This window comes from Thalassoglobus neptunius (assembly GCF_007859735.1).
Lineage (GTDB): Bacteria > Planctomycetota > Planctomycetia > Planctomycetales > Planctomycetaceae > Thalassoglobus > Thalassoglobus neptunius.
The window spans coordinates 728,170-785,840 of the sequence record NZ_SIHI01000001.1; the positions used below are offsets into that span (position 1 = coordinate 728,170).

General features: G+C 52.7%; 47 protein-coding genes, 1 tRNA gene and 1 pseudogene (1 of these 49 running past the window's edge). 33 read left to right on the top strand and 16 right to left on the bottom strand.

Annotated elements, in window-relative coordinates; all coding sequences use genetic code 11:
* Window positions 1–320: 320 nt before the first annotated feature.
* Genes KOR42_RS02995 through KOR42_RS03005 form a run of 3 tightly spaced genes read right to left on the bottom strand, consistent with a single transcriptional unit; the run spans window position 321 to window position 2,726 of the window.
* Entirely contained in the window at window positions 321–836 is a 516-nt protein-coding gene (locus tag KOR42_RS02995) for a tetratricopeptide repeat protein (protein ID WP_197440806.1), read from the bottom strand.
* Window positions 837–856: 20 nt separating this feature from the next.
* Window positions 857–1,705: a hypothetical protein gene (locus tag KOR42_RS03000; protein WP_231740607.1), complete on the bottom strand. Its 849-nt coding sequence runs from the start codon at window positions 1,703–1,705 to the stop codon at window positions 857–859.
* A 7-nt stretch (window positions 1,706–1,712) separates the two neighbouring features.
* Window positions 1,713–2,726, bottom strand: a complete 1,014-nt coding sequence (locus KOR42_RS03005; protein ID WP_146507131.1) for a hypothetical protein — start codon at window positions 2,724–2,726, stop codon at window positions 1,713–1,715.
* A gap of 354 nt (window positions 2,727–3,080) precedes the next feature.
* Here KOR42_RS03005 and KOR42_RS03010 point away from each other — a divergent pair, with 354 nt between their 5' ends.
* Complete coding sequence (locus KOR42_RS03010) at window positions 3,081–4,424, top strand: hypothetical protein (protein ID WP_146507132.1); 1,344 nt, start codon at window positions 3,081–3,083, stop codon at window positions 4,422–4,424.
* Window positions 4,425–4,511: 87 nt separating this feature from the next.
* Here KOR42_RS03010 and KOR42_RS03015 read toward each other — a convergent pair whose 3' ends face one another.
* Window positions 4,512–5,012: a hypothetical protein gene (locus KOR42_RS03015; RefSeq protein ID WP_146507133.1), complete on the bottom strand. Its 501-nt coding sequence runs from the start codon at window positions 5,010–5,012 to the stop codon at window positions 4,512–4,514.
* Between the two features lie 418 nt (window positions 5,013–5,430).
* Here KOR42_RS03015 and KOR42_RS03020 point away from each other — a divergent pair, with 418 nt between their 5' ends.
* Window positions 5,431–6,558, top strand: coding sequence for a prenyltransferase/squalene oxidase repeat-containing protein (locus tag KOR42_RS03020; protein ID WP_146507134.1), 1,128 nt, complete (start codon window positions 5,431–5,433; stop codon window positions 6,556–6,558).
* A 153-nt stretch (window positions 6,559–6,711) separates the two neighbouring features.
* Here the strand turns inward: KOR42_RS03020 and KOR42_RS03025 are convergent, their stop codons facing one another.
* Window positions 6,712–7,830, bottom strand: a complete 1,119-nt coding sequence (locus tag KOR42_RS03025; RefSeq protein WP_146507135.1) for a hypothetical protein — start codon at window positions 7,828–7,830, stop codon at window positions 6,712–6,714.
* A gap of 714 nt (window positions 7,831–8,544) precedes the next feature.
* Between KOR42_RS03025 and KOR42_RS03030 the strand changes: the two genes are divergently transcribed.
* The 7 genes from KOR42_RS03030 (at window position 8,545) to KOR42_RS03060 (ending at window position 16,520) form a co-directional block, all read left to right on the top strand.
* Window positions 8,545–10,254, top strand: a complete 1,710-nt coding sequence (locus KOR42_RS03030; RefSeq protein WP_231740608.1) for an aryl-sulfate sulfotransferase — start codon at window positions 8,545–8,547, stop codon at window positions 10,252–10,254.
* Between the two features lie 133 nt (window positions 10,255–10,387).
* Window positions 10,388–10,849, top strand: coding sequence for a hypothetical protein (locus KOR42_RS03035; RefSeq protein WP_146507137.1), 462 nt, complete (start codon window positions 10,388–10,390; stop codon window positions 10,847–10,849).
* Window positions 10,850–11,092: 243 nt separating this feature from the next.
* Window positions 11,093–12,256: an ABC transporter permease gene (locus KOR42_RS03040; RefSeq protein WP_146507138.1), complete on the top strand. Its 1,164-nt coding sequence runs from the start codon at window positions 11,093–11,095 to the stop codon at window positions 12,254–12,256.
* A gap of 75 nt (window positions 12,257–12,331) precedes the next feature.
* The gene (locus KOR42_RS03045; RefSeq protein WP_197440808.1) at window positions 12,332–12,925 is read left to right on the top strand and encodes a hypothetical protein; all 594 of its coding nucleotides are present in this window, start codon (window positions 12,332–12,334) and stop codon (window positions 12,923–12,925) included.
* An 8-nt stretch (window positions 12,926–12,933) separates the two neighbouring features.
* Entirely contained in the window at window positions 12,934–14,487 is a 1,554-nt protein-coding gene (locus KOR42_RS03050; RefSeq protein WP_146507139.1) for an efflux RND transporter periplasmic adaptor subunit, read from the top strand.
* 90 nt (window positions 14,488–14,577) lie between these two features.
* On the top strand, window positions 14,578–15,306 hold the full coding sequence (locus KOR42_RS03055; RefSeq protein WP_146507140.1) for an ABC transporter ATP-binding protein: 729 nt from the start codon (window positions 14,578–14,580) through the stop codon (window positions 15,304–15,306).
* Window positions 15,307–15,377: 71 nt separating this feature from the next.
* Complete coding sequence (locus KOR42_RS03060; protein ID WP_146507141.1) at window positions 15,378–16,520, top strand: ABC transporter permease; 1,143 nt, start codon at window positions 15,378–15,380, stop codon at window positions 16,518–16,520.
* Between the two features lie 49 nt (window positions 16,521–16,569).
* Here KOR42_RS03060 and KOR42_RS03065 read toward each other — a convergent pair whose 3' ends face one another.
* From KOR42_RS03065 to KOR42_RS03080, 5 genes are all read right to left on the bottom strand, one after another.
* Entirely contained in the window at window positions 16,570–17,058 is a 489-nt protein-coding gene (locus tag KOR42_RS03065; protein ID WP_146507142.1) for a carboxymuconolactone decarboxylase family protein, read from the bottom strand.
* Window positions 17,059–17,505: 447 nt separating this feature from the next.
* Window positions 17,506–18,924 (bottom strand): 3-isopropylmalate dehydratase large subunit, encoded by a 1,419-nt coding sequence (gene leuC / locus KOR42_RS03070; RefSeq protein ID WP_146507143.1) that lies wholly within the window; start codon window positions 18,922–18,924, stop codon window positions 17,506–17,508.
* A 360-nt stretch (window positions 18,925–19,284) separates the two neighbouring features.
* Window positions 19,285–19,983, bottom strand: coding sequence for a DUF502 domain-containing protein (locus tag KOR42_RS03075; RefSeq protein ID WP_146507144.1), 699 nt, complete (start codon window positions 19,981–19,983; stop codon window positions 19,285–19,287).
* Between the two features lie 252 nt (window positions 19,984–20,235).
* A complete protein-coding gene (locus KOR42_RS27640; RefSeq protein WP_261342040.1) occupies window positions 20,236–20,370 on the bottom strand; it encodes a hypothetical protein in 135 nt (44 codons plus the stop codon).
* Window positions 20,371–20,434: 64 nt separating this feature from the next.
* Entirely contained in the window at window positions 20,435–21,676 is a 1,242-nt protein-coding gene (locus KOR42_RS03080) for a hypothetical protein (protein ID WP_146507145.1), read from the bottom strand.
* Window positions 21,677–22,247: 571 nt separating this feature from the next.
* On the opposite strand from KOR42_RS03080, the pseudogene KOR42_RS03085 reads away from it, so the two are divergent.
* Window positions 22,248–22,583, top strand: a pseudogene (locus KOR42_RS03085) (sulfatase-like hydrolase/transferase); the annotation flags it as partial.
* A gap of 293 nt (window positions 22,584–22,876) precedes the next feature.
* Here KOR42_RS03085 and KOR42_RS03090 read toward each other — a convergent pair.
* From KOR42_RS03090 to KOR42_RS03100, 3 genes are all read right to left on the bottom strand, one after another.
* A tRNA-Leu gene (locus tag KOR42_RS03090) sits at window positions 22,877–22,958 on the bottom strand.
* A gap of 238 nt (window positions 22,959–23,196) precedes the next feature.
* Entirely contained in the window at window positions 23,197–23,643 is a 447-nt protein-coding gene (locus KOR42_RS03095; protein ID WP_146507147.1) for a PGPGW domain-containing protein, read from the bottom strand.
* Window positions 23,644–23,765: 122 nt separating this feature from the next.
* Window positions 23,766–25,082, bottom strand: a complete 1,317-nt coding sequence (locus KOR42_RS03100) for an anaerobic sulfatase maturase (RefSeq protein WP_197440809.1) — start codon at window positions 25,080–25,082, stop codon at window positions 23,766–23,768.
* Between the two features lie 353 nt (window positions 25,083–25,435).
* Between KOR42_RS03100 and KOR42_RS03105 the strand changes: the two genes are divergently transcribed.
* Window positions 25,436–26,260 carry a hypothetical protein gene (locus tag KOR42_RS03105; protein ID WP_146507149.1) on the top strand — a complete coding sequence of 275 codons (825 nt, stop codon included), beginning with the start codon at window positions 25,436–25,438 and terminating at the stop codon, window positions 26,258–26,260.
* Between the two features lie 247 nt (window positions 26,261–26,507).
* Complete coding sequence (locus KOR42_RS03110) at window positions 26,508–27,863, top strand: Gfo/Idh/MocA family oxidoreductase (protein ID WP_146507150.1); 1,356 nt, start codon at window positions 26,508–26,510, stop codon at window positions 27,861–27,863.
* Between the two features lie 301 nt (window positions 27,864–28,164).
* On the opposite strand, the gene KOR42_RS03115 is transcribed toward KOR42_RS03110, so the two are convergent.
* Window positions 28,165–29,448, bottom strand: coding sequence for a lactate racemase domain-containing protein (locus KOR42_RS03115; protein ID WP_146507151.1), 1,284 nt, complete (start codon window positions 29,446–29,448; stop codon window positions 28,165–28,167).
* 180 nt (window positions 29,449–29,628) lie between these two features.
* Between KOR42_RS03115 and KOR42_RS03120 the strand changes: the two genes are divergently transcribed.
* From KOR42_RS03120 to KOR42_RS03220, 21 genes are all read left to right on the top strand, one after another.
* Window positions 29,629–30,501 (top strand): fumarylacetoacetate hydrolase family protein, encoded by an 873-nt coding sequence (locus tag KOR42_RS03120; protein ID WP_146507152.1) that lies wholly within the window; start codon window positions 29,629–29,631, stop codon window positions 30,499–30,501.
* 251 nt (window positions 30,502–30,752) lie between these two features.
* Window positions 30,753–32,654, top strand: coding sequence for a carbon starvation CstA family protein (locus KOR42_RS03125; RefSeq protein WP_146507153.1), 1,902 nt, complete (start codon window positions 30,753–30,755; stop codon window positions 32,652–32,654).
* A gap of 47 nt (window positions 32,655–32,701) precedes the next feature.
* Complete coding sequence (locus tag KOR42_RS03130) at window positions 32,702–33,550, top strand: ABC transporter permease (protein WP_146507154.1); 849 nt, start codon at window positions 32,702–32,704, stop codon at window positions 33,548–33,550.
* 165 nt (window positions 33,551–33,715) lie between these two features.
* On the top strand, window positions 33,716–34,843 hold the full coding sequence (gene queG, locus KOR42_RS03135) for a tRNA epoxyqueuosine(34) reductase QueG (RefSeq protein WP_146507155.1): 1,128 nt from the start codon (window positions 33,716–33,718) through the stop codon (window positions 34,841–34,843).
* Between the two features lie 199 nt (window positions 34,844–35,042).
* Window positions 35,043–36,146: a QcrA and Rieske domain-containing protein gene (locus KOR42_RS26410; protein ID WP_197440810.1), complete on the top strand. Its 1,104-nt coding sequence runs from the start codon at window positions 35,043–35,045 to the stop codon at window positions 36,144–36,146.
* Window positions 36,147–36,208: 62 nt separating this feature from the next.
* Window positions 36,209–36,982, top strand: a complete 774-nt coding sequence (locus tag KOR42_RS03145; RefSeq protein ID WP_146507156.1) for a cytochrome b N-terminal domain-containing protein — start codon at window positions 36,209–36,211, stop codon at window positions 36,980–36,982.
* Window positions 36,983–37,040: 58 nt separating this feature from the next.
* Window positions 37,041–38,402 (top strand): cytochrome b family protein, encoded by a 1,362-nt coding sequence (locus KOR42_RS03150; protein ID WP_146507157.1) that lies wholly within the window; start codon window positions 37,041–37,043, stop codon window positions 38,400–38,402.
* A 63-nt stretch (window positions 38,403–38,465) separates the two neighbouring features.
* Window positions 38,466–42,668: a c-type cytochrome gene (locus tag KOR42_RS03155; protein WP_146507158.1), complete on the top strand. Its 4,203-nt coding sequence runs from the start codon at window positions 38,466–38,468 to the stop codon at window positions 42,666–42,668.
* 5 nt (window positions 42,669–42,673) lie between these two features.
* The gene (locus KOR42_RS03160; RefSeq protein WP_146507159.1) at window positions 42,674–43,546 is read left to right on the top strand and encodes a cupredoxin domain-containing protein; all 873 of its coding nucleotides are present in this window, start codon (window positions 42,674–42,676) and stop codon (window positions 43,544–43,546) included.
* A gap of 21 nt (window positions 43,547–43,567) precedes the next feature.
* On the top strand, window positions 43,568–44,563 hold the full coding sequence (locus KOR42_RS03165; protein ID WP_146507160.1) for a hypothetical protein: 996 nt from the start codon (window positions 43,568–43,570) through the stop codon (window positions 44,561–44,563).
* Window positions 44,564–44,586: 23 nt separating this feature from the next.
* Window positions 44,587–46,083, top strand: coding sequence for a c-type cytochrome (locus KOR42_RS03170; RefSeq protein ID WP_146507161.1), 1,497 nt, complete (start codon window positions 44,587–44,589; stop codon window positions 46,081–46,083).
* A gap of 33 nt (window positions 46,084–46,116) precedes the next feature.
* A complete protein-coding gene (locus KOR42_RS03175; RefSeq protein WP_146507162.1) occupies window positions 46,117–46,995 on the top strand; it encodes a cytochrome c oxidase subunit II in 879 nt (292 codons plus the stop codon).
* Window positions 46,996–47,040: 45 nt separating this feature from the next.
* On the top strand, window positions 47,041–48,876 hold the full coding sequence (locus tag KOR42_RS03180) for a cytochrome c oxidase subunit I (protein WP_146507163.1): 1,836 nt from the start codon (window positions 47,041–47,043) through the stop codon (window positions 48,874–48,876).
* A gap of 123 nt (window positions 48,877–48,999) precedes the next feature.
* On the top strand, window positions 49,000–49,974 hold the full coding sequence (locus KOR42_RS03185) for a COX15/CtaA family protein (protein WP_146507164.1): 975 nt from the start codon (window positions 49,000–49,002) through the stop codon (window positions 49,972–49,974).
* Window positions 49,971–50,924, top strand: coding sequence for a heme o synthase (cyoE, locus tag KOR42_RS03190; protein ID WP_146507165.1), 954 nt, complete (start codon window positions 49,971–49,973; stop codon window positions 50,922–50,924). Before KOR42_RS03185 ends, cyoE begins: the two co-directional genes overlap by 4 nt.
* Before the next feature lie 55 nt (window positions 50,925–50,979).
* Entirely contained in the window at window positions 50,980–51,939 is a 960-nt protein-coding gene (locus KOR42_RS03195; RefSeq protein ID WP_146507166.1) for a cytochrome c oxidase subunit 3, read from the top strand.
* A gap of 22 nt (window positions 51,940–51,961) precedes the next feature.
* Window positions 51,962–52,378 carry a cytochrome C oxidase subunit IV family protein gene (locus KOR42_RS03200; protein ID WP_231740611.1) on the top strand — a complete coding sequence of 139 codons (417 nt, stop codon included), beginning with the start codon at window positions 51,962–51,964 and terminating at the stop codon, window positions 52,376–52,378.
* 109 nt (window positions 52,379–52,487) lie between these two features.
* Window positions 52,488–53,420 (top strand): ABC transporter ATP-binding protein, encoded by a 933-nt coding sequence (locus KOR42_RS03205; protein WP_231740612.1) that lies wholly within the window; start codon window positions 52,488–52,490, stop codon window positions 53,418–53,420.
* Complete coding sequence (locus KOR42_RS03210; protein WP_146507169.1) at window positions 53,417–54,268, top strand: ABC transporter permease; 852 nt, start codon at window positions 53,417–53,419, stop codon at window positions 54,266–54,268. The genes KOR42_RS03205 and KOR42_RS03210 overlap by 4 nt, the downstream gene beginning before the upstream one ends.
* A complete protein-coding gene (locus tag KOR42_RS03215) occupies window positions 54,265–55,491 on the top strand; it encodes a DUF420 domain-containing protein (protein ID WP_146507170.1) in 1,227 nt (408 codons plus the stop codon). The genes KOR42_RS03210 and KOR42_RS03215 overlap by 4 nt, the downstream gene beginning before the upstream one ends.
* Before the next feature lie 210 nt (window positions 55,492–55,701).
* Entirely contained in the window at window positions 55,702–56,013 is a 312-nt protein-coding gene (locus KOR42_RS03220) for a hypothetical protein (RefSeq protein WP_146507171.1), read from the top strand.
* Between the two features lie 88 nt (window positions 56,014–56,101).
* Here KOR42_RS03220 and KOR42_RS26415 read toward each other — a convergent pair whose 3' ends face one another.
* Entirely contained in the window at window positions 56,102–56,257 is a 156-nt protein-coding gene (locus tag KOR42_RS26415) for a hypothetical protein (RefSeq protein WP_197440812.1), read from the bottom strand.
* A gap of 248 nt (window positions 56,258–56,505) precedes the next feature.
* Window positions 56,506–57,671, bottom strand: partial view of an excinuclease ABC subunit UvrC gene (locus tag KOR42_RS03225; protein ID WP_197440813.1) — the 3' portion only. Its footprint extends 181 nt past the window's final position; only the last 1,166 of its 1,347 coding nucleotides appear in the window; the start codon falls outside the window, past its right edge; the stop codon is at window positions 56,506–56,508.

Genomic DNA, 57,671 nt, shown 5'->3' on the forward strand with positions numbered 1-57,671 from the left:
GAATCATTTCGATCATCTCCCACTGAAGGTCAGTCAGGTCACTTGGGTACGCTTTTCGAATCGCCTCGGACACCGTGCACTCCTTTGCGTTGATGAACCGCAAAGTGTGAACAAAACCAGACTTTCACAAAACCTCAGTTTCCGGATAGCCTCTGAGATCTTCACAGCCCAAACGCACGCATCCACGATAATCCCAAATGAATCAAAGGTTTTGCAATACAAAACGAACTCGCAGCAACAATGAATACTGCAACCAGTTGCAATTCCTCGCGGATTGTCGTGTTCCTCAGATTTACCCGGCATTAGAAATAAGAAGTTAGCTACTCACACTCGCATCCCAACCGCTCCAGTTCATGCTCGACAATCCGTTTCACATGATCATTTCCGGTTTGAATGGAAATCTTCCTGACACTCTTCAGATAATGACATGCCTCTTCTCTTCTTCCCATTGCAGCTTGAATGGAACCACGGCGATAGTAGGCTTCTGAGACCTGATCCACAGGCGCGTCCTCCAAGCCAATCAGCTGCGTGAGATCCGCAATAGCAGCTTGTGAGTCTCCTAAGAGACCGTGCGAATAACTTCGGTTGAAATAGGCCTTGGCGACGAGAATGACAGGTATCCTTTTCATCTCAATGACTCGCGTAAAATGCTCAATGGCTGCCTTCTGGTCTCCCAAGCTGCCATGTACACTTCCTCGGTTGACATAGGCCATTGCGACCTGAAGCACAGGCGCCCCTTCCATCTCAATCACTCGAGTGTAATCTTCACTGGCAGAATAATAATCTCCTGAATGATAGTGCGTTTCACCTCGAAGAGTGAGCGCAGACGCAAACACATCTCGACTGGGGTGAGCCTTTAACAGAGCCTCCCAGCGATTCGTGGATGTTTGATCTCTGGACTGATCACATAACCGAAGGCAGCGGCAATTGCGAATATCCAATATGCAGAATCTCTCTGTGACTCAAACAGTTCAGTTTGCTGATGACTGGGAAATGTGAGTAATGTATGGAACATGAAGTCGCCGATCTTGTTTTCATTGCGATTCCATGCAGCGTCGAGCAGTGCGGTGGTTTCTTCTGTGATGATTCCCTGATTTGGGTGTTGTACAGAAAACCTGCCAGCCAGGCGTTCCAGGACGAACAGTTCGCCAAGCAGGTCTGGTTCGAGCGGGACCATTGCATCATTTCCATGCGCTCCCCCCAAACCAGTGAGTAAGTGAATCTGCTCTTCATCGAAGCTTACGCGTGTTGGCAGTTTTAAGCCTTCTTGTGCCAGTTCATCGGCCTCGGTTCGCGAGACATCGCCGGACATCGTTGCCAGAACCAGCATGTTGACGTGTGCTTCGTCGATTCCGTGCTTCTTCCATTGCTGCACTTCCCGATTCAGAATGGCTTTAATGAGATCACTGACATTCCATTTTTGGGCGAACTGCGGATTGTCGATCAAAGTCTCTGCAAAGAGTACTGCCAACAAGGGACGGCATTCAGGATCGATTTGTTTGAACGTCTCAAGGGTGGCTCGACGGTCTGGATGAGCGATCTCGAACTCATCGAAGATCTGTGAGAAGATCATCCAGAGTTGATCGTCGTTGAGGCGAGTCAACTCTCGAGGAGGTTCGCACAGATCGTCTTCCAGCGAGGCAAAGTGATCCTGCCACCAGGGATCTTGATCGGAATGTTTCCGTTCGAGGAGCAGCACGCGCACAGGATGTTCAAAATGCCGACTGCGAGGAATGAGGTTTTTCAGGATCGTGCCGGTTTCTTCGGCTCGGCGGGCAACATAATCGACCACAATCAACGTTATAATCGACCACAATCAACGTTGGTCGATCCGGTTTCCAGCCTTCCCAATCATTGTAGCTGCCATCACTTTTCCCGAGATCTTTCAGGAACCCGGCGAGCCAGCCTCGTGACTTGGCATACAAAACTGTCTCCAGTGCCAGTCGTGACTTTCCCACGCCACCGGGAGCGGTCAACATCCACCAACGACATCGATCGGTTCCGCTCATTAAGAAGTCGTGCAGTGCTTTTTGTTCGGTTGCTCGACCGATGTGGGAAACACGTCGATGCGTGAAGACGAATCGCGCCAATTTCTGTTGATGCTCCTCAGGGTTGTACACTTCCTCTGCTAAGATAAGCGGAGGTTGCGGCCGCAAACTGCGAAGTTCATCAAAGAGTTCTTGATGAAGTTGATGCACAGCGACTGAGAGATCAGAGATGTCATCACGAGTAAAATCCAGCTCGCGAACCAGAGTTTCCTGATGCAATAGCAACCAGTTTGAAAGCTGCTCCTGCCAGGCTTGATTTTCTTCGATCGAAGATTTCCACTCCTCTTGATAGTCGGCGAAGGCTTCCGCAAAAGCGGTTTGATCGTCCCAGTTGCAGGACATCAGATTCAGCAACACTGCGAATGGTTTTCGCGCATCGTCCTCAGGCATTTCAGCAATCGCATCTGGATACCGCTCCGCTAAATCTTCCACAGCAATCTCGGCACCGGCCATCTTCGGGAGAATGCTCTTGTGAAGGTAATCACGGATCTCGCCAATCTTCTTCCCCTGTGCCCATTCCTGGAAGAATTCAACTGCCGGGAAAACTCCAAGGCCAACTGCAAGCAGAGCGTAAAAATTGAGTGCTGCAGAAGAAGGGTCAATCTGAGGTGACAAGGCGTAGTAGGTCGCCGCAGCGGCTGTGTACTTCGTGAACAGACTGGAAACTTTGCTGTACATAGAACGTCCTTACGAAGACTTCTCTATCAGTCGTAGGCGAACCAGTGTAGCGTTTCACTCAGTTGGTGTCTTATGAAGTGCTCATTTGGCTCGGGCAACATTGGTGAGGATGTCGTCCGGATTTTGGGTCCACCGGAAGAGCGTTGCGATGATCGAAGTATTTCCAGATCACCCTGCAGTCAGGTTTCGTTCGGTGCAAATTCTTGAAATCCATTGCACAATTCATCCTCAGCTATCGCCAACATGGTTGACTCTGCGAGAACTCTCAGCACCATTGAGTAGTCTTGCATTCTCGATCACCCGGGATGTTTTCCTTTCGTAACTTCGGATATCTCCAATCAAGGAACATTTGGCATGACGACCTACATTCGCAGTTTATTCGTTCTGACGATCTGTGCGTTTTCACAGCTTGGATTTGGGGAAGATCCCGTCCGCCTCTTGCTCGAGACATCTAACTTCGATGGCCCCTTCATTCACGGGATTTCCAACGACGGAAAATACCTCGCAGCCCTACCGTTCGAAGTCGCAAGGAACACTGAGGGCGATGTTCAGTTTGGGCTCGTCCCGCAACAGGAAAAGATCAACGGTCATACTTGGATCGGAGCCAAACTGTGGCCGATCTTTGATATCGAAAGTACTGATATCGCTGTACTGATCAGTCAAACCTATGAGCCACCCGAAGAGAAAGAAAACCCATTCAGGAAGAAGTTGCAACCAGGTTTTGAAATGTCTCTTTTTCCGCGAGTTCTCGAGGAAGGCATCGTTAGATTTCCCACGGTTTCTGAAAAAGGGGCCATCAACGACCACGGAAGAGTCACGAATGTTTGGTTTGGCCCTCCGGGATCTTTATTCGTAACAGCAATCAATCAACAGACACATTTAAATCGCTTAGGGAGCGTTGAAATAGACTCGAAGAAAATGCGTGATTTGATGATTGATCGTGTTGCTGGACCGAATAGTCGCACACCATTCACTGAGACTTTTTTCTCTGATGGTCGAGGCTACTTCGACACATGGAATTTGCGAATCTATCGCTACGGGAATAGGAGTGAGCAACGAACTGACATTCCGAAATTCTTTGCGAAGATGGCACACGCATCAAATCAAAGAGTCACACTCGGACCAGACGAAGATTGCTGGTTGGCATCCTATCCCGAAGGCGTCATGCTCTGGGATCTGACTGGGAAGAAGATGCTAAAGTCAACGACCTTCGACCTCTCAGTTTTCCCATCAGACCAGGGCCTACGATATGCGACCATGCTATCAAAAGACCGAGCAGCAATTCTAAGAAAAGAACCGTATGAATGGATTGAACTATTCCTTGTCGACCTGAATTCTGGGGAAGTTTTGGACTCACGTCGTATCGAGGACTTTCAGCCACTGGTTAATCTCGATCGACGACTTCTCGTTGCAAACTCCGGAAATCATGTTTGCTTACTCGCCGAGAATGCAAAAGAGATGTCCGATGGTGTCTTCTGTTTCAAAATCGCAGACGACAAACTTCATGGTCCTTGGCGGTTACAAGATCCTGAGAACAATGAACCAATCGAACACGTTTTGAATATGGTCGTCGCCAAAGATGCTCCAGTGATGGCCTTTGAAACAAAAGGGAGAAACTACAATGGGCCGATGCCAGAGAAACCACGTATATTTGCTGTGGACCTGAATGCGTTAACGAGCCAGCCACCTCAGGAATAGACGAGTTGGACATCGCCGAATACCAACATCCCGATAGACAGTGAATGACTTTGCGGAAGTGAACAGCCCTAAAGACTCAAGCGATTTTTAGTAAGAGTAAGCTGCTCGGAGTTTGGCGAGGAGGGTTTGTTCTAGCAGGGGGTCGCGGCCGACGGGGATCCAGAGAGATGGGGATGTTTGTCCGACGACGGGGTCGAGGTCGACCGAAAGTGGCATGCTTTCCTGGAAGGTGGCAGCTCCGGGGGAGTTTGCAGCGACGCCCGGAAGATCTTCGATTTCTTTGTAGGCGGCAACGCTGACAACGTAGCCACGGCCCTGGTCATCGAGTTGAAAGCTGACTTCGACAATTCTGCGGACGGACTGCAATGTCCCTTCGATGCGGTTTTCGAAACCGACGGCGTCTTTGTGCCACGGCTCGAAGATGCTGGCTCCGACTTTGGGAGCGGTGCGAATCACTTTCGCCAGACGGTTTTCGCGTTCGATCTCGAAGTTGAATTCATGAAGCACGTCAATCGCGCGTTCCCAAACGACTTCATCGTTGGTCGTCGCAACGTAGATCGCTCCGCCAATTGGTTGCTGGCCGCGCACGTCCCCTCCGCGGAAAGGTGCTGAGGCACACCCATTTCCAACAATGAGGAACAGAAGTAGGAGGGGAAGAATTCGATGCACCGTTCGCGACTTGGTGTAGGTAGGATGGACAGGTAAGAACTCTCGTGGAATTCAAAAAACACCGCAAGACCATTCTCGGTCTGATGGTCTCGCTCGGCAAACTCTGCAGCACTTCTATCTGCTTCCCGACGTGTCCTCTGATGTTCGCTTCTGTTGCCACATCTGAGTTTCAGCAGCTTGGTGGCGTGCCAAGGCAAACTGGGCTGCATCGATTGATTTGGATCTCACCATTTCAGCCGATAGAATGTCATTCTTACAATTTCCCTCTCACTTGAGGCGTTGACGTCTCTCGTGTTTTCGACGGTCTTCAAGACTTACTCGTCAGAAGGATCATTCCATGACAGGACGAAGTTTATTCGGCGCCACAGCAGCCAGCTTGCTGACAAGTGCCATGTTCGTATTCGCTACCACGTCTGCTTTTGCAGTCGGCCCCGATCTTGATCAACTCCAGGAATCTCGACAGAAAGGAATTGAATTCCTTTCGATCTCTCAATCAAGCGATGGAAGCTGGACATCGCCGCATGCTCCGGGAATTACGGGGCTTGTCGCTCATTCTTTGATGCAGAGCGGATTAACTCCGGACGACGAAGTCGTTGCTTTGGCATTGAAGCACCTTGAGAGTCACATCAAGCCCGATGGCGGAATCTACGATGCCGACTCCAATCACAGAAACTATGAAACGTCGATTGCACTGCTCGCTTTCGATTCTGCAAACACTGACGGCCGGTACGACGGGAAAATTGCCGAAGCGGTCAAATTCCTGAAGAAGCTGCAATGGGACGAAGAAGAAACCGGCTCGACGACACACGCATCGTTCGGCGGAGCGGGTTATGGGAATCACCAGCGGCCTGATTTGTCGAACACGACGTTCTTCGTAGAAGCTTTGAAGACTGCTGGAGTCTCTGATGACGACCCAGCGATGAAGAATGCACTGGTCTTCATTTCACGCTGCCAGAATCTTGAGAGCGAACACAACACCACGGAATTTGCCGCGAAAGTGGACGATGGTGGTTTCTATTACACACCAGCTGCGGGAGGGTCTTCTCAGGCCGGGACGACTCCGGATGGGGGATTGCGTTCTTACGCGAGTATGACCTACGCGGGATTGAAAAGCATGATTTACGCTGGTGTTGCCCAGGATGACGAACGTGTCCAAGCAGCCCGGGACTGGATTCGCGATTTCTATACGCTTGACGAAAACCCAGGGATGGGACAGCAAGGGCTGTTTTACTATTACCACACCTTCGCCAAGACTCTCGCAGTTCTGGACGTTGACCAGTTCGAAGAAGCGGATTCGACTCGACATGACTGGCGAAAAGAACTGGCCGAACACCTCTTCTCCATTCAGAAGGAGAACGGAAGCTGGGTTAATCCGACAGACCGCTGGTACGAAGGAGACCCGAATCTGGTCACAGGATATTCGCTGATGGCTCTCAAATACTGTGAGCCGACTTCCAACGAGTAGCGAGTCTGCGAGTCGTGCTGAGATCTCTTTCGCTCGTCACTGAATCGGTTTGGATCGATCGGCACGAGCAAGCTACATCCTGGAATTGAAAACAGGCACTGGAACGTTTCCAGTGCCTGTTTCGTTTGATGGGTCCCGAAGTTAAGTGATCAACTACTGCTTCGCAACAAGTGTTGGAACGACGAGCGAAGGGGGAGTTTCTGGAGTTGCCTTTTGCTTTGCACGGGAAGTTTGCCAGCCAGCGACCTGAATGACAGATGGTGTTCCCTGAGGCTGAGTCGCGACTGGTCCGCTGCTTGGGGTCGGCTCAATGTCTTGCTGTGATGGAGTTGGTTCAGGCGACTTTCGGTAAACTGGAGACTGAAGAGGAATTTCGCTTCCGGTCGGAACCGAGTTGAGATTCAGTGTTCCTTTGTCACGAGCCGCTGACTGCGAGTTGTCGTTTCCGCCAGCTGTTGCTGGAGTTGGTTCGTTGGACTTCGCAGTCGTTCCGCCGGTCGGATCGACGTAGACCATTCGAGTTTGAGTTCCGACAGCAACTCGCTTCTTGGTTGTGTAAGGTTCGTAAGCTGTGTAGGTCGTTGGTTCCCAGACAGTCTTCTGAACAGCAACCTTCTGAGTTGTTGTGACAGGAATGACTTTGGCGACGTTGTAGGTGACCTGTCGAGTGGTCGGAACTTGAACCACGCGTTGAACGGGGACGTTGTAAGTCACAACATTCGGGATGTATTCGCGGCGAGCAACTGCGTTGGGAGTCATCGTGTTACGGAATGCGTAACCGAGGCGGTTCAATTCTCCGACCAAACCGGGACGTCCATCGTAGAGACAGGGAGACATCTTCGGCACTGGCTGCCAGGTTGTTCGCCAGTAGCTGTTGTTCTGGGTCATCGGCTGCACTTCGGTGACCGTTTGATTGACGTAAGTCGGAACGTCAACAGTCTTGGTTTCGTTGATTGTCTGGTAAGTCACCACTTCGCGATCTTCCATCACTGTGACAACTTTGGGGACTTGTGCCTGCTTTTCGACAGTTCGATATTCGACGACATCGACTTCTTTGTAGACGGTGCTCGTGACAGGTTTCATGCACGGGCAATCACTGACCGATGCTGTTTGAACAGTCGGTGCATAGGCCATTGGGGCCGCCACGACTGGCTGCGGCATGTATGGAGTGCAGCAGTAATTCGGACCAAAGAATTGAGCATTTGCTGTGGTGGTGAATCCAGCCACAAGACACAGCAACGCTGCTCCTGAAAGTGTGCGTGTTGCGAACATATGAATGTTCCTGATCATTAAAGAGATTGAGAGAGGAGGTTTCCGAATGGAGAGTGGGTGAGGCGAACGGGGTGAAGCCGCCTCAAGTCGTGGGGGTGATTTTTTACGGCAATTCCCCGAAGAGGGTCAAGATGAACGGACAATTCTGCCGAAGCGATTCGATTCTTTGCAATTGTTACATTGAACAGGCAGAAGCTCGAAGTTCTCTTAAGTCTGCTCGATTCGCCGTTCGTCGCTTGTTTTCCGCGAAATTCTCCTCGAAAGACGTTCTCGATGGCGTCAAATCGTCGAATTCGTCTTCGATCATGCTGAGTCAATTCTCTGCTTCTTCGCCCGATTTCTTTGAGCGAATGAGTGCGCAGATCAAGATCGACAGCCCGATTTCAATGCGCCTCGCCCATCTTTTTCGATGACTTTTTGTGTGAACGAATGTTCTTTGAGCGACTTCACACATGAACTGCACAGGCGGAAAGACCAAGGCTGCAGGGAAGCGGTTTCTGCGTGACCGTCGACAACAGCCACTTGCATTGATCACGTAGTGCGACACTGACTTGTGTTTCACTGAAACTTTGAAGACAACATGTTACGCTTTGGTTTTCTTCGATATGTCTTTCTATTTCAAACGCACGACCCATGGCAGAACCATTCCACACCAAGTTCAGTGAATGTGTGCGAGTATTCCTGGGGGCTCTGATTCTCATTGTGTTTTCAGCAATGGAAACACAACCCGTGCAAGCAGAGAACGCGACGGCGGGTTCCGAACCGGAAACGCTGTTCTCCAGTGCTCCGACCATTGAGCCCAATCCCATCTCCCGCGCCCCGCTGGTCGCCCTGATCCGATTCGAAACAACAACACCGGTGATCCCCAGCTTGGTGTTCGATGACGGTGAACGGACATGGTCCAGGAAAGACGTCGGCCCGGTCGGGACCAAGCACGTCATAGCAGCTTTGGGCATGCGTCCGAATCGTTATCACGAGATTCGCGTTGTCATTCGTGATCCGGAAACAGAAGAAGAACAGACGAGCGATCCGCTGATTTTTGAAACCCCACCATTGCCGAAGTCTTTCCCTCCGATCGAAGTTCTGATTTCTGAACCAGAGAAGATGGAACCTGGCGTCACACTTTTCTGCCCCAACATCTGGATCAATGACCGGTCCGAAAATCAGTTCGGATTCCTGATGGCTTTGGACTCCGCCGGAGAGGTCGTCTGGTATCTCAGATCGGGGCATCGCACGGCAGATGTCCGAGTCCTGTCAAATGGACATTTGCTCTATATTCATGCCAGCTATCGTGCGTTTCTGGAAGTTGATCTGTTGGGAAATATCGTTCGTCAGTGGCACGGCGAACGGCTCACGGATCCACCAAACGAGAAGTCGATTCCGGTCGACATGGACACGGTCCACCATGAGATCATCGAACTTCCGAACGGAAACTTTCTGACAATCTCAACGATTCTGGATCACTTTGAAGAGTTCCCTTCCAACGAAAGAGATCCCGACGCTCCATGGCTCCCAGCTTATGCAGTTGTTGATGAACTCGTGGAAATTGTTCCGGAAACCGGTGAGGTTGTCTGGCGTCTGCCAGTCAGAGAGTTTCTTGATCCCAAACGCTATGGATACATGGCACTCACCGGATTCTGGAAAGACAAGTACGAAGAAAAAGTCGGCGAGCCCGTCTATGACTGGTCACACGCGAACGCCATGATTTATCTCCCGGAAGAAGATGCGGTGATCGTCTCTTTTCGACATCTGGACTGCATGATCAAGGTTTTCCGGAAAACAAAGAAAATCGATTGGATCTTCGGCGACCATCGTGGATGGGGAGAGGAATTTCAGAAGTATCTTCTGACACCCGATGGCTCGATGCGGTGGCCTTATCACCATCACGCCCCGCAACTCACCCCCCAAGGAACTGTATTGCTCTACGACAACGGGAACTTCCGAACGGTCCCTCACAACGAGCCTGTTCCGGCAGTTCACAATCAAAGCAGAGTTGTCGAATACAAAATCGACGAAGTGAATCGAACCGTCGAACAACTTTGGGAATACGACGGAGGGCCTGATGATCAGTTCTTCTGCCCGTTTTATTGTGAGGCAGATTGGCTTCCGCAAACTGGAAACATTCTTGTTACCGACGGAGGACACATTGAACTCGAAGATGGAACGCCGCATGGTATTGTCCCCGCAGAACGGCAATGGGCGAGGATTTTCGAACTGACGCGAGATGGCGAAAAGTCCGAGAAAGTTTTCGAAATCAAGTGCGATAGCGGAATGGGAAGTTCACTTGGTTGGTCAATCTATCGGAGCATTCGACTCAACGACCTTTACGACTTAAAGGTCGAACCGCAGCTGATCGATGATGGAATCGAAAACGAAGCGGTTGACGATCCCGATGTCCAGGCTCTTCCTGATCCGCCCCGCTGAACAGCTTACGAAGCCCCTCAAACTGGCGGGAGTTCGCAGACCATCACTTGCGGTGGCCCACTTCCCCTTTCTGAAAATTGGATCTTGATCGCCTTCCAAAGTCGAGATACGCTTCTCTCTGGAGGAGTTATCGATGATCCACCGTTTTGTTTCCTTCGTTCTCGTCTTGGCACTTCTGCTCTGCCCGTTTTGGTGCGGCCTTGGGAATTGTCAGGCGCAGGCATGCTGCGCAATCGATGGTCAACCTGCTGAGTCACTCTCAGCAAATCCGTTGGCATCCGAACTGTCGGCAGAAATCGACCGTCAGGCCCCGTGCTGCTGCGGTGAATCAAAGCCGTCTCCGCCTGAGAGCGTGCCACCCAAACCATCGTCGGACGACTCTGAGTGTCAGGGAATCTGTGGAGGAGCCGTTCCTCAAAAGGTGTCCGACACGGACGAACTGACTCGCTGTTCCGGTCCGGATTGCGTTCTCGCACGAACAATCCTTCTGCGAGAGTTCCACGGATTGGCAAGATTCCGCCAAAGCACCGCAGAAGACACCGACTGCTATCGAGGTCTCAGCCTGCGCACTCTCTACATGTCCTTCATCTGTTAAGGACTCTCTTCACCGCGCGATGTTTGTCGACTTCCCTACTGGAATCCTCGTCGTTTTGAAGGGTTCCTAAAGCTTAGAAGTCCTTACGCTTGCGCTGTTCACCGACGACCTGTGCCACCATTGCTCCAGAGAGTCTCTGCATATTGAGCAAAGATGAACACGACGAGTCGCCCACGACAGCATTTGATCTTCCGCGAATGACCAGTCGGCGATGTGCTGCCTGCATCAGAGAATCTCTCAACTATGTTGTTTCGTCTGCTCCCTTGGGAATACGCAATCCGAAACCTGTTCCGGCGTCCGCTTCGAACGACGTTGACGTTCCTCGGGCTGACCACAGTGGTCACGCTCATCCTTGTCGTTGTCGGTTTTATCCGCGGAATGGAACGCTCACTCGCTGTCAGTGGAGACCCGGAAACGGCGATCGTTTTCTCTCTGGGGATGGGTGAGAACCTGGAATACTCCTCGATTCCGATGAGAACGAGCGATCTCGTTCCCGCGAGTGTTCCCGGAATTCAGGAACGCTACGGACAGAAATACGTCTCTCCGGAACTCTTCCTGGGCACCGAAGTCCGTGTCGGCAACCGTGCCCCGTCAATGGGATTGGTGCGAGGAGTCAATCGCTCCGCACTTCTGGTGCGTCGGCAACTTGAGCTTGAAGAAGGCGCCTGGCCGAGCACTGGGGAAGTCATGATTGGAAACTTGGTCGCGACGAAACTGGGAGTCACTCCCGAAGAAGTCGCGGTCGGACGAACTCTTGAGTTCGAAGGAAGACCGTGGAGCATCAGTGGAATCTTTTCGGCTGCCGGAGCTGCTTACGAATCGGAAATCTGGTGCCGACTGGACGAAATGCAGCAAGCGATGAAACGTCAGGACCTGAGTATCGTCGCGGTTTCCCTCATCCCGGAAGGAGATTTCGCCGACCTCGATGTCTTCTGCAAGGAACGGCTTGATCTGGAACTTCAGGCCATGAAAGAAATCGACTACTACGCTTCGCTTCAAAGAGACTACGAGCCAATCCGCTGGCTGGCATGGCTTGTTGTCGTGCTGGTCTCAGGCGCGGGCGTCTTTGCAGGTCTCAACACGATGTACGGATCGGTCGTCGGGCGGATCCCGGAATTGGCGACACTTCAAACAATCGGATTTTCCCGCCGCGCGATTGTGATCAGCCTGATTCAGGAAGGCGTCCTTCTCTCCGCAACAGCAAGCCTGTTTGCAGCGGTGTTCGCCCTTACTTTTGTCAATGACGCGGCTGTCCGTTTCACGATGGGAGCATTTGCCCTTCGCATTGACAATATCGCCATCCTCGCCGGATGCGGCGTCGGAATCTCACTCGGTTTTCTGGGAGCGATTCCGCCGGCAATCAAAGCACTTCGAATGCCCGTCGTGGACGGGTTGAAGGCCGTTTAATGAACTTCGTCAGCGTGTCATGCTCCCTCTGCATGAATGCTGAAGACAACTGAACCTCGTAAAAAGGATTACGAAATGAACACGAAATTTTTCCTGCTGATGAGTTGTGCAATTGCGATTTCGACGGTCGGATGTTCCGGCCAACCCGGAGCCGATTCAACATCGTCTGCGGAACACGATTCTCACGACCATGATCATGACCACGGTTCCGGGCCTGCTCATATTGAAGCCCCCGTCGCACCGTCCGAAGCGGGCGAACAGTATTTTCTGACGGAAGAACCCGCTGATGCTCTCGATGTCATCGAAGCAAGAGAGGCGACGCAGAGTGATGAAGAGGTCGTCGTCTTTGGTCAAATCGGAGGAAGCCACGAACCGTTTGTCGACGGTCGGGCGATGTTTACCGTCGTCGATGATTCGCTGGAGTCGTGCAACGAAATCCCCGGTGACAGCTGTTCCACCCCTTGGGACTACTGCTGTGAAACTCCGAAGCTGAAAGGGGCGACAGCTCTTGTGAAGGTCGTCGATGAAAACGGAGACCCGATCAAGACCGATGCTAGGGAGCTGCTGGGAGTCAGGGAATTGACATCGGTGATCGTGAAAGGCAATGCCCAACGCGACGATGCTGGCAACCTGACCATTCTTGCATCATCAATCTACGTGAAGAAGTGAGTGATCGCATGAGCTCCGCTGTTGACCTTCGAGAACTGGCCATTGATCGTGGGCCCCCCCCGAAACGATCGATCCGCGCGCGTCGAAACATGTTGACGCGATACGTGTTTCCGATCGGTCTGATTTTCGGGTTCGTCGCGCTTGTCTTCTGGGCATCCAGAGACTGGATTTTCCCTCCGCGCGCGGTCACGGTGATGCCGGTATTGACCATGTCATCCGAAGTTCAACAGGAAGGAACTCCACTCTTCAAAGCTGCCGGGTGGATTGAACCTCGTCCAACTCCGGTGCGAGTCGCTGCACTCGCACCGGGAGTTGTCGATCGCCTGCTGGTCGTTGAGGACCAACTCGTTCAAAAGGGAGACGTCATTGCCGAACTTGTCAAAGACGACTCACAACTTGAATATGAACGGTCCTTGGCCGACTTCCAACTGCGTGAGGCGGAACTAATTGATGCTCAGGCCGCCCTGACTGCGGCGATCACTCGATTCAATCATCCTGTCCATCTGGAAGCTGCTCTCGGGGAAGCCGAGGCGATGCTGGCTCGCATCGAAACCGAACTGGCCAACCTGCCGTTCGAACTTCGCCGTGCCCTCGTCGACCTCGAAGTGGCACGCAAGGACCATCTTGGGAAATCTTCGGCGAGTGATGTCGTCGCGGAGATCCATATCGACATCGCCAAGGGCAAACTCGATTCTGCAAAGGCGCTCGTCGATGAGTTGAAACAACGCCGCGACTCTCTTGAAATTGAACAGGCTGCCCTCAAGAAGAGAAAAGATGCGTTGCTGAAACAGTTGGAACTCCTCGCTGACGAAATCAAAGCAAAACAGGAATCAGAAGCACGGCTCAGTGCAGCCAAAGCTCGACTCGAGCAAGCCAGAGTCTCGATGGCGGAAGCCAAACTGAAATTGGACCGCATGACGATCCGGGCTCCGATTGATGGACGCATTTTTCGTCTGATCGCTCATCCGGGAACCCGAATCGGAGGAAGCTCACGCGAGGTCGCGGGCCACGACGCAAGCACCGTTGTGACGATGTACGACCCGAACATGCTTCAGGTGCGAGTCGATGTTCGTTTCGAGGATGTTCCCAAGGTTCAACTTAACCAACCCGTTGAGATCGACAACCCGACTCTCGCCACTCCCATTCGCGGCAACGTGCTGTTCGTCAGCTCGGAAGCCGACATTCAGAAAAACACATTACAGGTAAAAGTCGGCATCCCGCAGCCTCCTGCTGTTTTCAAACCGGAGATGCTCGTCGATGTCACGTTTATCGCTCCGTCCATCGACGAAAAGAAAAGTGCCAGCGAAACCGAAATTAAATACTATCTGCCTCAACAATTAATTCAGCACAAAGAAGCAGGCCCGTACGTGTGGACCGCCGATCAGTCAGAAGGTGTGGCACATAAGACATCGATTGTAACCGGAGACGTTTCCGGGAAAGGACTGATTGAAATCGAATCCGGCCTCACTCCGACCAGTCGCGTGTTAACAACTGGAACCGACGATCTTCGTGACGGCGAAAGAATTCGTATCACTCACGAAGACACATCAATAGGACGATAACCGCTGGCAAAGACCCAAAGGCAATGTCCGCATTGCCAAGCAACTGCAACATGCTCAAGAAATGAGTCTACCGAACAGGAGGCACTTCCGATGCCGCTGATTGAAGTCATTGAGGTCACAAAAAAATATCGCAAAGGCGATGAGTCAATCACTCCGCTCGATGCCGTTTCCCTCGAAATTGAGCAGGGAGAATTTATCTCTCTCATGGGTTCGAGTGGAACGGGAAAGTCCACACTGCTGAATATGATTGCCAGCATCGACCGCCCCGACAGCGGTCGAATTATCATCGATGGAACCGAGATCACTTCTCTCTCACGAACCCGGTTGGCCAAATGGCGGGCAGAAAACCTGGGCTACATTTTCCAAACGCACAACCTTGTCCCGGTCCTCACAGCGTATGAAAACATCGAACTTCCACTTCTTCTGCTCCCGATTTCAGCGAGCGAGAGGAAACGAAGAATTGAGGTTGCGCTGCGCGCCGTCGATCTGCTTGACCGGGCGGACCACTATCCTCGGCAACTTTCAGGAGGACAGGAACAGCGAGTCGGGATCGCCCGTGCGATTGTTTCGCATCCGAAAGTTGTTGTCGCCGACGAACCGACGGGAGACCTCGACCCAGTCACCTCGCGACAAATTCTCGATCTTCTGAAACGACTGAATGAACAACTGAACGTCACTCTTCTCATGGTCACACACGATGCCGATGCAGCCTTGGTCGCTGACAAGCAATTTCGACTCGACCACGGTCATCTTGTTCAGACCGGAAGAACAGAGGTCCCGGTACAAAGTCGTGAAATTCATAAGCAACACCGCGATTGATTCTGCCTCATCACAACTCAAGATCGTTTCCACCACAATGCCGGAAATGGCTTTGAACTGGAACAGCTGTCATGCTTAAATTTCTGCCATATACATTTAAGACTCTCTGGCGACACCGCTCACGCACCTTGCTGACAGTCAGCGGTTCGGCAGTGGCTTTGTTCGTCTTCTGCTTCGTTGCAGCGATTCAGGAAGGGATGGACGATCTTCAAAAACGACAGGCTGCGAAAGGGTCTTTAATCACGTTTCAGGCAAACAAGTTCTGCCCAGCGACCAGCCATCTTCCTCAGGACTACGATCAGGACATCGCCCGAATTCGCGGGGTTAAAGATGTCATTCCCATTCAAGTCTTCACAAACAATTGTCGCGCCAGCCTCGATGTTGTTGTGTTTTATGGAGTTCCGCCCGACAAGCTTCAAGCGGCACGAGACTTCGAACTCGTCTCAGGAAGTTGGCCTGAGTTTGAGAATCATCAGGACGCAGCCATCGTTGGAAAAGCTGTTGCCGCCCGGAGAGACATTCACGTCGGTCAAAAGTTCTCGATCGGAGACTTAAGCGTCAACGTTGCCGGGATTTTCGAAAGCGACGACCCCGCTGAGGAGAATTACATCTACTCGCATCTCGACTTTCTGCAGCGCAGCAAGGGAACGAATCTCGTAGGGACGGTGACTCAGATCGAAGTGCTTCTCAACGAAGGCGTCGACCAAATCGAAATGTGCAAGCAAATCGATGAGCAGTTTCGTGGAGGACCTGTGGAAACAGACACGCGACCGAAGGGAGTTTTTCAGGCCAAAGCTCTTGGAGGCCTCACACAGTTGATCAGCTTCGCCCAGTATCTTGGATACGCTTGCGTGGGACTGGTCTTGGCCCTCGTTGCAACAACGACCCTCATGTCCGTGGAAGACCGCATTCGAGAACATGCCGTCTTGCAAACATTAGGATTCACCAGCGGTCGAGTTTTTCGCCTCGTCATGACCGAGTCGATTCTGCTCAGCATTGCCGGCGGAGCGATCGGCATCGGTTCAGCAATGATCGTGTTAGCGCTCAGTAGCCTGTCCGTGGGCGCCGAAGCAGTAACCATCGCCTTTACGCCCTCACTTCGCCTTGCGTTTGAAGGGATGATTGTTGCCTGCGTCACAGGAATTTTGGCGGGAGTCGCGCCAGCATGGCACGCGGCCCATACCGAAGTCGTTCCCGCCCTCCGCCACGCTTAGACTAACTGCGATGTTGAGAATTAGAATTGGTATCGCATTCGATGTCACTCTAAACGTTCCGTTCACTTCGCTTTTTCGCGAGAAGCTGATCGATCATCGCGTGATCGGAATGAAACGCAATCGCCATTCGGTTCCAGATATTGATCATCCCGATCGAAAGCGTGAGTTCGCACAGAGCAGCATCACCGAAGACTTGCTGAGCCTCTTCAAAAATCTGATCGTTGATGAAGCGAGTGTCAGCAACTTTGGTGACTGCCTCAGCCCATCGAAAGGCAGCCCGCTCCTCTTTTGTGAAGCAGGATGATTCTTCCCAGACAACGGCAAGGTCAATCCGCTGATCACTCGTTCCGAGCAGCCGCAAAACTTGAGTGTGGTAGTTCACACAGAACGAACAACCGTTGATTTGCGAAACCCTCAGTTTCACCAGTTCGAGCAATTCTGCACCGAGATGTCCATCGGCGAGAATCGACTCGACTTTCGAAAGATGGACAACGGTGTCACCAAGATGCTGATAGTAATTGATCCGTTCACCGCTCATGACATGCTCCTTGAAGATCGTTCGACCACTTTCATGGCCTCCCTGCACTCGCCTGAATCGTTGACTCCGTCGGAAGCTCCGCTTGCTTGCACAAGTAGCAGTTCCCAAAGAGTTCACACAATCGAGGCAAGTGAAATTTGAATCCGCGAACTGTTCGCAACGTTGGAATTTTCGCGATTCATTGGTCCCGTAAAAGATCCACTTTCAAACAATTCCATAGAACCACTTCTGATTCAAACGAAACCAGTTATTGACGCGAAAGAAAAGAGAATCGCGCTCGTCGAGGCGCAGCTTGAACTTCAGCATTAAAATCGCTGCGACATCTCACATTACTTCAAAATCAGTGTATAAAAAAACGTGTTGATTTGCCCGAACTCGACCGAGCAAACCAACACGCAAATGATTCAAGAGACTTCAACGATCACTCACAGCGAGAGTGAGTTGGCGTCAAACTTCGACAGTTGCGAAGTCTCTGACATCGGTGACTTCGCCACGGATTGCCGCAGCGGCCACCATTGCGGGACTCATCAGCAAGGTTCGACCGGTCGGTGATCCCTGTCGACCTTTGAAGTTTCGATTCGAGGACGAGGCACACATTTCACGTCCCTGCAGCTTGTCAGGATTCATCGCCAGACACATCGAGCAACCGGCCGCGCGCCATTCGAAACCAGCTTCGGTGAAGATCTTGTCCAAGCCTTCGGCAACAGCTTGCTTCAGAATCAGTTGCGAACCGGGAACGACCAGCGCTTTGACTCCGTCGGCTACTTGATTCCCCTGCGCGATGGCAGCAGCTTCACGGAGATCGGAGATGCGACCGTTCGTACATGATCCGATGAAAGCAACGTCAATCTTGACACCTTTCATCGACTGCCCCGCCTGCAAGTCCATGTAGCGAAGTGCTTCCTCAACACCATCTCGCTCTTCGGCCGGAAAGTCTTCGACATCGCCGATGGACTCGCCGATCCCGACGGACTGTGCCGGATTGATTCCCCACGTCACGGTCGGTTCAATATCGGCTGCATCGAATTCGACCACGTCATCGAACTCGGCATCATCTCCAGAGGCAAGGCTCAACCACCATTCCGCCGCGCGTTCGAAGGCTTCCCCTTCTGGAACGTTTGGACGACCACGCAGGTACTCAACGGTGGTCAAATCCGGATTAATGTAGCCGCAACGTGCTCCACCTTCGATGCTCATGTTGCAGACGGTCATCCGCTCTTCCATCGTCATGCGATCGAAGACTTCACCTGCAAATTCATAGGCGTATCCGATTCCGGCTTTGACGCCCAATTTGCGAATGATGTAAAGGATCACATCTTTCGCAAACACGCCCGGTGCCAGTTCGCCGTTCACGACAACTCGTCGCACCTTGGGGCGATTCATCGCGAGAGTTTGGGTCGCGAGAACGTGAGCCACTTGAGATGTTCCGATTCCGAACGCAATCGTTCCGAACGCCCCGTGCGTGGACGTATGGCTGTCACCGCAAGCGATTGTCATTCCCGGCTGAGTGAGACCCTGCTCCGGGCCGACAGCGTGGACAATCCCCTGCCGTTCATCACTAATATCGAACAGCGTGACTCCGAACTCCTGGCAGTTCTTTTCGATTGCGGACATCATCTGTTCGGCCAGACCATCCTGAAACGGCCGAGCCTGAACGTCGGTCGGAACAATATGATCCACTGTCGCCACAGTCCGTTCAGGGGCAAGAACCGAAAGATCCCGTTCGCGGAGCATCTCGAAGGCCTGCGGACTTGTCACTTCGTGAATGAGATGCAGCCCAATAAACAGCTGCGTTTGCCCGGATGGCAATGTATCAACCGTGTGCAGATCCCAGACTTTGTTGAACAGATTCTTCCTGTCACTCATGAGTTGCTTTCCAATCACATCGGGCTGCGCAGATGCGTCCTGCCCAAGAAATTCTTCGAATGCTACTTTGTACGATGAATTCGCCCGGATTTCCAGAAGGTGAAATAAGAAATAGCCCCTCATCGCCACTGTCAGCCCCCGAAAAGCCGCAGAGACGGCACAAAGAAGCCACTGCCAAGCGACGAAACGGGTGCTGCGACACACTCTGATCAGGCACTCTGACCAACCGGCAAGACCCCAAATTCTGCCCATCGAGCACTTCATCCCGGCGTCACGCCGGAGAGAACCCCGGACACCACTGCAACGCAATCCTTTCTCCTAAAAGGACTTACAAAATCCCCTAACCGACGAGATCCGTCCTCAAGTCTGATCGTCAGCAGGTTTTCCGCTTGTTTTCCCTCCCTGTTTCACTCCCTCTTCCGGTTCAAACGGAATCTCGGGAGGAAGCGTCAGTCCGCCGGACATCAAAAGCTTCCAGACATCCTTGGTTGGCCAGTCGGTAAACACCACGTCACTTTCCGGCACAAGAACGGTATACCCCGACGGAGGAAACAGCACGATCGGAATGTACACGCTGAGAAGATCGTTCCCGTCCGGCTGCTTATTCCGTGTCATCAAATACCCGGCCATCCGCATTCCCTTTTGAGGAAAAGGAACCAGCACGACCGTATCGACGTTTTCAATTCCCGGCGGACCACGCAGAGCTTCGACCGTATCTTGCAAAGCGGCATAGATCGTGGTGACACCCGGGACTCGATGCATTGCCCAGTCGATGGACCGGCGAACGCGCGTGCGAAACACAAGGCCCATCAGAAACAGGAAAGCAAGGACAATCGAAAGAAGCGGGGCACCAAAGTACCAAAGCGTCCGATCGTATTGTTCCGGAAGCAACAGATCAGCAAACGGCTGCACCAGGTAGGTCGTCAGAAGTGTAAAGAGGTAATGAACAATCGCGGCGATCGCCAGAAAGGGGAACACAATCACAATGCCACCCAGGATGGTATTCATCCCCCATCGAATGGGCCCCGTAGAGTTTGTTTCATCGCGTTCGTTGTTCATCGTCTCTTCCTATTTCAATGTTCATCCAGCTTTCAAAGTTCAATCAGCCAACATCCTGCAGAACTTCCATCCAGCAACATCAATCGTCGACAGAGTCGCCACCCGTGACGAGTGAAGCGACGAGACGAAACCAAAGCCGGCTAAGACTTTCTCAACCGGCTTTGAGGTTTCAATCGTCGAAATCCAACTTCTCACTCAACCGACCTCTTGAACTCCACAGGCCCAACGAGTGAGAAGCAGAGTCGGATCATTTTAAACTCGACCAATTAACAGCAGGATAAGAAAGACTACCAGAATCAGTCCGCCAATCCCGCCGATTGCAACATTCTGCAGCAACGCAGCCAAGAGAAGCACAACGAGAACAGTTCCTAAAAGACCATATCGCATGTTATTTATCCTTTGAATCAGTTATTTATTAAGAGTGACCATTCCCTTTAATCGAGAACTGGATCTAATCCCGTACCTGAAATCGGCGTGTGCAATCAGCCCCGATCCAACCTCCGGCAAGTGAGACAGCCAGTGCCAGTGCCGAACCAGAAAAGATGATCCACAAGACTTGCGCGGTATAAGTCGAAATGGTTTCAATCGCGGAATCGACTCGTGTCTTAAACTCTTCCGCCTGTTCTTCGAGGTCGGTCCGAATTCCTTCATATAGATCGTTGATCTGATCTCTGCTCAAGTTCGAGTTCTGAACAAGCACTCGTTTAGCACCAGCGACATCACCGTCCGCCAGGGCATAGGCGATTTCTCCAATAGCCTGATCGTCAAGGCGATCAACGGCATTCCGGACGTCTTCTGCTGTCACTTCCGGTCCTCCTTCGGCGTCGAGCGAAGCAACGTATCCGTCAACCTGTTGCCCCAACTGATTCTTCAAGTCTTCAGACAACGGTTGATCGTTGTCAGGATTTCCAAAGTGCTCTTCAAGTTCCGTATAAGCTCCATCGATAAGTGCTTCTGCATCTTGCTGTGACAGATCCGTTGAGTCGGCGAGCAATTGAGCTGCACCTTCCTGATCGTCGTTGGTCAGATCAAGAACGAGGCGGCGAAGAGTTCGTTCATCAAGGCTGTCGACAGCTTGGCGAATCTGCTGTTCAGATAGCTGTTCATTAGAATTCGCAGCAATTTCGACTGCTCGATCGGTCAGCTGCTTCCGCACTTGTGCCCCGAATTCTGTGGAAAGGGATTGAGTGACAATCGAGATCGCATCGCCACCAGCAGTGGCAGTTTGAGCGATCGATTCACCCGAACTCACGATTCCGCGGCTCGCAGAAGAGACAATACTTTGCCCGGTTTCCAGAAGGTTCGATACCCCCATCGCTGTGAGGACGACTACGAGAATTGTCGTGACACTCCACATTGCGAAACCGTGGAGCATCCCCAATGTATCATCGATGATTCCGGCGAAACGTGCTGCCGTCAGTGCTCCCAGAAAGAATGCGAGAATCCAACTCAAAAGAACCCACAGCGTCGCTCCGACAGCCAGCCCACCTTCCATGCTGGAGAGATCGGTCGCATCAGCGATGCTGACACCAAGCGCCGTTCCCAGCAATTGAAGCAGCCAGCTCACACTCAGCACAGTCACGACACCCGCAAAGATCGCTCCCCAACTGACGCGTAAGTCTCCCACCAGATTCGGGACATGTGTTGTTCTGACAACGTGTTCATTTTCTCTTGTGACGTCGACCTCAGACATAGAAGTTCTCCTTCGAGTTTTTCCAACTAATGAGTTCGAACTCGCGCCTGTCCACTGACTCAGTGTTGTTCCGAGTCGTTGCCGCCGTTGCCTATGTAAGAACAACCTGCTTCAGGTCGCGAGCCCCTATTTCCTGATGGCTAAGAGGCAACTGCTATTCCAAGACAGAAAAAACACTGATAAATCCTGACGAGACACTGATAAATCCCGACTAAACACTCAAAGACTTGTTATTCCCCGACTCGAAACTCTTGTTGAACAGCAGACGTTTCAACATTCGACCATCGAAGCGAGCGAAGACATTGGCCGTTTGGCAATCACCATGGTTCGACATCTGACACATCCCAGTCCACTTGCCAGTTCATCCAATGGCGACTTGCATTGATCCGCGCCCGCACTCGATTTCGAACCAGTTGCAATCTTCGAAGCAATGCATCCGCTTGAATCGGTGTGCCTTCTGAGAGAATCAACAGAAGGACCTTTCGAACTGCTAACTCTCGTCGCGGACGAACAACTCTCAGCGTGAAACGATTAAAGACTGCTCACAGTTGTAGACTGCATCGAGGAGTAACCTTTCTTTCTCTACTGCGTGCCAGACGCAACACACGCTCCGCACCAGCCAACTCGTGAGTGGATTGACAGGTTCAAAGGCAAGTTCGACATGAGTTGGAACGAACGTCGCCAACAGATCTTTGCCAACCAGAAGAAACTCGGCGTCATTCCCGAAGACACCAAATTGACTGCGTGGCCTGAAGGGCAAGAAGAGTACAACGGAGCCAAGCTTGCGAAGTGGGACACACTCACGGCGGACGAGAAAAAACTGTTCGCTCGACAAGCTGAAGTCTTCGCAGCTTACGTCGCTTCTAACGATCACGAGATCGGCCGAGTCATCGACAAAGTCGAAGATTCCCGGGTGACATTTCGGAGGTCACCGTGAAGCTGAACGATTGACCGCGATCTTCGAGACAGATCCATTCGGTAAATCACGTGAGCACCGCAAGTTTCTCCAACAAACTTGCGGTGCTTTTTTTAGATATGAACAGCAATGCCAGCTGTGCGCACTTCTTCGTGTCAAAGAAGAAGGAATTGCAAAGCAACTGATTGATTCAGCTGGCAAGAAGAGAAGAGCGTTCCGACAGCTGGAACGGAAGAACACTTCCCGAAGAAGCCTGACTTCGGAAATGTCGGTAAGAAGAAAAGTGCGAGAGACAGGAATCGAACCTGCACACCCGAAGGTACTGGAACCTAAATCCAGCGCGTCTGCCAGTTCCGCCACTCTCGCGTTCGTGTTTCATCACTGGACACTCGGAAGTATGGGGAAGTTCGCGAGCGCATGCAAGTGGAGCGAAAGACGATTTCCGCCGCGTTCTCCGGAAACGCATTCTCTGCCGCAACGTCGAACCTTGCCGTGATCATGGGCCAATCACAGGAGGTCACAGAGAGCCGTACGATGGGATATCGCAAGAAGCTGCGCGAAGAGGAATTCGCTCGTCGTTTCGATCGGGGTAATGGATCAGTGCTTACTTCTCCGAAAATTGAAGCGGCGGACGGCCGCGGGATTTTCGAATCCAGTTCATCGTTTTCTGCAAGCTCTTCCGCCTTAAGATCCAATCGGTCAACCGCTTCTTCCCAGGGAAGCTCATCAAAGAGATGCCCAGCAGAATCGTCAGAATCCCCTGCCCCGGAAGCACAAGCATCGCCACTCCGGAGATGACGAGAACGCCACCGATCAGGTTTCGAAGAATCAGAATGATGAGATGCACAACGGGATGGGCATGGCCCCATCGTGGTCGTTCGCGAAGAAAGTAGTCGGGCGGAAGATTCAAAATCAGCCAGGAAACGCCCCAGAGGCTCAAAACGAAAACCAGCAGGGAGCCCGCTGCGACCCAGCCTCCCCAATTCTGCAGCCACGCCAGGAGAAAGTGGCCAGACTCCGGTGCTGGTGGTCCTTCAGCGAGTGTGTCCATGGCGAAGCGCTTATTTCGAACAGGTGTTGATAATCTGGTGAGAGAGTGTCGTCCGAGTCATCAAGTGGTCATGAATACAAAACGATTTCCCAGATTCAGAGACACTTTCTTCAGAGAGACTTTCACATCGCTCCACAACACTTCTTGTATTTGCGTCCCGACCCGCAGGGGCAGGGATCATTTCGTCCAACGGACTTCAGTGGAACTCTTCCGGAGCGTTGAGGCTGCTCCGATGCTCGCGGTTCCGGACGTCGCTTTTTCTGCATAACATCCGCTGCCGGACGGCCCGCTTTCACAAGGCGGGTCATTTCTTTCATCGCTGGATCGATGTGATTAAAGAAGGCCCGGTAGCCAGCACACAGGTAATTGAGACCATCTTCTCCGGAGGGCGTTTCGATAAACCGATTCTTCGGACATTCTCCGTTGCACGCGAACTGAACCTCGCATTCTCGGCAATACGCCGGAAGCGTCGACTCCTTCGCAGCTCCAAACTCTGCCTGTTGAGGCAAATTCGCCAATTCGAGAATCGGTAGCTCATGAATGTTTCCGAGCCGATAGTCGGGTTCAACAAAGTGGTCACACGAATAGACATCGCCGTTGTGTTCGATCGCCAGCGCGCGTCCACACTGTTTCCGGAAAACGCACAAGCTGGGCTCCATTCCCATCCAGGCTGCGAGCGCCTGATCGAAGATCTGAACAAAGACTTTCCCGACGTCGCGTTTGATCCATTCGTCGAACACGTCGATCAGGAATTTCCCGAAGTCCTCGGGAAGGACGGAGCGAGAACTGGCCAGATGCTCCCACGGATGGTCGCTTGATTCTTCGACGGGAGCTTCCGGATGTTCTCCGATTCCCCGCTTTTCAACGATCGGGATAAACTGGATGAATTCGACACCGGTGTCTCTGAGGTAGGTGTAAACTCGCTTGCCGTGAAGACTGTTCTCTCGATTCAACACGACGAGTGCGTTGAATTCCACCTGAAACCGCTTGAGCATTTGCAGTGCTTTCAACACAGCCTGAAACGTTCCCTTCCCTTTTTTGTCGTAGCGGTAGCGGTCATGCAGCGCGGCGGGCCCATCAATGGAGATCCCAACGAGGAATTCGTGACTCTTCAGGAAGCCAGCCCAACTCTCGTCGAGCAGAACCCCGTTTGTTTGCAGTGCGTTGGTAATCCGCTGCCCGGGACGAGCGAGTTGCTTTTGGATCGCTACAACGCGCTCGAAGAATTCAATGCCAAGCAGAGTCGGCTCTCCACCCTGCCACGCGAATGTGATCTCTTCTGCGGAGGCGGGTTGTGCTTCGATGTACTGGCCAATGTACGTCTCGAGGGTTTCCGGCGTCATCCTCCAACTGTTGGTCCCGGGGTACAGTTCCTCCTTGTGAAGATAGTAGCAGTACTCACAGTCGAGGTTGCAGATTGGCCCAATGGGTTTCGCCATCACGTGCAACATCAGTTTTGTAAAAAATACGTTCTGCGATTTGGGGGGGACGGTTTGATTCAAGGCGGATCAATTTGTGTGAATAGATTTGGCGGAAAGAATGCTTTTTCGGGAAGAGAAAAGCGTAACAGGCCATTCTCCGGTCTGCACCCTTCCGCACATTGAAAAGGTTGTCACGGCATATCTGCCGGGTCGAATCGCCGAAGCGGTCTTGTCGCAATCAAAGTTTCGAAGCTAACTTTCCACTCCCTTCTGAGTTCACATCCAATCCCACATCTTCGTTCGTCTTCCCCCCTGATTGCAGCCTGCTCTCGAAGTCTTCGAGCAGACGGGCATTCAAAACGGAGTACGCCGTGTCACTTCGCATCTGTCTCGTCTTCTTTTCACAACTCCTCGCCACGACCCTTTGGAGCGCGCTTCCTGCATCGGCGCAGAGTATCCGGGTTTTCACAGAAGTCATTGACGTATCACAGCCCGAACAGCCTCAACCGCTATCCCACAGCGTCACCTACTTTCACGCTGGACGGGTGTACGACTACATGCCTGATCTCGGTGAAGTTGTGATCTTCGAGCCCGATCACCATCGATTCATTATCCTCGGCAACAATTATGTGGCGACAGAGGTTTCGTTTGCCGAAGTCAATCACTTTCTGGAATCGGCAGAGCAGGAAGCACAGAAGCTCATCGGGGAGTATTCGAAATCTTCCGAACCGCATGCGTTACAAAACGCAGCATTGCTCCAGTTTCAGTTGAACCCCAACTTTCAGGAAGAGCTTTCCAACGGAAATACCCAATTGACACTGTTGGGATCGCAACTCGATTATCAGGTGACCGGAACTCAGATGAGTGACTCGACAGTGACTCAAGAGTATCTCGACTACGCTGATTGGACGAAACGACTGAACTACGTCCTCCATCCACAACCAACACTTCCCCATCCTCGCCTGCAGCTTAATCAAGCCCTTCGCAAGCACAATCTGCTTCCGCGAACGGTCGAGGTCACGCTTCATGTTGAGCCTCGAGTGAAGCTTCGAGCTGTCCATGACTACTCTGACAAGCTGCAATCGATTGATCGACAAAGCATCAGCCGCTGGGAACGAACCCTTCAGGGTGAAGAAGTCCGGTGGATGACTTTTCAGGAATATCAGCAATTCCTGATCGCCCAAGTTCAACGCTGAACAAGAGTTCCGACGAACATCAGTTGCAATGATTTCTGAGATCACACCTGAGCCGATGCAGACGGTCCCGTTTACGTCGGCTCTGATCATTTCGTTCGCGTGAATTTCCCTTTTCCATTCGATAACCTATCATGATGTTTTGATGACTGAGTTCATCAATTCTCCCCACGGAGCAGGACGACACAATTGTCGATGGCTCCTCCCACCTCGGGGACGAAATATTCATCAATACAATTAGGGAAAATCCATGCCAAGACCTTCGAATCGTCGTGACTTCCTGAAGACGAGCGCCGCCATCGGTGCTGCCGTCTATGTCGGACACCCCACACTGAACGCACAAGATGAAGAACGCTCCGCAAATACACGCGTCGCTTATGCTTGTGTCGGAGTTGGCGGAAAAGGAGCCAGTGACTCGGCCGACGCTTCCAAGCATGGAGATATCGTCGCGATTTGTGATGTCGACGACCGTACGTTGACCAAGGCTGGTGTTCGCCCTGGCTTCAAGGAAGCCGAGAAGTTCAACGACTTCCGCGAAATGCTGGACAAAATGGGTGACAAGATCGATGCCGTCACCATCTCGACTCCAGACCATACTCATGCTCCCGCAGCCGCAATGGCGATGAAAATGGGGAAAGCATGCTTCTGTCAGAAACCCCTGACTCACACAGTCTGGGAAGCACGTCGCTTGCAGGAAATCGCTGAAGAGACCGGCGTCGCCACAATGATGGGCAACCAGGGAACCTCTTACGATGGTCTTCGTCGTGCTGCCGCACTTCTGAAGGCAGGCAAAATCGGACGAGTGAAAGAAGCTCACATCTTCACCAACCGACCGATCTGGCCACAAGGCGGACCACGCCCAGAACCGCAACAGGCTCCTCCTCACGTCCATTGGGATCTCTGGTTGAGCGCAGCTCCTGAACGCCCATACGCTGACGGTTACCACCCATTCGCCTGGCGTGGTTGGTGGGACTTCGGTACGGGTGCTCTTGGCGATATGGCTTGCCACACCTTCAACATGCCATTCGCAGGTCTCAACCTCGCGAATCCCAAGACGATCCAGGCTGTGTGCACTGGCCACAACATGGACAGCTACCCACAGTCCTCCAAAATTGACTTCGAGTTCGATCATCCGAGCGGCGAAGGTATGATGCCGGTTTACTGGTACGACGGAGGAAATCAGGCAGACGAAAGCCTCCTCAAAGGCCAGAAATTCCAGCATAAGAGTGGATCGATCATCGTTGGTGAAGATCTGACGCTCTACTCCTTCGGAGACTACGGCGAAAACTGGATTCTGATCGACGCCGACGGAAACACGGTCGACCCACCAGAAGTCGAGTTCGAAAAATCTCCTGGACACTTCACCGAATTCCATGAAACGATCATCGGGGAACGTGACCATGCAATGTCGAACTTCCAGAAATACGCTGGAGCCCTGACCGAAACGATTCTCCTCGGCAACCTGGCTGTCTGGGCAGCTGCGAGCGGCGAGAGCAAGAAGATCGAATGGGACGCAGAAAACCTGACAGCGACAAACGCACCAGAAGTGATGAATGTCGTGAAGAAAGAGTACCGCGGTGATTACGGATCTTACCTCGATGCGTAATCCCGGCAGTCGTTCGCTCACGGTTCACTGATGGACCGCGAAACGAATCGACAACGTTGAGACGAAAAATGGCCGTCGAAGCACACGCTTCGACGGCCATTTTGTTTTCCAACACTGAACTCGACTACTGTCAGACAGTCGCTCGCATCGTTTGTTGTTCAGATTTGCGATTCAGAATCGTCTGCGGTGAACTTCAGAACTGGCTGGGAAGAGGCACTGGATTTCGCAATGAAATCATCAGTCGTCACCAAGAGATGGCGAGCAAAGCACAACCTTGAAACAGAACAACTCCGAGAACATGTCAAACGGAAGAAACATCGATCGTTGAAGGAACGATCTCCCGCATCATTTCATCGTCGTCAAAGTCCATCTCGCTCGGGTCCCCGATAACGGTCAATGGCCGTGTTGAAGATCCTTGAAGACAAGCTTCGCTCACTTCGAGTTCTCCCAGATGAAGCGTGTCGCGAATGTGGACCACCTTCGCGTTTTCCGGTTCAGTCAGTCCGATCGTTCTCAAAGCGTCTTCAATTGCCCTCTTGTCGCTGGCATAAACACAGGGAATCATCGCACCCGTCGGATGACTGCTGGTGATGCAGTTGATGCGAGTCGACTCCATATTGATCTGATCAACACACCGTTGAAGAGTGAACTCTGCAATCCCGATACCGGTCGCGTTCCCGTTTGTTTTTTCAGTAAGGCTTCGAACGAAGATCCGCTTGCAGTTCACAGAGTCTTTCTCCGTGGCCACATGATCATTGTACTTGCGACCGATGATGTTGGTGTCCATCCCGGTCCCGCTGATGTCTTTTCCAATCTGATCGATGATCAGAAGGTCCACTTCAGAAAACGGAAGCTGTGGAAGCCACTCGATCGCCTGTTTCAAGAGAGCTTGTTCGCGCTCAAAGAAATCCGCTGGAGCCACAGCTTCAATGAGGGCTGTCTCGTCGTAGGCGTTTTCGACGATTGCGATTCCCGTCAGAACGCGGCATTTTTCGATGACCACTCGACCGACAGCTCTGACAATCGTTTCGAAATCGTAGTCCTTGATCGCTCGATGATAGGTCAAGGCTCCTTCGTGCTTACCGAGCCCGATGAGCATCATCTTGTGAAGCCCTGATTCCACCGCACCGACAAAACCGGTATGAGGCTTAATCCGTCCCATGATGATCACGTGATCGGCCATGGACGCGTATTTGTCGAAATGCACAGGAATCCCGTGTTCGGTCTCAGCGACGACGACAGTTGCCATCGACGAACGGACTTCGCACCCGAGAAATTCTTCGGTGATTCCGAATCCTTCCAGGACTCGCTTCTGTCCTTCTGCCGTTGCTCCCCCATGACTCCCCATGGCAGGAACAATAAATGGAATCGCTCCCAGCGACAGAACATGATCAACGACTGCCTTGGTAATTGTCGCGATGTTCGCGATTCCACGACTTCCCACCGTGATCGCAACCGTCTGCCCCGCCAGAACCGTTTCGCCCAGGTCCTGTGCTTGTAGTTGCTGCACGGTCGAGGCGGTGACATCATCGACTCGAACGCGTTCAAAGTCTTGTCGGATCCGCACCATACGGGGAAATGCCATGAATGAGACCTTTTGTGAACTCAACGAATCGTGATCAAACAGCTATACTTTGCGGAACAGTCGCCATGAGGGAGTGTGACGAAAACAAGAAGGAATCGATTTTCTTCCCGATACAGTATGGTCAATGTCACGAGTTTTTGCATCGACCACAATTGATATTAAGGCAGGAACGGACACATTATGAAGCTGGGGACTCTGAGGACGAATTCGGGATTTGTAGTCGTGGCAGTTGTTGAGTCCGAAGGGGAACAGCGATTTCTTCCACTGACGCAAATCGACCCATCGATTCCGAACTCAATGCGTGAGTTGTTGCAACAATCGAACGGGCTGGAGAAATGTCGAGCGGCCCTGCAGCGCGGGCTGCAAACCGAACTGCGCATCGACGGGACACTGATGGCTCCCATCCCCGATCCGGGGAAGATTATCTGCATCGGTCTGAACTATCGCGACCATGCAGAAGAGTCAGGAATGGACATTCCTGAAGAGCCGGTCTGTTTCAGCAAGTTTGGGAACTCCATCATCGGCCCGGGAGAAGCGATCCGACTTCCACGAGTTTCCTCGAAGGTGGACTACGAAGCAGAACTCGTCGTCGTCATCGGGAAAGCAGGTTACGAAATCCCGAAAGAGAAAGCATTTGAGCACGTGGCCGGGTATTGCAATGGCCACGATGTCTCCGCTCGTGATTGGCAAATTGGGAAACCGGGGAAGCAATGGCTCCTTGGAAAAACTCCGGACACCTTCGCTCCAATCGGTCCATGGCTTGTCGCCGCCGATGAAATTGACGATCCGCACAATCTGGAACTTGCATTGCGATTGAACGGCGAACGCATGCAGACCGGAAATACGCGTGAGTTCATCTTTGGAATCGACGAAGTGATCGCGTACATCTCACAGATCGTCACACTCCAACCCGGAGACATCATCTTCACCGGAACTCCTCCCGGTGTCGGAATGGGACGGGACCCACAAGTCTGGCTGCAACCGGGAGACACAGTTGAGGTCGAAGTCTCTGGACTGGGGGTTCTCTCGAATCCTGTGATCGGCCCTCAATAAACGTTGAACGTCGATGAAAGTGTTCCGGATTGACTGGAACCGGATCTCGCACCGATGATTGATTGAGCGGAAATGGGTCCCGAATTGCTCGTGGTTCGTCCACGGTGAACGAAAGCGGACATCCGACGCTTCACCCCCATGCCGGAAGTCACTTCAAGACTGACTTATCTCTCGACTATGATTCGCTACTATGATTCTCTGGCCAAAAAGTTGGGGACAAGCGTTCGAATGTCGTCAAGGATCACTGTTCAATGACAACACTGCTGGTTGCAATTGGTTCGTTTTTCGGTTTCATCGTCGCGTATCACACCTACGGACGTTGGCTTTCCCAGAAAATCTTTGACCTTGATCCCAATGCCGAGGTCCCGAGCAAACAACTGCGGGACGACGTCGATTTCGTTCCGACGAAGAAGCAAGTGATCTTTGGTCATCACTTCACGAGCATCGCGGGAACCGGTCCGATTGTGGGCCCGGCGATTGCCGTGTTCTGGGGTTGGCTTCCGGCGTTATTGTGGGTCGTTCTCGGTTCAATCTTCATCGGCGCTGTTCACGATCTGGGAGCCCTCGTGGTCTCGATGAGGAATCGCGGCCAAACCGTGGGAGAAGTTGCGGGACGATTGATCAATCGACGAGCGCGTGTACTCTTTCTCCTCATCCTGTTCTTCGCGTTGACGATTGTGCTCGCGATTTTCGGGCTGGTGATCGCGAAAGTCTTCGACATGTACCCCGCTTCGGTGTTGTCAGTCTGGATCGCCATGCCGATCGCGATGGGCATCGGATACTGGGCCTACAAGAGAAACGGCGACCTGCTCATTCCCTCCATCGCGGCACTTCTGACACTTTACGGAGCGATCTTCATCGGCGTCGAGTACTTCCCGATTCAGTTCGTCCAAGTTGCCGATTCGAGCAATGTCGAATTGCAGGTTGCAGAGACAACGCTTCCGGTCGCACTTCCGCTAGTGAATCCAACGGTCGCCTGGACGGTGATTCTGATGGCGTATTGCTTCCTCGCTTCCGTCTTGCCGGTTTGGCTCCTTCTCCAACCGCGAGATTACGTGAACAGCCACCAACTGTTTGTCGCCCTGATTTTACTGGTGGGAGGTTTGTGCATCGCTGGCATGACCGGAAAGGCAGACCTTGTGGCCAGCACTCCTGCTGTGGTCGCCAAAAGCGAACTCCCCGCTCATGCTCCTCCGATTTTCCCCTTTCTGTTCATCACCATCGCCTGCGGAGCGTGCAGCGGATTCCACTGTCTGGTGAGTAGCGGGACGAGCAGCAAACAAGTCGAAAACGAGAAAGACGCCCAATACGTCGCTTACGGGTCGATGCTTCTCGAAGGAGCACTCGCAGTCATTGTGATTCTCGCCTGCACCGCTGGAGTCGGGATGGGAAAATTTTCTCAGCTTGAGAATGGGACGTTTCAACAATCGATGAATGCGGACAACACCCCGATCACCGGAAATTCCGCCTGGAAAGCTCGATACAATTCGGAAGGCGACTGGAAGAAATTCGGACTGGCTGACACAGTTGGAGCGTTTGTTGAAGGCGGTGCGAATTTCCTCGCAGCGATTGGAATTCCGCTCCGTTTCGGAATCGGGATTATCGCGACGCTGGTCGCTTGCTTCGCTGCCACAACTCTCGATTCCGCCACGCGGCTTCAAAGATATGTTATCCAGGAACTCGGCGCAACTTTCTCGGTTCCTCCGCTTCAGAACAAATACGGAGCCACTGCCACAGCAGTCATCCTCGGTCTCGTCGTCGCCATTCTTCCGGGTCCGACTGGAGTTCCCGGAACCGGCGGACTGATCCTTTGGCCGCTCTTCGGAGCCACCAACCAATTGCTGGCCGGACTGGCGTTTATGGTTCTGGTATTCTATCTCTGGCGCCGCAGCAAACCTGTTCTGTTCGCCGTGCTCCCCATGCTGATGATGCTTCTCATGCCAGCTTTGGCGTTGGGATATCAGATGTGCGGCTGGTGGAGCAGCGGTGATTACCTCCTCGTTGGTTTCGGAACGGTCGTGCTCGGACTTCAAGTGTGGATGATTGTCGAAGGATTTCTGCTCTGGCCGAAAGTCAAAGGAGTTCTGGAGCCTCAGCTTCCTCCGCTGCAGAATTCCGCCCAACTGGCAACCGCCAGCGGCCCGAACTGTTGAACAGCTTCATGCCGTTTTACCCGCAGAATTGAATTTCAAACGCCGCTATGACCGACGACAGTCCACAGCCCCCGCAAACATTTCGCCCGAACTATCTGGCTGTCTGGGGAATGTTCTTCCGCAATTCGCTGATTCGCGAAATGACCTTTCGCAGCAATTTCGTGATTGAGTTGGTCACCCGCGCGTTCTGGTTCTCAGCCCAGCTCGTATTGTTCGACTTGATCTATCGTCACGTGCCGACGATTCAGGACTGGTCGCGGGAAGAGTACTTCGCATTCATGGCCACCGGGATGCTGATCAACGCTCTCGTCGAGGCGTTTTTTATGCCGAATTGCGCAAATTTCAGTGAACTGATTCGCACCGGTGATCTCGACTTCGCGCTCCTCAAACCGATTGACACCCAGTTCTTGATCTCGTTTGAGAAGGTCAATTTCGCGATGATCAATCAGGTGCTCCTCGCACTGGCCCTTCTGTGGTATTCGATCTCGAAAACCGGAATCGAACTCTCCATCGGCCGGGTCGTGACCTACCTGTTATTGATACTCGTCGGCGTTGCCTTCTTCTACAGCTTAATGATCGCACTGGCGAGCACGTCTGTCTGGTTTGGACGCAACCAAGGACTCTACGATTTCTGGTTTTACATCACGATCTTTGCTCGCTATCCACAAGGGTTCTACAAGCAGTCGTTCGGCGGAGAAATGCTGTGGTTCGGCTTCTCGTTCATCATTCCGATCCTTCTTGTCGTGACTGTTCCGTCCCGTTTTCTGTTACGAAAAGCCCTCGATCCAAACTGGACCGTTCTCGTGATTGCCCCCATTTCGACACTCGTCATGGTGTTGATCTCGCGGAAAATCTTCCAATGGTCGCTCTCGAACTACCGCAGCGCCAGCAGCTAGAGCATTACCAACCCTTGACTCCGTTCATGGTTTCTCGGCGTCCGCCTGAACTCACTTCTTCCGAGGAACGCTGCGATTGCGAAGGCAGCGTCCAGAGACGAATTGCCCTGACGTTTTCGCCTCAACTCGCACCGGCATGTTTGCTGGCAAGCCCTCAACCTCACGATGAATGACGCAGGTGAACTCTCCAACAAGGTCCGCCAAACGGCACGGAAACTTGGGTTTCCGCTTGTTGGGATTACCCCTGCCGCACGTCCAGACACTCTCGATTTCTTCAAAAGGTGGCTGAACTCTGGATTTCACGGCGAAATGGGGTACATGCAACGTCGTGAGGCTGCCTACGAACACCCTTCCAACGTGCTTCAGAACGTCAAAACGATCATCATCGTCGCTGCGACGTATGGCAGCGACAGTTCAGGCGAGGAAAACAACTTTCGAGTTGCCAAATACGCAACCTCACAAAACGACTATCACGATGTCCTGCGAGAAAAACTGAAACCGCTCGCATCAACAATCCACGATACGTCCCCCGGTGCCAAGACTCGAGTCGTCGTCGACACCGCCCCACTGCTGGAACGCGACTTTGCGAGACTCGCGGGACTCGGGTGGTTTGGGAAGAACACCCTCCTGATCAACAAACACATCGGGAGCTTCTTCTTTCTGGCCGCACTCCTGACAAACGCGGAACTCGAGCCGGACCCGCCACATTCGAATTCCCACTGCGGAACCTGTACGCGTTGCCTCGAAGCATGCCCAACGAACGCGTTCACCGACGCTTATTCGCTTGATGCCCGCAAATGCATCTCTTACCTGACGATTGAACTCCGCGACAAACCGATCCCAGTGGACCTTCGTTCGGGCATGGGTGACTGGATTTTTGGTTGCGACGTTTGCCAGGACGTTTGCCCATGGAACCGAAAACAGAGCGAGACGGACTTATCCGAGTTCCGAGACCAAGGCCGGACTCCTCAAGACGCGGCTCACTTCCTCGAAATTGACGACGAACAATTTCAAACGGAATTCGGAGCAACGCCCTTCTCTCGCCCGGGCCGAGTCGGAATGGCCCGCAACGCCGCGATTGTTCTCGGAAACAGTCGAGACAGCGAGTCGCAGGATGTCCTGATTGCGGGATTGGGAGACGCCTCGCCAATTGTGCGGGAAGCATGTGTTTGGGCACTTGCGAAGATCAGAACAAAGAAAGCAATGGAAGCACTTCGCTCCCAGGAATCACTCGAAACCGACGAGATGGTCCGGTCGGCGATCACTCATTTCATGAGCGGATCGCATGATTGAAGCGATTTTCCGATCACTTCCCACGGTCAGGAAGAGCAATTTCCGCTCGTTTCCTTCTTCTGAGAAATCACTTACATCCGAAGATGAATCGGTTGCTGGTTTTAGAACGACATGACATGATTGGCGCTTTATTGAGTCGACCCTCATCGTAGCTGGTCGCGCTCGCACATTCACGATCAACTCTTCAGCTCTCCAGATCATGTCGGACGAAAAAAAGAAGCTCACGACAGCAGAGATTCTGGCACTCGCTCGGAAAAAAAAGAGCGAAGGTGGTTCAGCAGAAGCTCCATCCTCAGAGGCAGGAGCTTCCGGCGAGTCATCTCCAGCCGACTCTGAATCCAAACCTGCAGCAGCGCCCAAGTCGACAGCAGACATTCTTGCTGCCGCACGCGCTCAGGGTGGAGGAAAGAAAGAGTCCGGAGACGAACCGAAGCCAGCCGCTCCGAAGTCGACTGCGGATATTCTTGCTGCAGCACGAAAACAGGGTGGTGGTGCAAAACCATCTCCTGCTGCAGGAGGAGCCCCCAAGTCGACAGCCGACATCCTCGCGGCTGCTCGTGCTCAAAAAGCCGCAGCTGCTGGCTCATCACCGAGCCCAGCGAAAGCTGCTCCGAAGGGCAAGGCCCCTGCCAAGCCCGCAGAAGCTGGTGATCTCCCGGCGCTGAAAGACATGGTGGCAGCCGTCACCGAAGCGAAGAAATCCGGTGCTCCGGTTCGACCGAAAGTCACGCCCGGCAAGCCCGTCGCTGGCAAGCCCAAACTGCCCAAGAAGGCAGAAAAGACAACCCGAAGAGGGTTCTGGGGAATCTTCGCTGCAGCAACAATTACTCCCTTCGCGTTTGCTTGGGCTTCTGTCTCAGCAATCGCGGGGTTATGGGCACTTGGCGTCGCTCGTTTCATGATGCCGAATATGGTGCTCGAATTGCCTTCACGATTCAAAGTTGGCCCAACGTCAGATTTCCCACCGGGAACGGTTTCGGAGAAATTCAAGGCGAGCCGCGGAATCTGGATTGTCAACACCGATCAATACGACGGACGCGGGATGATTTACGCCCTCGCCTCGGTCTGCACACATCTGGGTTGCACGCCAAACTGGCTCGAAGGTGAGCAGAAGTTTAAGTGCCCTTGCCATGGTTCCGGATTCTACATCACCGGAATCAATTTCGAGGGCCCAGCTCCAAGACCTCTCGAACGTGTCGGGATCGAACTTGCTCCCGATGGTTTGCTGGAAGTCGATAAGAGTGTGAAGTTTCAAGAAGAACTTGGACAGTGGGTTGACCCCAAGTCCTACGAATTGGCTTAGTGTTGAGCGTGCAGGTCAGCACGCTGTTTCCTCACGGTTGATGGTCCTCACCGGGTACAGGTATGTCGGTTACGGAATACATTCGGAAATCACAGATCTGGCGAAGTATCTTTCGCCATCCTGCTCCGTATGATCGCAGGAATCGCGCGGTCGTCGTCTTGACGAACTTCTTCCTGCACTTGCACCCTGTGTCAGCGAAAAAAGGCGGAATCGCTCTTTCCTACACATGGTGTATGGGAGGAATTACGTTCTTCCTGTTCCTCGTCGAAGCACTCACGGGAGTGCTCTTGATGTTTTACTATCGTCCGACGCTGGAATGGGCATTCACCGATATCCGCGCACTCCGAGACGTGAATACACTCGGAATCATGCGTGAGATTCACCGGTGGGGAGCCCACGCGATGGTGATTACCGTCTGGCTCCACATGTACAGGGTGTTCTTAACGGGAAGCTATAAACCTCCTCGAGAGTTCAACTGGGTCATCGGGGTCTTGCTGCTGGTGTTGACCCTCCTGCTCTCGTTCACTGGATACCTGCTCCCTTGGGATCAGCTGGCCATCTGGGCGATCACGGTGGGATCGAACATGGCACGTGCGACTCCCTTCCTCGGGCATGAAGGTCCGGGATTTCAGCTTCTGAATGTTGGTGGTTTCGATCTGATTACGAACGCCAGTGATGCTCGCTTCCTCTTGCTGGGAGCACGAACCGTTGGTGAAGAAACACTCAATCGTTTTTACATTCTACACTGCGTAGCTATTCCTATTGTTGTGTCTGGTTTGATTGCCATTCACTTCTGGAGGGTTCGTAAAGACGGTGGAATCAGTCAGCCTCTTTAAAGTGGTCTGTCAAAATCGGGATTTTTGAGCCCTCTATTGTTTGTGGTGACTGGGAACTATGGAACCTCATCCTGACTTAACAATTAGTGTGATTCGTGGCCTTGGCTGGCTGTACTTGCTGATGTCTCTTCTGAACATCTGCTGGACATTCCGCAGCCATAAGCATGACGGCTATTACAATCGCATGTTCGGAATCGATCATCTCCCAAAATCAATGTTTTGGGCGATCTATTCCGCCTTGCTGCTCGTTTTGGCCGCTGTGCACCTGGTGTTCTCGGCCGATGCATCGTCCTTTCTGCTGCGGCTTCCGTCGTGGTTTAAGGTGGCGGCAGACACCGTGATCGCGAATCCGATCAGCTTCTTCTGCCTGTCGTTGGTGATTTTCATCGCCATTATCGCCCTCCGCAAATGGTGGGTCCAACCGACAGTCGCCTGGATTCTCTTCAATCTGAGCGTCCTCTTCCTAGCTGTCAGTATGACCGACTATGACTTCCGTCAGATCGTCGGAAAGCCGGACAACGTTCCGATTGTCGGAATGCTCTACCTCGTCGGATTTACAACCTGGCTGTACTTCTACAAAGCCAATGACAACGACGAACGTATCGCAGAAGGTCGTCCACTGGCTGAGAAAGAACTGTCCGACCAAGTCCTCGTGTGGCCCGATCTCGTTTACTCCGAGATGATCTGCATGATTCTGGTCACATCTTTGCTGATCGTCTGGGGTGTCGCACTTCAAGCACCGCTCGAAGAGCCTGCCTCAGCTGTGAAAACACCAAATCCTTCCAAGGCTCCCTGGTACTTCCTGGGCCTTCAGGAAATGCTCGTTTATTACGATCCATGGATGGCCGGTGTTGTCCTTCCGAGTGTGATTCTCGTCGGATTGATGGCCATTCCGTATATCGACTTCAACACCAAAGGGAACGGTTACTACACATTTGATGAGCGAAAATTCGCCATCATCACGTTCCTCTTCGGATTTCTGCCATTGTGGGTGGGAATGATCGTGCTGGGAACGTTCATCCGTGGCCCCAACTGGAACATGTTCGGACTTTACGAGTACTGGGATGTCCACAAACTCGAAGTTCTCAATAACGTGAACCTGTCAGAGTACTTCTGGCACGGATTGGGGCAGCCATTGCCGAAGCCTGACGCCGAAGCTCCGGGGCTTTCACAAGTTCTGACGATTCTCAGTCGTGAGTGGCTTGGGATCCTTTTGACGCTCGCGTACCTGTTCGTGCTCCCTCCATTGATGGCGGTCACGGTCTTCAAGAAGTTCTACGTTAAGATGGGCTTCGTTCGATACATGGTTTTGGCCAACCTGGTCCTGCTGATGGCCTCACTTCCTTTGAAGATGGTCCTCAGATGGGTGTTTCGGTTGAAATACATCGTCGCGATTCCAGAGTGGTTCTTTAATATCTAGTTTTTTGTGAACGCCCGAGGTCTGATTTCCCGACTCCGGGCGCAGCAGTGACACTGAATAGCAATGCCAGCAACTGAACAGTATTGGCGTAATTTGCCAACAATGCACAAGGTGTTCGCCGGAAGCGCAATTGCACTTCTGGGTGCGACGCTGCTGATGATGTACAAAGACGAAAACCGCTCTTGGCGCGATTATCAGCGTGAAGCGGAACGTCTCCAGGTCGAATTGATTGACAAGCAACGTCAACAATACGACGACGAACAGTACCAGGCGCAGATCGCATCGCTGACCGCCGAAGTCGAGTCTCTCGACTCCGAATGGCAAAGCCGTTCTGACGAAATTGCGGAACTCGAAAAGCAGGCGAACACGCTCAAGGGTCGTGTCGAGATCCTGGCCACAGAGTCGAAAACCCGCAACGCGGAGCGAGACAAAGCCCGTGCGGATTACGACATCAAAGTGCGTGACCAAAGCGCCCCGGACGTCCTCGCTCAATTCAAGGCATCATTCGATGCTGCAGAGCAAGCCGCCCGCGAAGCTGCTCTCGAATACCAGACCGTGCAAGCGGAGTTTGACGCTCTCAAAAGCCAAATCGCTTCCGAACGTCGTGAACTGGACGAAGCTGCTACACAACTGAGTGATGTGCGCTCTGCACAAGACAGCCTCGCTGAGCGACGAAATCAGCTGCGACCAGAAAGCTGGTTTGTCGCTCTCAAGCGATCGTTCAAAGAACTTCCGATCATCAACGGATTCAACCCGCACCTGAAGATTCAATACGACTGGCCATCCGGGTTGGAACAAGAACTCGGCATGGTGACTGTTGAACGAGTCGACCGCTGCCGAACTTGCCATGTGAACATCGATGACTTCAGTGTCATCCGTGAAAATGGTCAAGTCGTCGGCATGACACCGACTTACCCAAGTGATGACTACGAAGAACCTTTCTGCTCTCATCCCTCTCCAGATGTCTACCTCACCGCAACCAGCCCGCATCCCGTGAACGACTTCGGGTGTACTGTTTGTCACGGAGGAGATGGTTCCGGAACAAGCTTCCAGAATGCTGAACACAGCCCTTCCAACCCAGCCATCGCGAAGAAGTGGGAAGAAGAGTACGACTGGCATTCGAACCACTTCTGGGAAGATCCGATGCACCCAGAGCAGTTCATCGAATCGAGCTGCCTGAAGTGCCATCACAGCGTTGTCGAACTCGGCATCAATGAGAAATATGGTGCGACCGCTCCGAAACTCTTCAAGGGTTGGGAAACGATTCGCGACTACGGTTGCTTCGGCTGTCATGAAATCAATGGTTACGGCGGAACGACACCTGTCGGACCCGACTTCCGACTCGAACCGAACACCCCGGAAGAACTGGCGGCGATTGAGGCCGACCCGAATCAAATCGCCGGGGAAATGCGAAAAGTCGGACCATCGCTCCGCTACATCGCTTCCAAAACCACAGAACAGTTCATCGCGTACTGGACAGAAGAACCGAAGCGTTTTCGTCCAACAACACGCATGCCGCAATTCTTCGATTTGACCAACCAGCATGATGCCATGGCTGAACTCCTTCAGCCCGTCGAAATTGCCGGCATCACGCGCTACCTGTTGGACAAGTCGGAAGAGTTCAAAGTTGAAGCTCCCGCTTCTGACTACACACCTGATCCCAAGCGTGGAGAAGAACTCTTCGCGAAAAGAGGATGTCTCGCCTGTCACAGTAAAGAAGGCGAAGCATTCGAGGGAATTGACGCCAACTTCGGTCCGGACCTCTCTCGCATTCACGAGAAAATCAAACCGGGTGAAGAAGGCTTCCAGTGGATGTACACCTGGATCAAGGAACCGAGCCGATATCATGCGCGGACTCGAATGCCGGATCTCTACCTCGATCCTTACACAGATGAACTTTCCGGCGATCACATTGACCCCGCCGCTGACATCACCGCCTACCTGCTTCAAGGTGGACCCGGCGAGTTTCCGGAACTTCCTCAGGCATCGATCGACCTGGGTCTCGTCGTCGTCGAGTTGAGCAAACGTGATGCTGAGCAACTTGGCCTCGCACAAGAGCAATACCGTGGAGTCCTTGTTGATGAAGTCGTTGCAGGCACTCCCGCCTCAAGAGCAGAAGCTCAGTCTGGTGAAAAATGGCGACCATCTCCAATTCAACCCGGAGACATCTTGATCTCTGTCGCTGGAACTCCTGTCGGTTCCGTCGATGACTACCACGAACTTCTGAAGACACTTGAATCGGGCGAAGAAGTCCAGGTCAAGATCCTGCGAAATGGCCGCGAAGTCATTCTGCGAGTCACTGCAGCCACTCCGCTTGACGACCTCGTCCGTCTCTATCTCTCGAAAGTCGTCGGACAAGCCGGAGTCAGCCGAGTCTTCGAAAACCGAAAACTCGATGTCACCGAATCGATGTATGGCGAAGGCGTTTCGCTCTCCGATTACTTCAAAGGGGACGAAATCGAACTCGCACCTGCAGAGTTTGGAGAAGAAGTCACTCCCGAAGAGTGGAAAGAACGACAACTCGTCTACGTCGGTCGTCGAACGATCTCCCGATATGGTTGTTACGGATGTCACGACATCCCCGGATTCGAAAACGCTCGCCCCATCGGCGCTGCACTGAACGACTGGGGTCGAAAAGACACTTCGAAACTGGCCTTCGAGCACATCCACGAATACCTCCACCATCACGGTGAAATGAGCGAAGAGGGTGACCACGAAGAAGACGGTCACGATGATGACCATGCTGATTCGCATGGACATGACAGCGAACTCGGCACCAGCACTGCCGAAAGAATGGAACAGATCGTCAAAGCTGCCCTCGCTGGAGGTGAAGTCGACGAGAACGACCTGACCGAAGCCCTTCTGTACAAGAGTGCAATCACTCACGGTCGCCCAGGCTTCCTGTGGCAGAAACTGCGACAGCCACGAAGCTACGACTACAAGAAAACCGAAACCAAGAACTGGGACGAACGCCTTCGAATGCCGAAGTTCCCGTTCGATACCGATCAGATCGAAGCGGTCTCCACGTTCGTCCTCGGTCTCATCGCCCGGCCACCAGCCCCTGAATATCAGTTCCGCCCAGATGAAGCTGGTGAAGCCATTTTCGAGGGAGAACGACTCCTCGCGAAATACAACTGTACCGGTTGTCACGTTCTCGAAATGGATTCGCTCGAGTTCTCGATCAATCCTGATCTGCTGAATGCGAAGGCGGTCAGTGGCGAATCACTGATGGAAGACTACCTGGAAGCGTTCGATCTTCTCGCCCACATTAAACCGATGGGTGCAGGTGGTCAGGGAGCGACTGGGGAAACGACCACGGATGCCTACGGAGACGAAGAGGCGGTCTATCGGGCCACAGCCTTTGTCCAAGGGATTCCTGATCCAGAAGAAGAAGACCCCGAGTTCCGAATCTACTCATTGCGATTCTGGGATGGTTTCGAAGTTGAGGAAGGAAAATACATTCTTCCCGGGGAAGCGGTTCCCGTCACCGAAGCCCAGTTCCGCGGTCGTATCGATGGCCGAGGCGGCGATTTCGGAAAATGGCTTGTTAACAAACTCGCCCCGGAACTCAGCAAGACACCCGGCGGAAACGACTTCAATGCCGCATGGCAGGCATCTGTTCCGACACTTGTGGCCGAAGGTCATAAGGTTCGCACACCGTGGCTCTATGAGTTCCTCAAGAACCCTGAACCACTGCGACGAACGACGGTCTTGCGAATGCCTCGCTTCAACATGTCGGACGAAGAAGCCCGGACTCTCTCCAACTACTTCTCCGCCAAAGATGGTGTTCCGTTCCCATACCAACTCGTCCCGCAGAATCAGCAGGGATATCAGGAACTTCACCAGGAGATTTACGAAGCTCATTATCCTGACGCCAAGGAAGACTACCTGACAGCGTCATGGTACGTGTTGAATGGTCCGCTCTGTCGGAAGTGTCACAACGTCGGTGGAAACGTGGTCAATGATCCGAAACAGGTCAAAGGCCCGAATCTCCAACGTGTCGAACAGCGACTTCGTCCAGAATGGACTCAGCTCTGGATCTACAAGCCGAACTGGATTTATCCATACACCGCGATGCCAGAGAACTTTCCTGCTGATAAGCCAGCGGAAATGAAAGACCTCTTCGGCGGTGATAACCCACGTCAGGCCCAGTCCGTCATCGATGCGTTGTTCAACTACACGCGTTTGATCGAGGAAAATGGACCGACGACTTACAACCCAGAAACGTCGACACCACCCACAACGTCCACGGGAGGTGCTGAGTAATGCACATGCCTTGCAAATTCAACCTGGTTTTCCCGACCGGATTCCAGTGCGTCCTTCTTTCGTCGCTGATTCTGTCCGGTTGCGATTCTTCAGTCCGTCGTGAGGGATTCGGAGGCGGAGCACTGTCACCTGTGAAAGTGACTTTGCTACGCGAAGCCGGTTCCGGAGATGAAGAAGCGCAAAGCGAATCAACAGCTGGCCCCAAGATCACGGAATTCGGCACCCTTTCAGGTCGCATCACCGTGAGCGGATCGATTCCGACTCTCGCTCCCCTGCTTGCACAGGGGGCTGCTACGAAAGACGCGATCTGCAGTGCGGAAGCCGTTCCGAACCAGACTGTGGTTGGGAGTGACGGAGGACTCGGAAATGTCTTCGTTTATCTTCGAAGAGTTCCGAACGTCGACGTCCCAGCCCCAAAAGAAGAACCAGTCGTCTTCGACCAGAAAGGCTGCGTCTTTGTCCCACACGCTCAAGTTGTTCAGACCGGTCAGAAAGTGATCCTCAAGAACTCTGACCCCGTCGCACACAACGTGAACGTCAAAGGATTCGCAGGATCTTTCAACAGCACCGTTCCTCCGAACAATCAGTCTGACGTCGAAACCACTTTCAGTGCTGCCGAAAAAGTCCCAGCTGGGGTGATCTGCGATTTTCATAACTGGATGCAGGCTTACGTCTTTCCAGTCGACCACCCTTGGGCAACCACATCGAATCCTGACGGGTCTTTCACAATTGAGAATGTGCCCGCCGGGAAGATGGAGTTTGTTATCTGGCACGAAAAACTCGGTTACATTGAACGTTCCGTAGAAGTTGAAATCCCAGCCGGTGGAGAGTCTGCCCCTCTCGAATTGTCCGTTGACGCCGCCGACCTTGCTGGTTGAAAGTTGTTGGAAGCTGAAGAAATGAAATACAAATCCCGAAACAACATTTCGACCTTGAGTGCCTGCAGCCTTCTGGCTCTGCTCTCGATGGCGGTTGGATGTGTTCCCGAAGCGGATCACCGGTCGACGAAGGTCAAAAACGCAGCTGACATCGAAATTTCCGTTGGTGAAGTCAAAAAGGCCCCGGAACCCGAAGAAGGAGCAGAAGCACCGGCAACCTCGAGCGCACCTTCAACATCTGGAGAGATGGCCGCCACGACCAGCTCCAGCGATTCTGCAGCACCTGAAACAACAACCTCCGCATCCGAGACTGCTCCTTCGACCGCAGCTGCACCGAGTGCAGAAATTGTCGAAGGACCAGCCAAGTTTATCGGTCGCGTGACCGTCAAGGGGGCAGCCCCGGATCTTCCGCCGCTGCTCGCAAAAGGCGCCCCGACCAAAGATCAGATTTGCTCCGAACACGCCGTTCCCAATGAAACGGTTGTTGCCTCCGAAGGCGGAGGACTGGCCAATGTCTTCGTCTACATGAAAAAGCCACCACGCAGCGGAATTCCCGAACCTGGTGACGAAGCAGCTGTTATCGACCAGGACGGCTGTGTCTTTGTCCCACATGCGGCAATTCTGCGTGTTGGTCAAAAGGTCGACTTGAAAAACTCCGACCCGGTGGCCCATAACGTGAATGTGAAAGGTTTTGCGAATCAGTTCAACAACACGATTCCACCCGGAAGCAATCAGGAATATTCGTTTCAGGCTGCGGAAAGATTGCCCGCCAACGTCGTGTGTGATTTCCACAACTGGATGAGTGCCTGGGTCCTCCCACTGGAACATCCTTGGGGTGGTGTCACCGATGCCGACGGTTACTTCGAAATCACAAACCTTCCCGAGGGGGAATGGGAATTCGTCGTCTGGCAAGAAGCAGTCGGATACGTTGAACGATCAGTCAAAATCAAGGCAGCGCCCAATTCGCCGCCCATTGAAATCAATTTCGAAGTCGATGCGTCGAAGTTGGCGCAGTAATTTTCAGAAGTAGAGGCTTTCCTGTGAGAACGTCTTTCACAGTCTTATTGATCAGTCTTTGCGTTGGCTGCGGTGAACAACCGAAGTTCGTGCACCGTGCTGAGTTTGAAGACCTGGCTCCCTATGCACAGGACTATGTCAATCAGGTTCTGCAATCCCACTTTGGGGAACCGACGGACATGGTTGTTTGGGACCGTCTTCCGCTGAAGGAGCACACTGCGACCGCAACGGTTGTCATTGACAACATTCCCTCTGACGAAAAAGTCAAAGAGGAGGAAGAAGCAGCCGGAACTCCCAGGACTTCGATTACCGGCCCGGTTTCGGTCCGTCAGCTCGAGCTCGACCTGAACAGTCAGAATCTTGACATTGGCGAAGGAACCGAACTCCTCTGGCTTGATGGCCCCTTGGAAGGTTTCCCGAGCAGTTGGGTGACTGACTGGGACGCCGAAACGCAGACCGTGCGACTGGAAACCCCGCTGCATGATCTCCCGTTCAATGGTGATCAAGTCGTTCTCGGCCCCGGTGAAGTCCTCGTTCAGGGCCGCCTGCTGTATGCCGAACACTGTCAGCACTGCCATGGTGTGACTGGGGATGGAAACGGACCAACTGCTCCGTACCTCAATCCTAAACCACGTGACTATCGTCTCGGTGTTTTCAAGTTCACGACGACGAAAAGAGAAAACCGGGCTGCCCGCGAAGATTTGAGCAAAGTCATTGAAGACGGGGTTCCTGGAACCTACATGCCGTCCTTCAAGTTGCTCACCCAAGAGGAAATGACATCGATTGTCGAGTATGTCCTCTGGTTATCAATGCGTGGCGAACTCGAGTATCAGTTGATCTCGCTGATTTCGGACGAAGGATATTCCGTGGAAGCCATTCGTGAGCGAGTGGCGGATGGAGAATCCTATCAGTCGATCCGCGATGAGTTCATTGAACGTGTGAACGACCCTGACGAATTCAACTACGAAGTTGATACGATCGTCAGCCGGATCGCTAATGATTGGGAAGCGAGCCAATCAGAAGACGCCCTCATTCATCCGATCTCCCCGAGAGTGCCTTACACTCCAGAGTCGATTGCGAGAGGACGCGAGCTTTACCTAAACGAGAGTTTGAAGTGTGCTCAGTGTCACGGTGAAGCTGGCTACGGAAACGGATCGCAGATCTATGCAGTTGCGAAAATGAAGAACGGCGACGACTACCCTGTTCCGGGACTTCATGACGACTGGGGTAACTTAGTCAAACCACGAAACCTTCACAATGGAACCTATCGCGGAGGTCGTCGTCCGATTGATTTGTACTCACGGATCTACGCTGGCATCAAAGGAACTCCGATGCCTCCATTTGCAACCTTAGTGCGACGCTCGGATCCAGAAGATCCATCGTCTCCATTGACAGATGAAGACATCTGGGATCTCGTCAACTACATCTACAGCATTCCTTTGGATGGATATCTCCCCGGTCAGGATCCAGGAGCATCGGCTCCTGAATCGGAAGGTGTCGCTGTTCATTCGTTCGAATAAGAGTTTGCTTTTCATCTTGCAGAGGCTCTTGCCGTGAAGTGGTTTTGGTGTTGTTTCTTTACATTCTGGCCCATTTTGGCTGTGATCGTTTGTCTGGCCTCTCCCAGCTTGGGATGGTGGTTCCCTGGAGCCTCAGCGTCTCCATTGGGCGAACGAATTGACGACCTGTTCTATATGATTTTGATCATTTCAGCGATCACCTTCATCGGAACGCAGGCTGGGCTGGCCTATGTCCTCTTTCGAGGTGCTGCTGATACCGACAAAGATCCCTCACACAAAGCGTGGTTTTCTCATGGAAGCCACGAACTTGAGGTCATCTGGAGTGTGGTTCCTGCCTTCATCCTTCTCTTCATCGCCCTGTACCAGATGGACGTCTGGGCTGAGTATCGTGTGAAGGATGCGTTTCCACAGCAGAAGATGAGATCCGTTCTGGAGCGTCTCGGACAGGAACGCGATGAGGACTCAAGTCTCGCTCTTGCAGAAGTCACCGCCCGACAATTCGAGTGGCGGATTCGATACCCGGGATTTGATCCTGAAACCGGCGATCTGCTTCCATTGATGCCGGAACCACAAGCAACAGATCTCTACGCAGTGAACGATCTTCATTTGCCGTCGAGTTCGCCTGTGATGATCAACTTGAAGACGATGGACGTTCAACACTCATTCTTCCTTCCAGAACTTCGCATCAAACAAGATGCCGTTCCGGGATTGGTGATTCCCATTTGGCTGGAAGCGAATGAGCAACGGACGTACCAGTTGTTGTGTGCTGAGCTTTGCGGGTGGGGCCACTACAAGATGAAAGCCCGCTTTGTCGCCGAATCTGAAGAAGACTTTCTCGACTATCTCCACCGACTCCACGAGGAGCAAAATTACGACCGCGTCGAGAACAGTGAAGACGTCGCTGCTGAATAACGGATTTTTCCGAGTTTACTTAGAGATTAGTATTGGAGTGATGCGATGAGTTCTATCGCAGCCACAGCTGGTTCTTCTGATCATGGCCATTCCGCCCATGGGGAAGACCGCCTTGCGCTTTTGAAAGCAGTGCCGTTCTGGTCGACTGATCACAAAGTGATCGGGATCCAGTTTTTGCTGACCACCATCCTGATGTTGATGGTCGGAGGTGCATTGGCACTGGGAGTTCGGTGGCAACTCTCATTTCCGTGGGAAAATATGCCGATTCTGGGTGCCTTGTTTGCCAACGCCGGTGGACAGGTTTCTCCAGAGTTTTACACGATGCTCTTTACGATGCATGCGACAGTGATGATCTTCCTCGTGATCATCCCTGTGCTCGCCGGAGCGTTCGGGAACTTTCTGATCCCGCTCATGATCGGTGCTGACGACATGGCATTCCCAATTCTGAATGCCCTCAGCTATTGGATCATGTGGCCGGCAGCCTTCTGTTTCGCTGCAAGTATGGTTTTCAACGACGGATTGGGACCGAACGCCGGTCCTGCCGCCGGGTGGACGTCATACCCAGCGCTTTCTGCAATTCCAGAAGCCGCTCCTGGTTCAGGTTGGGCACAATTCTGGTGGCTGCTTGGTGTGACCTTAGTTGGGGTCTCGTCAATGATGGGATCCGTCAACTACATGACGACCATCATCAACATGCGGGCTCCCGGACTGACGCTGTTCCGAATGCCAATGACAATCTGGGGAATGTTCATCACGGCCATTCTTCAGGCGTTTGCTCTGCCCGTTTTGACCGCTGCTGGCTTTATGCTGATGGCTGACCGAGTCTTCGGAACGTGTTTCTTCGTTCCTTCAGGACTCGTCGTGAATAACGCTGCCCCCACAGTTGGTGGAGGACAAACCCTCTTGTGGCAGCACCTGTTCTGGTTCTACTCTCACCCTGCTGTGTACATCATGGTTTTGCCAGCGATGGGTATGGTTTCCGACATGCTGTCGTGCATGTGCCGCAAACCGCTTTTCGGTTACAAGCCGATGGTTTATTCGCTGGCAGCGATTGCTGGTCTTGGATTCATCGTCTGGGGCCACCATATGTTCATCTCGGGCATGAACCCTGCTTTGGGAATGACGTTCATGGTGTCAACCATCATGATTGCTCTGCCATCAGCGGTGAAAGTCTTCAACTGGATCGGAACCATCTGGGGCGGACGTCCCGTCTTCAATGTTGTCTTTCTTAACTGTGTGGCATTTATCAGTATGTTCATCGTTGGTGGACTGTCTGGTATCTTCATGGCTGCAGTCCCTGTCGACATTTACATCCACGATACCTACTTCATTGTCGCCCACTTCCACTATGTGCTTTTCGGAGCGACACTCTTCGGCGTGTTCGGAGCGATTCAGTTCTGGTATCCGAAGATGTTCGGGCGTTACATGAGCGAAGGCTGGGGCAAGCTTCACTTCTTCCTGTCGTTTGCTGGTTTCAATGGAACATTCTTCCCAATGCACCTGCTGGGTGTTGCAGGAATGCCTCGTCGTTACGCGGACCCATACCTGTATCCATACCTTGAGCACCTGTTGCCGCTTAATCAGTTCATGACGCTCAGTGCATGCGTGATGGGCTTCGCACAGTTCATCCTGATCGGGAACATCATTCTGAGCTGGTTCTTCGGTAAGAAAGCTGGCCGGAATCCCTGGAATGCCAATGGTCTGGAATGGACGGCTCCATCGCCTCCTGGTCATGGCAACTTCGATATTCCTCCAATCGTGTATCGCGGCCCATACGAGTATTCTCATCCGGATCGCGAATCCGATTTCTGGCCACAAACCGAACCGCCTGAAGCTCCGAAACCTGTTCCTCAACAGGACCCTGAACCAGCTCCGGCGTAACACATTGTCCGATCCGTTCGTCAGAGACCTGCTTGCCGCTGCCCGGCTCATTTCTCTCTCAAATGGTTCACCTTCACTCAACATCCACTGAATTCCAAGCATCCCGAACTCATTCCGGTTTCCATGGCTCCATCGTCAGCAACAACTCGATTTCATCGCTTTGCGATCTCCACGTTATGCGTGGCGATGGTGACGCTGGTGTTCGGTGCGTTGACGACGTCCAAGAACGCTGGCATGGCATTTCGGGACTGGCCGACCTCAGATGGTCAGGCGATGCTCACTTATCCGTGGTTGTCTGATTTCGCCCGGAACTGGGACAAGTTCCTCGAACATGGACATCGTCTCGCGGGGATGTTGATTGGTATCTGGTCAATCGCACTCGTCAGTGCTGCCTATGCGTTCAAGCAAAGCCGTGCAGTGAAGATGCTGTCGATTGCGATTCTCATCGGAGTGATCTGCCAGGGTTTACTCGGCGGCTTCCGTGTTCAGTTGGACGAACGAGGTTTGGCCATGCTTCACGGCTCCTTTGCAGCGATTGTCTTTTCGCTGATGGGAGCAGCCATCGCACTCACAAGTCCGGGATGGGGTTCGCCCGAAACTGAAACATCTCGCGGGCAAATGCGGATGATGAAGGTCCTCGCGATCGCAATCGTGATCGTTCTTGGGCTTCAGTATTTTCTTGGAGGACTCATTCGCCACCGCGGGACAGGTCTTCACGAGCACCTTGGACTCGGGATCTTGTCGCTGGCATTGATTTTCTTCAACTTCATCAACTGCGGAGGTTCGTCGAGCCAATGGCTTCGACGATCAGCAACGATTCTGGCACTGATCGCTTTGGGGCAAGTCTTGCTCGGAGCTGGTGCCTGGATCTTTCGATTTGGGTTTGCCCCGATGGGATACGTTGCTGTCTCTGATTCAATTCAACAAGTCACGCTCCGGACAGTCCACACTGTTTGGGGAATCGTGACGTTCCAATATGCGATTGTTCACCTGTTACGTGTTCTTCGCGTTGACCATCTTTCGATCTTTGACCGAGAAGAACCTGTCGTGCTTCGTCGCCAGGATCAACAACTCGTGACAGAGGGAGGTCCTAAATGAGTACTTCTGTCGCGAATCCAGTTGCTCCTTCGAAAGTTCCGCAGACCGCTGCCGACCTGGAACACGTGGACGTTCAATTTTCTCTCAGTAAACTCTGGGAAAACTATCGAGAACTGGCCAAGCCCAAGATTGCGTTGATGGTCTTGTTCTCCATGGGAGTTGGCTATCTGCTCGGCTCCGCGGGTGAATGGACACTGTGGCCTTTACTGAATGCCAGTGTGGGAGTCTTCCTCGCTGTTGTCGCATCGAGCTGTTTTAATCAGGCCATCGAAGCGACAACCGATTCCCGAATGGCTCGCACGAAGAATCGTCCGATTCCTGCTGGCAAGCTGACCGTTCAGCAGGTTTATCTGATTGCGATTGTCTGTTCGGTTTCTTCCTTTTTGTACCTTGTTTTGACGGTCAACATGTTGACCGCCGTTTTGACCCTCGGAACAACCGTTCTTTACGCTGGCTTATACACTCCGCTGAAACGCTACTCGGTGTTGTGCACTGCTGTTGGTGCAATCCCGGGAGCAGCCCCACCGGTTCTTGGTTGGGTAGCAGCAGGGGGACAGCTGAACATGGTTGCGTTCTCATTGTTTGCAATTCTGTTCGTCTGGCAGTTTCCGCATTTTCTGGCGATTGCCTGGATGTATCGCGACGAATACCTTCGCGCGGGACTGAAGATGGTCCCGGGTTCGGGGCGTGAACAGATGGTCGGTCGCGTCGCGTTTGCTTATTCGCTGGTGTTAATTCCAATCAGTCTTCTTCCACGCCACTATGGATTGGCAGGAGACTTTTACGCGGTGGTCGCACTGATTCTTGGATTCATCTACGCAAGATCTTCCTGGAAGTTTGCAAAGGATGAGTCACGGCAGCAGGCACGTCGCGTTTTGTTTGCATCATTGTTCTATCTTCCGGGAGTCTTGCTGGCATTAGCCTTCGATCACCTCCGGCTGTTGAGTTAGTACGAGTTGTCTGAAATTGATGCGGATTTGAGTTCCGCGATTGAGGTAATGATTCATGTCTCACGAACACCATCCACCTGCCCTCAAAATGGGGTTACCGATCCCCAATGCCAAGCTTGGCATGTGGCTGTTCCTTGGCACAGAGATCATGTTCTTCACGGCATTTATCGGATCCTACATCGTCTTGTACTTTGGATCTGTGGATGCCAACGGCCGTAGCGCGTGGCCGACGGACACACACGTCACTCACATTAACATCCTCGCTGGTGGACTGAACACGTTCATCCTGATCGTCTCCAGCTACTTTGTGGTTGTCGCCCACGAAGCGATGACGCTCAAAGACTTTGTCAAAGCCCGCAAATTCCTGTGGATGACGTTCGCACTTGCCTGCGTGTTCCTTGGAATTAAGTCCTACGAGTACTATGGAAAAATTCACTACGACATTCTCCCTGGGCATATTCCAGAGACCGCTGAGCAGTCAGTTCATAAGTTTCAGAACAACTTGAGTGACACGCTCGATCGAAAATTGAACGACTTGATCCCCGGGGATGCCCCACTGCATGTGAAACAGCTTGAAGTGCCGACAGCACTTCAAGACGCAGAAGGCGAACGTCTGATTCAGTTGAAAGCTTACTCCGCTCTGCATTCGGAATTCCTGAAGATTCGCGAAGCGATTTCGGCGGACAAACTGTCGATGGAACAAGCGAAAGTGAAGCTGAAACAGTTGCAGGAGAATGACACCTATGGCCACATCGTCTCAGGACTTCGTGTCTACGATCCGATTGTCTATGGGAATCTCTTTTCGTCGACATACTTCCTGATGACCGGTTTTCACGCGATCCACGTTATCGTCGGAATGTTGCTGTTCGGAGCAGCTCTTGCGGTCGGCACCAGCCTGGACGAAAAGTGGACTGACTGGGTGGAGAACAGCGGACTGTACTGGCACTTTGTTGACCTGGTCTGGATCTTTTTGTTCCCGCTTCTTTACATCATTCCCGGAAACATTGGCCAGTAATAAATAACTTGAAAGCGGTCTGATGGATCACGCACACGACGACTCACACCCACACGTCAATTACTTCGGCGTCTTTATCGCGCTGTGTATTTGCACAGCAATTTCAGTCGCATTTGACTTGATTGAGATCTCACCGATCTTGCTTGTTGGCCTTGTGCTGGCAATTGCGTTGGCCAAGGCGCTGTTTGTGATGACTTACTTCATGCACCTCAAGTTTGAGGGACGCTGGAAGTTTGTGGTGCTGGCCCCGACAGCAGTTCTGGCGGTCGGTCTCATGATTGCTCTCGCTCCTGACATGGCGATGCACTACTACACAATGGACACTCCACAATCCAAGATGGTTGTCGTCACTCACGGAGGTGATGGTCATCACTCCGAAGAGGGTGACGAAGGCCACCACGCTGAGGAAGAGCACGCGAGTCCGTCGAGTAGTCATTGAGGACTGTCAAGAAACCGTCCTGTCAAGTTTGATCAAGCTCCTCTCGAACTGAACCGCTTTCGGTCCTTCGCCTGCATCCGAACTCGCAGGAGCCATCAGAGGAGTGATGATGTCGATTGTTCATGTTGACCAGTTGGAGCATTCTTACGGCGAACGCCACGCGCTCTCGGGAGTCAGCTTTGATGTCGAACGCGGTGAAGTCTTCGGCCTCCTCGGTCCGAATGGGAGTGGGAAGTCGACGCTGTTTCGTGTTCTCTCAACTCTGCTCCCCCGTCAAAAGGGGATCGCGACCGTCAATGGCTTCGACGTTTCTGAACAATCTGATGATGTCCGTCGATCGATCGGCGTAACATTTCAGTCGCCCAGTCTCGACCTCAAGCTTACCGTCGGCGAAAACCTCAAACACCACGGCAAACTCTACGGGTTGAGCGGAAAACATCTCACGGAAAGATGTCACGAGGTGATGTCGCGGTTGGGTGTCGCTGATCGAGAACGCGACTATGCCGAGACCCTTTCCGGGGGACTGAAACGACGCGTCGAAATCGCGAAAACGTTGCTCCACTCGCCAAAAGTTCTATTGCTCGACGAACCGAGTACCGGTCTCGATCCCGGCGCCCGACATGATCTCTGGGCCACTCTGTTCGAATTACGTGAGGAAATGAACGTCACGATTCTTGTGACGACGCATCTCATGGAAGAAGCTGACCGATGTGATCGACTGGGAATCATCGACCTCGGAGAGATGATTGCCCTCGGGACGCCGAATGAGCTTCGATCGAAGGTCGGGGGAGACTCGATCACGATTCTCGGTGAAGAGATTGAATCACTGGCTGAGGAATTGCGGACGAAGTTCTCGTGCGATGTGCAGACGCTCAACGAAGTGATTCGGATCGAGCACGAAAGCGGCCACGAACTCCTGGCACAAATCGCAACGGAATATCCGGGCAGATTTCGTTCACTCACGCTTGGAAAACCATCTCTTGAAGATGTTTTCGTGAAGTTAACTGGACGCGGACTGATCGAAGCGGGAGAGGTTTCATGAGTTCCGATCAGAATTCGAGTGACGTCGTACAATCCTCATTCTGGCTGGCAAGTTGGACTCTTGCCGTTCGGGAAGTTGTGCGATTCGTCCGTCAGCGGTCGCGACTGATTGGTGCGATCGGCCAACCGATTGTGTTCTGGATTCTCTTCGGAGCCGGTCTTCACGGAGCATTTCAGCTTCCCGGTGTTGAAGACACTCAGAGCCTGTCCTTTCAAGAGTACTTTCTGCCCGGAATTGCAGTCCTGATTGTCCTGTTCACGTCGATCTTTTCTTCGATCTCCGTCATTCAGGATCGCAACGAAGGATTTCTTCAAGGCGTCCTCGTTGCTCCGATTCCGCGATCAGCAATTGTCATGGGAAAGGTGCTGGGTGGTGCCATTTTGGCCATGATTCAGGCCGCCCTGTTTCTCATCGTTGCGCCGCTCCTTCACTGGATTGGACTGGCTCCAGCAATGAATCTGGCAAGTTCAATTTCCGGAATGGTCGGAGCAACCTTGTTTTTAGCATTGATCGCCATAGGATTGACTGGTTTGGGGTATTTGTTTGCCTGGAAGATCAACTCAGTCCAAGGATACCACGGTGTCATGAGTTTGGTTCTTCTGCCGATGTGGCTTTTGTCCGGCGCGTTTTTCCCAGGGACGGGGAGTGTCTGGATGAGTTGGCTGATTCGCCTCAATCCCCTGACCTACGGAGTCGCCGGGTTGAGACGCTGCCTCGTCACCGACCCAGCTGTGCTTCAAGTGCTCCCTCCGTTTTGGGTCTGCCTCAGTGTGACTCTCCTGTTTGCAGCTGTCTGTTTGGCTGCGGACGTTTTTATTACCCGACGTGATCCCGCTGTTGCATCATGATTTCCCCACCAAAACCCGAGTCCCTCGTCAAAGCCATCCTGTTTCTCGTCGCTTTTCTGGGTCCATGCGAAGCGCTGATTGGTCAGGAATCTGAAGAGACACCTGCCGAAATCGTCATCGAGCCGGGAACGAAGATCCCGCTGACGTATCGCGATGGGAAAGACGGGGACTACCGAGTTTGGAACCCCGAAAAGGTTGATGACTTCACCCTCGTTGACCAGACCGGAACCCCATTCACAAACGAAGATCTGCTCGGGAAACCGTGGATCGTGAACTTCGTTTTCACACGTTGCAGCTATCAGTGCCCGCTGACCTGCAAGACGATGATGGAATTCAACAAGCGGATTTCGGATATCGACTGCCGAATTGTGACGATCACCGTCGACCCCGAACACGATGATGTCGACCGGATGCAGATTTATTCGGAGATCTGGGGGGCTGATCCGGAACGCTGGATCTTTGCGACCGGAGAGCCGGAGGTCGTGTGGGATCTTATTCGCAAGGGCTTCAAGATTTCAGCCTGGGAGAATGTCGGGACAGACCGCGTTCCGGGAATGGAGTTCGCCCACGACAACAACATCATTCATGTCAGTGCTGATGGCGAAGTTTTGGGGCGATACGACTCCGTCGTTGCGGACGACATGACGACACTGAAAAACGTCCTGGAAGGGGAAATCGAAACTCCCGAGGACCACCGCCCGACAGCAGTTGAGGGTGACGAGAGCGTCACAATCCGAGAGTACTTTGAGGGTGATCAGGCTGAGCCCGTCAATCCGCTCGACAAGTTGCCGGCTTGGGCCAAGCGGCTGCCGGGTGTGATTGCGATGCTGAACTCGCTGGCCACGGTCTTGCTGATTCTGGGATACATTTTCATCAAATCGGGATACACATCGCTTCACAAAAAATCGATGCTTTTTGCCTTCGGAGTGTCAGTCGCATTCCTGGCTTGCTATCTCTCGTATCACTTTGCCCTCCACTACTACGCAGATTCCCCGGGGAAGCCGTTTGAAGGCACCGGTACGATTCGCATCGTTTACTTTTCGATTTTGATCAGCCATGTCATCCTGGCTGCACTTGTCCCAGTTTTGGCAATTGTCACCATTATCAAGGGGCTGAGAGCCTCCTGGGATTCTCATCGTCGGTGGGCGCGTGTGACATTTCCAATTTGGCTGTACGTGTCTGTGACAGGTGTTATTATTTACTGGATGCTTTATCGACTGTAGAGTCCGTTCATCGTCCGATGGACATGATTCGCACGAGCACCATGGGTGACGTTGTTTTTCAACACCCCGCGCGAGTACACAGAATGGAGCATCCGTTACGGAATCAGCTTGGGAATTGATTCCCGTCTGGTCGGACGTTGAGACGATCTATCGTCGTCATGACGCTCGAAACAGGATTGTGCCCAACTTTAAAATGGAAGAGCCACAACCATGACTCGTCTGCTCAAAGCAATGCTGATCGCGATGGTTCTCGTCGGAGGCCTGGGAGCTTCTCGTGCGGCCGAAGCATGTCCCATGTGTTCCGTTGCCAATGAGGACGGAAAAGACGAGGCAGCCAATGCTCGTCCACGTGCATACATGTACAGCATCTTGTTCATGCTCTCCATGCCAGCGACGATCTTCACAGTCTTCGCCGTGACCTTCTATCGACTTTCACAAAAGCAAGCTGCGATGAATGAAGAATCACTCGCACTGCATCGAGACGATTCCTCGAGCGGATCGTTTGAGTCGCTTGATTCTTAAGGAGAATCACTCAACCGAGATTTCGAAAACGACGGGCGATCAGAACAAATTCGCCCGTCTATTTTTTTGGTATTCGGCGTCGCAAATCTCAGCGTGACGACTTCATGAGCAAGAAGCCGGCCACGAAAACGGTCAAGAGGACTGCCCCGTACTGCATGGGAGTCAGGTTCTCCCAGAAGTCGTACGCATAGCGTCGATAGGTCCGCAGATATTGTCCAATAGACATTGCAAGAATGAGTTGCATCGTGGTGACTCGAAGCAAGGCATGTGGGGATAGTGTTCTCAACTCTAAGTTCGTGAAACACATCTCGCAGGCGGAGTTGCTGGAAGAGGCGTGGAATCCAGCGGTATGTTTGCTTCAATCGCTACAATCTCACTTGGTCGTCTGTGACGGGGCTCACTTGATCGCGTTGAACTGGCCACGCAACGTGGGATCGTCGAATCATCTTTGAGTTGGGCTGTGAGCGTCGCGAGAGCCAATGACAGCGGATCTCACTCAAACGTCGACTTACTTCTCAGCGTGTGATGATAAGCTTGAGCGAATCGGTGAGATTCATCCCGAACATATTGCAACAAACGCAGTGCGTAGGAGTGTCGGCTGAGACGATGAGGTTCAGGCTGTCCCGGGACATACACTTCTTCTTCCCGCTTGGCGAGAGAAATTGTGAATGGCGGATCGATGTCGATCGCTTTCATTGCCTGCAAAGCTGCGTTCAGCTGCCCTTTCCCTCCATCAATGAGAAGGATGTCCGGAAACGCATCACCATCGCGTGAAAGCCGAGACAACCGCCGGCTGACGACTTCTCGCATCGATGCAAAATCGTCGACGCCATCGACAGTGCGGATCTTGAATCGCCGGTACCCGTGCTTGAAAGGCAACCCGTCGATGAACTGCACGAGGCTGGCGACAGTCTCCCCTCCCTGAAGATGGGCAATGTCGACCCCCTCAATCACACGAGGAACTTCCGGAAGGTCGAAGATTTTCTTCAACCCTCTCAGCCCTTTCTGAGGATCGATGTAAAAGACTTCGGGCTGTTGATGATCTTCGAGGTTCCCGCGTAGGTTCAGATTTTCGAGAGCATGAATCTCATCCCGTATGCGGGCAGCTTTCTCGAACTTCAGTTCTTTCGATGCTGCTTGCATGTCGCGTCGCAACTCTGCGATGAGGCGGGTCTTTTTTCCATCCAGAAACATCCGCAGACGCCGGATGTCCTCGCGATACTCCTCTTTGGAAATTCGCAAATTGCAGGGCGCGGTGCACTGGTTGATATTCGCCAGCAAACATGGCCGGAACCAGCGCCAACGTTCATCGTCTTCCTGAATGTCGAGAGGGCATGTCCGGAATTTGAAGATCTTCTGCAGAACAGAAATGGTTCCTCTGAGCTTCTTGGCCGACGTGAACGGTCCGTAAAGCTTGACGCCTTTTGACTCGGGCTTTCGCGTAAACTCGACTCTGGGGAAGTCTTCGCCGATGCGGATTTGTAGATAGGGGAATGTCTTGTCGTCTTTCAGTTCCTGATTGAATCGCGGCTGAATGTCTTTGATCAGCCGTGATTCCAAAAGCAGCGCGTCGACTTCGGAGTCTGTGACGAGAAAATCGATATCGGCAATTTCGGGAACGAGGTTGGCCGTTCGCATTTCTGTTGCAGCAGCGGACG

Coding starts and splice junctions, on each gene's coding strand:
- KOR42_RS03005 (WP_146507131.1), bottom strand. CDS start 2,726: ATGTACAGCAAAGTTTCCAGTCTGTTCACGAAGTACACAGCCGCTGCG.
- KOR42_RS03010 (WP_146507132.1), top strand. CDS start 3,081: ATGACGACCTACATTCGCAGTTTATTCGTTCTGACGATCTGTGCGTTT.
- KOR42_RS03020 (WP_146507134.1), top strand. CDS start 5,431: ATGACAGGACGAAGTTTATTCGGCGCCACAGCAGCCAGCTTGCTGACA.
- KOR42_RS03025 (WP_146507135.1), bottom strand. CDS start 7,830: ATGTTCGCAACACGCACACTTTCAGGAGCAGCGTTGCTGTGTCTTGTG.
- KOR42_RS03030 (WP_231740608.1), top strand. CDS start 8,545: ATGGAAACACAACCCGTGCAAGCAGAGAACGCGACGGCGGGTTCCGAA.
- KOR42_RS03035 (WP_146507137.1), top strand. CDS start 10,388: ATGATCCACCGTTTTGTTTCCTTCGTTCTCGTCTTGGCACTTCTGCTC.
- KOR42_RS03040 (WP_146507138.1), top strand. CDS start 11,093: ATGTTGTTTCGTCTGCTCCCTTGGGAATACGCAATCCGAAACCTGTTC.
- KOR42_RS03045 (WP_197440808.1), top strand. CDS start 12,332: ATGAACACGAAATTTTTCCTGCTGATGAGTTGTGCAATTGCGATTTCG.
- KOR42_RS03050 (WP_146507139.1), top strand. CDS start 12,934: ATGAGCTCCGCTGTTGACCTTCGAGAACTGGCCATTGATCGTGGGCCC.
- KOR42_RS03055 (WP_146507140.1), top strand. CDS start 14,578: ATGCCGCTGATTGAAGTCATTGAGGTCACAAAAAAATATCGCAAAGGC.
- KOR42_RS03060 (WP_146507141.1), top strand. CDS start 15,378: ATGCTTAAATTTCTGCCATATACATTTAAGACTCTCTGGCGACACCGC.
- KOR42_RS03065 (WP_146507142.1), bottom strand. CDS start 17,058: ATGAGCGGTGAACGGATCAATTACTATCAGCATCTTGGTGACACCGTT.
- leuC (WP_146507143.1), bottom strand. CDS start 18,924: ATGAGTGACAGGAAGAATCTGTTCAACAAAGTCTGGGATCTGCACACG.
- KOR42_RS03075 (WP_146507144.1), bottom strand. CDS start 19,983: ATGAACAACGAACGCGATGAAACAAACTCTACGGGGCCCATTCGATGG.
- KOR42_RS27640 (WP_261342040.1), bottom strand. CDS start 20,370: ATGCGATATGGTCTTTTAGGAACTGTTCTCGTTGTGCTTCTCTTGGCT.
- KOR42_RS03080 (WP_146507145.1), bottom strand. CDS start 21,676: ATGTCTGAGGTCGACGTCACAAGAGAAAATGAACACGTTGTCAGAACA.
- KOR42_RS03095 (WP_146507147.1), bottom strand. CDS start 23,643: ATGGACACACTCGCTGAAGGACCACCAGCACCGGAGTCTGGCCACTTT.
- KOR42_RS03100 (WP_197440809.1), bottom strand. CDS start 25,082: ATGGCGAAACCCATTGGGCCAATCTGCAACCTCGACTGTGAGTACTGC.
- KOR42_RS03110 (WP_146507150.1), top strand. CDS start 26,508: ATGCCAAGACCTTCGAATCGTCGTGACTTCCTGAAGACGAGCGCCGCC.
- KOR42_RS03115 (WP_146507151.1), bottom strand. CDS start 29,448: ATGGCATTTCCCCGTATGGTGCGGATCCGACAAGACTTTGAACGCGTT.
- KOR42_RS03120 (WP_146507152.1), top strand. CDS start 29,629: ATGAAGCTGGGGACTCTGAGGACGAATTCGGGATTTGTAGTCGTGGCA.
- KOR42_RS03125 (WP_146507153.1), top strand. CDS start 30,753: ATGACAACACTGCTGGTTGCAATTGGTTCGTTTTTCGGTTTCATCGTC.
- KOR42_RS03130 (WP_146507154.1), top strand. CDS start 32,702: ATGACCGACGACAGTCCACAGCCCCCGCAAACATTTCGCCCGAACTAT.
- queG (WP_146507155.1), top strand. CDS start 33,716: ATGAATGACGCAGGTGAACTCTCCAACAAGGTCCGCCAAACGGCACGG.
- KOR42_RS26410 (WP_197440810.1), top strand. CDS start 35,043: ATGTCGGACGAAAAAAAGAAGCTCACGACAGCAGAGATTCTGGCACTC.
- KOR42_RS03145 (WP_146507156.1), top strand. CDS start 36,209: ATGTCGGTTACGGAATACATTCGGAAATCACAGATCTGGCGAAGTATC.
- KOR42_RS03150 (WP_146507157.1), top strand. CDS start 37,041: ATGGAACCTCATCCTGACTTAACAATTAGTGTGATTCGTGGCCTTGGC.
- KOR42_RS03155 (WP_146507158.1), top strand. CDS start 38,466: ATGCCAGCAACTGAACAGTATTGGCGTAATTTGCCAACAATGCACAAG.
- KOR42_RS03160 (WP_146507159.1), top strand. CDS start 42,674: ATGCCTTGCAAATTCAACCTGGTTTTCCCGACCGGATTCCAGTGCGTC.
- KOR42_RS03165 (WP_146507160.1), top strand. CDS start 43,568: ATGAAATACAAATCCCGAAACAACATTTCGACCTTGAGTGCCTGCAGC.
- KOR42_RS03180 (WP_146507163.1), top strand. CDS start 47,041: ATGAGTTCTATCGCAGCCACAGCTGGTTCTTCTGATCATGGCCATTCC.
- KOR42_RS03185 (WP_146507164.1), top strand. CDS start 49,000: ATGGCTCCATCGTCAGCAACAACTCGATTTCATCGCTTTGCGATCTCC.
- cyoE (WP_146507165.1), top strand. CDS start 49,971: ATGAGTACTTCTGTCGCGAATCCAGTTGCTCCTTCGAAAGTTCCGCAG.
- KOR42_RS03195 (WP_146507166.1), top strand. CDS start 50,980: ATGTCTCACGAACACCATCCACCTGCCCTCAAAATGGGGTTACCGATC.
- KOR42_RS03200 (WP_231740611.1), top strand. CDS start 51,962: ATGGATCACGCACACGACGACTCACACCCACACGTCAATTACTTCGGC.
- KOR42_RS03205 (WP_231740612.1), top strand. CDS start 52,488: ATGTCGATTGTTCATGTTGACCAGTTGGAGCATTCTTACGGCGAACGC.
- KOR42_RS03210 (WP_146507169.1), top strand. CDS start 53,417: ATGAGTTCCGATCAGAATTCGAGTGACGTCGTACAATCCTCATTCTGG.
- KOR42_RS03215 (WP_146507170.1), top strand. CDS start 54,265: ATGATTTCCCCACCAAAACCCGAGTCCCTCGTCAAAGCCATCCTGTTT.
- KOR42_RS03220 (WP_146507171.1), top strand. CDS start 55,702: ATGACTCGTCTGCTCAAAGCAATGCTGATCGCGATGGTTCTCGTCGGA.
- KOR42_RS26415 (WP_197440812.1), bottom strand. CDS start 56,257: ATGCAACTCATTCTTGCAATGTCTATTGGACAATATCTGCGGACCTAT.